Origin of the sequence: Streptosporangium sp. OZ121, assembly GCF_051918885.1 — a bacterium.
Taxonomy (GTDB): domain Bacteria; phylum Actinomycetota; class Actinomycetes; order Streptosporangiales; family Streptosporangiaceae; genus Streptosporangium.
Genome location: NZ_JBPXMC010000011.1, coordinates 165,405 through 219,616, shown reverse-complemented (window position 1 = coordinate 219,616; position 54,212 = coordinate 165,405). Strand labels below are relative to the sequence as shown.

Annotated in this window: 55 protein-coding genes, 1 tRNA gene and 1 riboswitch (2 of these 57 cut by a window edge); of the genes, 25 read left to right on the top strand and 31 right to left on the bottom strand. The window is 70.7% G+C overall.

The features are described 5' to 3' along the window. Positions 1–736, top strand: the 3' portion of a protein-coding gene (locus ACTOQ1_RS21705; RefSeq protein ID WP_440069725.1) for an MFS transporter. It extends 512 nt beyond the left edge of the window; the window shows 736 of its 1,248 coding nt (coding positions 513–1,248); the start codon falls outside the window, past its left edge; it ends in the stop codon at positions 734–736. Between the two features lie 109 nt (positions 737–845). Here ACTOQ1_RS21705 and ACTOQ1_RS21700 read toward each other — a convergent pair whose 3' ends face one another. Further along, positions 846–2,423: a hypothetical protein gene (locus ACTOQ1_RS21700; RefSeq protein ID WP_440069723.1), complete on the bottom strand. Its 1,578-nt coding sequence runs from the start codon at positions 2,421–2,423 to the stop codon at positions 846–848. 110 nt (positions 2,424–2,533) lie between these two features. On the opposite strand from ACTOQ1_RS21700, the gene ACTOQ1_RS21695 reads away from it, so the two are divergent. Both ACTOQ1_RS21695 and ACTOQ1_RS21690 read left to right on the top strand, forming a co-directional pair. Next, positions 2,534–3,721 (top strand): sensor histidine kinase, encoded by a 1,188-nt coding sequence (locus ACTOQ1_RS21695; protein ID WP_440069722.1) that lies wholly within the window; start codon positions 2,534–2,536, stop codon positions 3,719–3,721. Further along, complete coding sequence (locus ACTOQ1_RS21690) at positions 3,718–4,392, top strand: response regulator transcription factor (protein WP_440069720.1); 675 nt, start codon at positions 3,718–3,720, stop codon at positions 4,390–4,392. Before ACTOQ1_RS21695 ends, ACTOQ1_RS21690 begins: the two co-directional genes overlap by 4 nt. A gap of 12 nt (positions 4,393–4,404) precedes the next feature. Here the strand turns inward: ACTOQ1_RS21690 and ACTOQ1_RS21685 are convergent, their stop codons facing one another. The 3 genes from ACTOQ1_RS21685 to ACTOQ1_RS21675 all read right to left on the bottom strand — a co-directional run bounded on the left by ACTOQ1_RS21685 (position 4,405) and on the right by ACTOQ1_RS21675 (position 6,172). Next, positions 4,405–4,902, bottom strand: coding sequence for a DUF1203 domain-containing protein (locus ACTOQ1_RS21685; RefSeq protein ID WP_440069718.1), 498 nt, complete (start codon positions 4,900–4,902; stop codon positions 4,405–4,407). Between the two features lie 198 nt (positions 4,903–5,100). Further along, complete coding sequence (locus ACTOQ1_RS21680) at positions 5,101–5,799, bottom strand: class F sortase (protein WP_440069716.1); 699 nt, start codon at positions 5,797–5,799, stop codon at positions 5,101–5,103. Position 5,800: 1 nt separating this feature from the next. Then, positions 5,801–6,172, bottom strand: coding sequence for a hypothetical protein (locus ACTOQ1_RS21675; protein WP_440069714.1), 372 nt, complete (start codon positions 6,170–6,172; stop codon positions 5,801–5,803). Positions 6,173–6,360: 188 nt separating this feature from the next. Here ACTOQ1_RS21675 and ACTOQ1_RS21670 point away from each other — a divergent pair, with 188 nt between their 5' ends. From ACTOQ1_RS21670 to ACTOQ1_RS21655, 4 genes are all read left to right on the top strand, one after another. Continuing rightward, complete coding sequence (locus ACTOQ1_RS21670) at positions 6,361–7,068, top strand: response regulator (protein ID WP_440069786.1); 708 nt, start codon at positions 6,361–6,363, stop codon at positions 7,066–7,068. A 44-nt stretch (positions 7,069–7,112) separates the two neighbouring features. After that, on the top strand, positions 7,113–8,573 hold the full coding sequence (locus ACTOQ1_RS21665) for an ATP-binding protein (RefSeq protein ID WP_440069712.1): 1,461 nt from the start codon (positions 7,113–7,115) through the stop codon (positions 8,571–8,573). After that, the gene (locus ACTOQ1_RS21660) at positions 8,570–9,163 is read left to right on the top strand and encodes a hypothetical protein (RefSeq protein ID WP_440069710.1); all 594 of its coding nucleotides are present in this window, start codon (positions 8,570–8,572) and stop codon (positions 9,161–9,163) included. The genes ACTOQ1_RS21665 and ACTOQ1_RS21660 overlap by 4 nt, the downstream gene beginning before the upstream one ends. Positions 9,164–9,299: 136 nt before the next feature. Beyond that, entirely contained in the window at positions 9,300–9,860 is a 561-nt protein-coding gene (locus ACTOQ1_RS21655; protein WP_440069708.1) for a cysteine hydrolase family protein, read from the top strand. Positions 9,861–10,052: 192 nt separating this feature from the next. On the opposite strand, the gene ACTOQ1_RS21650 is transcribed toward ACTOQ1_RS21655, so the two are convergent. Further along, positions 10,053–11,003, bottom strand: a complete 951-nt coding sequence (locus tag ACTOQ1_RS21650) for a superoxide dismutase (RefSeq protein WP_440069707.1) — start codon at positions 11,001–11,003, stop codon at positions 10,053–10,055. Between the two features lie 155 nt (positions 11,004–11,158). On the opposite strand from ACTOQ1_RS21650, the gene ACTOQ1_RS21645 reads away from it, so the two are divergent. Next, positions 11,159–12,016, top strand: a complete 858-nt coding sequence (locus ACTOQ1_RS21645) for a DUF72 domain-containing protein (protein WP_440069705.1) — start codon at positions 11,159–11,161, stop codon at positions 12,014–12,016. Positions 12,017–12,135: 119 nt separating this feature from the next. Here the strand turns inward: ACTOQ1_RS21645 and ACTOQ1_RS21640 are convergent, their stop codons facing one another. The 3 genes from ACTOQ1_RS21640 to ACTOQ1_RS21630 form a co-directional block, all read right to left on the bottom strand. Then, complete coding sequence (locus ACTOQ1_RS21640; protein ID WP_440069703.1) at positions 12,136–13,644, bottom strand: DHA2 family efflux MFS transporter permease subunit; 1,509 nt, start codon at positions 13,642–13,644, stop codon at positions 12,136–12,138. Positions 13,645–13,717: 73 nt separating this feature from the next. Next, positions 13,718–14,206: a MarR family winged helix-turn-helix transcriptional regulator gene (locus ACTOQ1_RS21635; RefSeq protein ID WP_440069701.1), complete on the bottom strand. Its 489-nt coding sequence runs from the start codon at positions 14,204–14,206 to the stop codon at positions 13,718–13,720. A 72-nt stretch (positions 14,207–14,278) separates the two neighbouring features. Then, positions 14,279–15,226 (bottom strand): AraC family transcriptional regulator, encoded by a 948-nt coding sequence (locus ACTOQ1_RS21630; protein ID WP_440069700.1) that lies wholly within the window; start codon positions 15,224–15,226, stop codon positions 14,279–14,281. 107 nt (positions 15,227–15,333) lie between these two features. On the opposite strand from ACTOQ1_RS21630, the gene ACTOQ1_RS21625 reads away from it, so the two are divergent. Beyond that, positions 15,334–16,380: an aldo/keto reductase gene (locus tag ACTOQ1_RS21625; protein WP_440069698.1), complete on the top strand. Its 1,047-nt coding sequence runs from the start codon at positions 15,334–15,336 to the stop codon at positions 16,378–16,380. Between the two features lie 33 nt (positions 16,381–16,413). After that, positions 16,414–17,376: a serine hydrolase domain-containing protein gene (locus ACTOQ1_RS21620; RefSeq protein ID WP_440069697.1), complete on the top strand. Its 963-nt coding sequence runs from the start codon at positions 16,414–16,416 to the stop codon at positions 17,374–17,376. Between the two features lie 48 nt (positions 17,377–17,424). On the opposite strand, the gene ACTOQ1_RS21615 is transcribed toward ACTOQ1_RS21620, so the two are convergent. The 6 genes from ACTOQ1_RS21615 to ACTOQ1_RS21590 form a co-directional block, all read right to left on the bottom strand. After that, positions 17,425–17,670 (bottom strand): hypothetical protein, encoded by a 246-nt coding sequence (locus tag ACTOQ1_RS21615; RefSeq protein ID WP_440069696.1) that lies wholly within the window; start codon positions 17,668–17,670, stop codon positions 17,425–17,427. A 147-nt stretch (positions 17,671–17,817) separates the two neighbouring features. Next, on the bottom strand, positions 17,818–18,711 hold the full coding sequence (locus ACTOQ1_RS21610; RefSeq protein WP_440069694.1) for a L,D-transpeptidase family protein: 894 nt from the start codon (positions 18,709–18,711) through the stop codon (positions 17,818–17,820). 197 nt (positions 18,712–18,908) lie between these two features. Beyond that, positions 18,909–19,811 carry a GNAT family N-acetyltransferase gene (locus tag ACTOQ1_RS21605; RefSeq protein ID WP_440069692.1) on the bottom strand — a complete coding sequence of 301 codons (903 nt, stop codon included), beginning with the start codon at positions 19,809–19,811 and terminating at the stop codon, positions 18,909–18,911. A 499-nt stretch (positions 19,812–20,310) separates the two neighbouring features. Further along, positions 20,311–20,721, bottom strand: a complete 411-nt coding sequence (locus ACTOQ1_RS21600) for a Rieske (2Fe-2S) protein (protein WP_440069690.1) — start codon at positions 20,719–20,721, stop codon at positions 20,311–20,313. Positions 20,722–20,771: 50 nt separating this feature from the next. Next, positions 20,772–22,241, bottom strand: a complete 1,470-nt coding sequence (locus ACTOQ1_RS21595; protein WP_440069688.1) for an ATP-binding protein — start codon at positions 22,239–22,241, stop codon at positions 20,772–20,774. Position 22,242: 1 nt separating this feature from the next. Next, positions 22,243–22,911: a response regulator transcription factor gene (locus tag ACTOQ1_RS21590; RefSeq protein ID WP_440069686.1), complete on the bottom strand. Its 669-nt coding sequence runs from the start codon at positions 22,909–22,911 to the stop codon at positions 22,243–22,245. Between the two features lie 173 nt (positions 22,912–23,084). Between ACTOQ1_RS21590 and ACTOQ1_RS21585 the strand changes: the two genes are divergently transcribed. Beyond that, positions 23,085–23,657 (top strand): hypothetical protein, encoded by a 573-nt coding sequence (locus ACTOQ1_RS21585; protein WP_440069685.1) that lies wholly within the window; start codon positions 23,085–23,087, stop codon positions 23,655–23,657. A gap of 244 nt (positions 23,658–23,901) precedes the next feature. Here ACTOQ1_RS21585 and ACTOQ1_RS21580 read toward each other — a convergent pair whose 3' ends face one another. Together ACTOQ1_RS21580 and ACTOQ1_RS21575 are read right to left on the bottom strand one after the other, a co-directional pair. Continuing rightward, positions 23,902–24,993 carry a hypothetical protein gene (locus ACTOQ1_RS21580; RefSeq protein ID WP_440069684.1) on the bottom strand — a complete coding sequence of 364 codons (1,092 nt, stop codon included), beginning with the start codon at positions 24,991–24,993 and terminating at the stop codon, positions 23,902–23,904. 262 nt (positions 24,994–25,255) lie between these two features. Next, entirely contained in the window at positions 25,256–25,747 is a 492-nt protein-coding gene (locus ACTOQ1_RS21575) for a hypothetical protein (RefSeq protein ID WP_362842555.1), read from the bottom strand. Positions 25,748–26,076: 329 nt separating this feature from the next. Between ACTOQ1_RS21575 and ACTOQ1_RS21570 the strand changes: the two genes are divergently transcribed. After that, positions 26,077–26,613, top strand: coding sequence for a peptidylprolyl isomerase (locus ACTOQ1_RS21570; RefSeq protein WP_440069682.1), 537 nt, complete (start codon positions 26,077–26,079; stop codon positions 26,611–26,613). A 167-nt stretch (positions 26,614–26,780) separates the two neighbouring features. Continuing rightward, positions 26,781–27,656 (top strand): rhomboid family intramembrane serine protease, encoded by an 876-nt coding sequence (locus tag ACTOQ1_RS21565; RefSeq protein ID WP_440069680.1) that lies wholly within the window; start codon positions 26,781–26,783, stop codon positions 27,654–27,656. A gap of 48 nt (positions 27,657–27,704) precedes the next feature. Here ACTOQ1_RS21565 and ACTOQ1_RS21560 read toward each other — a convergent pair whose 3' ends face one another. Next, positions 27,705–27,950, bottom strand: coding sequence for a cell division protein CrgA (locus ACTOQ1_RS21560; protein WP_440069678.1), 246 nt, complete (start codon positions 27,948–27,950; stop codon positions 27,705–27,707). A 211-nt stretch (positions 27,951–28,161) separates the two neighbouring features. Between ACTOQ1_RS21560 and ACTOQ1_RS21555 the strand changes: the two genes are divergently transcribed. The 3 genes from ACTOQ1_RS21555 to ACTOQ1_RS21545 all read left to right on the top strand — a co-directional run bounded on the left by ACTOQ1_RS21555 (position 28,162) and on the right by ACTOQ1_RS21545 (position 29,615). Beyond that, the gene (locus ACTOQ1_RS21555) at positions 28,162–28,815 is read left to right on the top strand and encodes a class E sortase (protein WP_440069676.1); all 654 of its coding nucleotides are present in this window, start codon (positions 28,162–28,164) and stop codon (positions 28,813–28,815) included. A gap of 72 nt (positions 28,816–28,887) precedes the next feature. Continuing rightward, entirely contained in the window at positions 28,888–29,046 is a 159-nt protein-coding gene (locus ACTOQ1_RS21550) for a hypothetical protein (protein WP_440069674.1), read from the top strand. Beyond that, entirely contained in the window at positions 29,043–29,615 is a 573-nt protein-coding gene (locus tag ACTOQ1_RS21545; RefSeq protein WP_440069673.1) for an anthranilate synthase component II, read from the top strand. Before ACTOQ1_RS21550 ends, ACTOQ1_RS21545 begins: the two co-directional genes overlap by 4 nt. A gap of 333 nt (positions 29,616–29,948) precedes the next feature. Here ACTOQ1_RS21545 and pknB read toward each other — a convergent pair whose 3' ends face one another. The 7 genes from pknB to ACTOQ1_RS21510 form a co-directional block, all read right to left on the bottom strand. Further along, the gene (gene pknB, locus ACTOQ1_RS21540; protein WP_440069671.1) at positions 29,949–31,826 is read right to left on the bottom strand and encodes a Stk1 family PASTA domain-containing Ser/Thr kinase; all 1,878 of its coding nucleotides are present in this window, start codon (positions 31,824–31,826) and stop codon (positions 29,949–29,951) included. 82 nt (positions 31,827–31,908) lie between these two features. Beyond that, positions 31,909–33,387: a serine/threonine-protein kinase gene (locus ACTOQ1_RS21535; protein WP_440069669.1), complete on the bottom strand. Its 1,479-nt coding sequence runs from the start codon at positions 33,385–33,387 to the stop codon at positions 31,909–31,911. Continuing rightward, positions 33,384–34,841, bottom strand: a complete 1,458-nt coding sequence (locus ACTOQ1_RS21530; RefSeq protein ID WP_440069667.1) for a peptidoglycan D,D-transpeptidase FtsI family protein — start codon at positions 34,839–34,841, stop codon at positions 33,384–33,386. The genes ACTOQ1_RS21535 and ACTOQ1_RS21530 overlap by 4 nt, the downstream gene beginning before the upstream one ends. Then, on the bottom strand, positions 34,838–36,217 hold the full coding sequence (locus ACTOQ1_RS21525) for an FtsW/RodA/SpoVE family cell cycle protein (RefSeq protein ID WP_440069665.1): 1,380 nt from the start codon (positions 36,215–36,217) through the stop codon (positions 34,838–34,840). Before ACTOQ1_RS21525 ends, ACTOQ1_RS21530 begins: the two co-directional genes overlap by 4 nt. 4 nt (positions 36,218–36,221) lie before the next feature. Further along, complete coding sequence (locus ACTOQ1_RS21520) at positions 36,222–37,535, bottom strand: PP2C family protein-serine/threonine phosphatase (protein WP_440069663.1); 1,314 nt, start codon at positions 37,533–37,535, stop codon at positions 36,222–36,224. Next, on the bottom strand, positions 37,532–37,999 hold the full coding sequence (locus ACTOQ1_RS21515) for an FHA domain-containing protein FhaB/FipA (RefSeq protein WP_362688484.1): 468 nt from the start codon (positions 37,997–37,999) through the stop codon (positions 37,532–37,534). Before ACTOQ1_RS21515 ends, ACTOQ1_RS21520 begins: the two co-directional genes overlap by 4 nt. 17 nt (positions 38,000–38,016) lie before the next feature. Further along, positions 38,017–38,757: a DUF3662 and FHA domain-containing protein gene (locus ACTOQ1_RS21510; protein WP_329088344.1), complete on the bottom strand. Its 741-nt coding sequence runs from the start codon at positions 38,755–38,757 to the stop codon at positions 38,017–38,019. A 166-nt stretch (positions 38,758–38,923) separates the two neighbouring features. On the opposite strand from ACTOQ1_RS21510, the gene ACTOQ1_RS21505 reads away from it, so the two are divergent. Next, positions 38,924–39,006 (top strand) — tRNA-Leu (locus tag ACTOQ1_RS21505). Between the two features lie 484 nt (positions 39,007–39,490). Here the strand turns inward: ACTOQ1_RS21505 and ACTOQ1_RS21500 are convergent. Continuing rightward, positions 39,491–40,525, bottom strand: coding sequence for a hemolysin family protein (locus tag ACTOQ1_RS21500; protein ID WP_440069661.1), 1,035 nt, complete (start codon positions 40,523–40,525; stop codon positions 39,491–39,493). Beyond that, positions 40,522–41,994, bottom strand: a complete 1,473-nt coding sequence (locus tag ACTOQ1_RS21495; protein ID WP_440069659.1) for a hemolysin family protein — start codon at positions 41,992–41,994, stop codon at positions 40,522–40,524. Before ACTOQ1_RS21495 ends, ACTOQ1_RS21500 begins: the two co-directional genes overlap by 4 nt. Before the next feature lie 357 nt (positions 41,995–42,351). Here ACTOQ1_RS21495 and ACTOQ1_RS21490 point away from each other — a divergent pair, with 357 nt between their 5' ends. Continuing rightward, positions 42,352–43,572 (top strand): LCP family protein, encoded by a 1,221-nt coding sequence (locus ACTOQ1_RS21490; RefSeq protein ID WP_440069657.1) that lies wholly within the window; start codon positions 42,352–42,354, stop codon positions 43,570–43,572. 207 nt (positions 43,573–43,779) lie between these two features. On the opposite strand, the gene ACTOQ1_RS21485 is transcribed toward ACTOQ1_RS21490, so the two are convergent. Next, positions 43,780–44,424, bottom strand: coding sequence for a GOLPH3/VPS74 family protein (locus ACTOQ1_RS21485; RefSeq protein ID WP_440069655.1), 645 nt, complete (start codon positions 44,422–44,424; stop codon positions 43,780–43,782). A gap of 166 nt (positions 44,425–44,590) precedes the next feature. On the opposite strand from ACTOQ1_RS21485, the gene ACTOQ1_RS21480 reads away from it, so the two are divergent. The 4 genes from ACTOQ1_RS21480 (at position 44,591) to ACTOQ1_RS21465 (ending at position 49,074) form a co-directional block, all read left to right on the top strand. Next, on the top strand, positions 44,591–45,175 hold the full coding sequence (locus tag ACTOQ1_RS21480; protein ID WP_440069653.1) for a DM13 domain-containing protein: 585 nt from the start codon (positions 44,591–44,593) through the stop codon (positions 45,173–45,175). A gap of 15 nt (positions 45,176–45,190) precedes the next feature. Then, entirely contained in the window at positions 45,191–45,796 is a 606-nt protein-coding gene (locus ACTOQ1_RS21475; protein ID WP_440069651.1) for a TenA family protein, read from the top strand. A gap of 159 nt (positions 45,797–45,955) precedes the next feature. Then, a complete protein-coding gene (locus ACTOQ1_RS21470; protein ID WP_440069649.1) occupies positions 45,956–46,279 on the top strand; it encodes a rhodanese-like domain-containing protein in 324 nt (107 codons plus the stop codon). A 1,316-nt stretch (positions 46,280–47,595) separates the two neighbouring features. After that, positions 47,596–47,708, top strand: a riboswitch (TPP riboswitch). After that, positions 47,701–49,074, top strand: a complete 1,374-nt coding sequence (locus ACTOQ1_RS21465) for a purine-cytosine permease family protein (RefSeq protein ID WP_440069647.1) — start codon at positions 47,701–47,703, stop codon at positions 49,072–49,074. (Overlaps the previous riboswitch by 8 nt.) A 90-nt stretch (positions 49,075–49,164) precedes the next feature. Here the strand turns inward: ACTOQ1_RS21465 and ACTOQ1_RS21460 are convergent, their stop codons facing one another. Further along, positions 49,165–49,752 (bottom strand): methylated-DNA--[protein]-cysteine S-methyltransferase, encoded by a 588-nt coding sequence (locus ACTOQ1_RS21460; RefSeq protein WP_440069645.1) that lies wholly within the window; start codon positions 49,750–49,752, stop codon positions 49,165–49,167. A 125-nt stretch (positions 49,753–49,877) separates the two neighbouring features. Here ACTOQ1_RS21460 and ACTOQ1_RS21455 point away from each other — a divergent pair, with 125 nt between their 5' ends. Further along, the gene (locus tag ACTOQ1_RS21455) at positions 49,878–51,749 is read left to right on the top strand and encodes a PAS domain S-box protein (protein WP_440069643.1); all 1,872 of its coding nucleotides are present in this window, start codon (positions 49,878–49,880) and stop codon (positions 51,747–51,749) included. A 157-nt stretch (positions 51,750–51,906) separates the two neighbouring features. Next, a complete protein-coding gene (locus ACTOQ1_RS21450) occupies positions 51,907–52,356 on the top strand; it encodes an ATP-binding protein (RefSeq protein ID WP_440069642.1) in 450 nt (149 codons plus the stop codon). A 332-nt stretch (positions 52,357–52,688) separates the two neighbouring features. Here the strand turns inward: ACTOQ1_RS21450 and ACTOQ1_RS21445 are convergent, their stop codons facing one another. The 3 genes from ACTOQ1_RS21445 to ACTOQ1_RS21435 all read right to left on the bottom strand — a co-directional run bounded on the left by ACTOQ1_RS21445 (position 52,689) and on the right by ACTOQ1_RS21435 (position 54,020). Continuing rightward, a complete protein-coding gene (locus ACTOQ1_RS21445) occupies positions 52,689–53,384 on the bottom strand; it encodes a YidC/Oxa1 family membrane protein insertase (RefSeq protein ID WP_440069640.1) in 696 nt (231 codons plus the stop codon). Between the two features lie 205 nt (positions 53,385–53,589). Further along, a complete protein-coding gene (locus tag ACTOQ1_RS21440) occupies positions 53,590–53,856 on the bottom strand; it encodes a DUF6412 domain-containing protein (RefSeq protein ID WP_440069638.1) in 267 nt (88 codons plus the stop codon). After that, positions 53,853–54,020, bottom strand: coding sequence for a hypothetical protein (locus tag ACTOQ1_RS21435; RefSeq protein WP_440069636.1), 168 nt, complete (start codon positions 54,018–54,020; stop codon positions 53,853–53,855). Before ACTOQ1_RS21435 ends, ACTOQ1_RS21440 begins: the two co-directional genes overlap by 4 nt. 129 nt (positions 54,021–54,149) lie before the next feature. Between ACTOQ1_RS21435 and ACTOQ1_RS21430 the strand changes: the two genes are divergently transcribed. Continuing rightward, positions 54,150–54,212 carry the 5' end (the start) of a response regulator transcription factor gene (locus tag ACTOQ1_RS21430; RefSeq protein WP_440069634.1) on the top strand. Its footprint extends 633 nt past the window's final position, so the window shows 63 of its 696 coding nt (coding positions 1–63); it begins with the start codon at positions 54,150–54,152; the stop codon falls past the right edge of the window.

The window sequence follows — 54,212 nt, the reverse complement described above, 5'->3', positions numbered from 1 at the left end:
CCTGCCGCTGGTGGCCGGCTTCCTGACGGCCTATCCCCGGCGCTCCCCCGCGGGTGCCGGTACGGCCGAGCCCTCCGTGAAGGCGGTGTCTCCGTATCCTGACGCCCCGGTGCCTCCAACGGTCCCCGAGGACTCCGAGCCGGAGCGGGGCGGCCTGCTGACCGCCGTCATGCGCTCGCCCGCGGTGGTGCTGGCCTCGGTGTTCCTCGCCGTGTACGTCGGCCTGGAGATCAGTGTGGGCAACTGGGGGTTCACCTTCCTGGTGGAGGAGCACGCGCAGACCGGCCTGACCGCCGGGTACATCTCCAGCGGTTACTGGCTCGGGCTGACCCTGGGCCGGTTCCTGATCAGTCCGGTGGCCACCCGGATGGGGCTGACCGCGGCCGGCATGACCTACGCCTGCCTGGCCGGCGTGACGGCGAGCGCGGTGCTCACCTGGGCGGCGCCGGGAGCGGTCGTGGCCACCGCCGGTTTCTTCCTGCTCGGCTTCTTTCTCGGGCCCATCTTCCCGACGGCCATGGCGGTGGTGCCCGACCTGACCACGACCCGGCTGGTGCCGACGGCCATCGGCATCATGAACGGGGTGTCGGTCCTCGGCGGCGCGGCGCTTCCCTGGCTGACCGGCGCCATCGGACAGAGCGCCGGGATCTGGACCCTGATGCCCTCCGCCGTGCTCCTCGCCCTGCTGCAGCTCGCTCTCTGGCGGATGATCGTCGCCCGGATGGCTCCGGCCTGACCCGGCGCCGGGCCGGGATCCGCGCGGACGTCCCCCTCCGCGGACCCCGGCCCGCACCCGGAGGCCGGCGCGGCGGTGCCGCCGGCCGGGTTCGTCCGCCGGCGGGTCGCTACCTCCAGCGCGGTCGCGGTCGTGCCGCCGGAACGCTCCGGCGTAGCCGGAGGCCGGCCAGGGCGAGGACGGCCGCGGCGTAGCCGCAGAGCACGGCGAGCCCGGCCCACCAGGCGAGGGGATAGTAGCCCGCCGACGGAGCGTAATGGGCGACCACCTGCGGATACTCGTGGATGCTCTGCTGGACGGCGAAACCGGCGGCGGGTGTGAGGCGCAGCAGCCACCTGGCCGTGTCGTCGGGCAGGAGCGGCAGGACCGCCAGAAGGTACGGGAGGACGACCGCCGAGATCGCGACGAGGATCGCCGCCCAGGTTCGCCGCAACAGCGCGCCGAGGGCGAGCGCGAGGACGGCGGCGATCGCGAGCAGCGCCGCGACACCGGTTGCGACCCGCAGTCCCGTGAGGGCCGACGCCGGGATGACACCGAGGCCGTTGGCCCGCAGGACGGCCGGGCCGGCCGTCACCACGACCGCCGCGGAGACCAGTCCGGCCAGGAAGGTGACCGCGCCGATCACGAGGGCCTTCGCCGCCAGCGTCCGGCCGGTGAGTGGCGCGCCGCCGGCCACGCCCGGCCGGTACTCGACGGTCACGAATCGCACGGCCACCACGAGCACGATGATCAGGCCGATGACGAGGCCGACGAGGCCGCTCTCCACGGGGTGACCGCCATGGGGGCCGCTCGGCCCGATGTCGCCGGTTCCGGTGACGGTGAACGCGCCGTTCGACTCGACGAGCCCGGCCGCCCGGTGGTACTTCTCCCAGTCGGTGTGTCCCATCTCGCCCACGCTGCCGTGGTTCCATTCGCCGCCGGACGCGCCGCCCTCCACGCTGACGTGGTCGAAGGTGGCGGTGGCCTGGGTGAAGCGCGACTCCGGGAGGCTCGCGCCCAGGGCGACCGGTCTGAGCGTCAGGTCACCCGGGGACGCGACGAAGAACCCGACCCGTACCGTCTCGGGCAGCGCGGCGAGGCGGGCGGTGCCGACCTTCGCCCATCGCGTGCCGTCGGCCGACTCGTGGCCGGTGATGGTGTCGCCGGAGCGGGTCAGGCGCAGCCAGCGCGGTGTCCCCGCCGAGACGCCGCCCGCGCGGCCGGCCGTGTCGTGGACGTAGTCGTGCTGCATCCGCACGCCGTGCGCGCCCGTGAGCATCAGCGCCGCGTAGGGGGAACCCTGCGCGACGCCGTCCTTGATGATGATTCCGGCCTTCGCCCAGGGCACGAGGCCGGGGACGATCTCGTCGTGGCCGGGCGGCGGATAGGTGATGACGCCGGTCATGGACGTCACGCGGACGGTGATGCCGCCGTTCTCGACCAGGGGCCGGTGCACGAAGTAGAACGTGTCGCTCACCGGCCGGCCGTGCGGCCCGACCGGATCGGTGGGACAGGGGACCTCCACCGGGCCCTCGCTGCAGTGGGTGCCGCCGCCGAGAGCGATCGCGTGGAGCAGTCCGAGCAGGATGGTGACGAGGATCGTGGCCGCCATGGCGATCATCCGGCCCCGGGTGCGGAACCTCGCCCACTCCTGGCGCGCATGGGCGGTCAAGGATGGTTCGGCGGTGTCCTCGTGGTTTTCTCGCATGCGGCCGGTTCTACGGATCCGGCCCTAACATGGCCCGAACCACCCCTGTCACGCCGCTGTTAGGCCGGGCATCCCATCCTGGAGGTCCGCACGCGAACGGGAGAGGCTCGATGAGCAAGCCGCGAGGCTCCGCACCACCGAGGCGGACGGTACGGCAGCGTTTCACCATTCTGTACGCCGTCCTGTTCCTCCTCTCCGGCCTGGGGCTGCTGGCCCTCACCAACCTGCTGGCCGGCGCGAGCAGCGTGACCCAGCCGGTGCCCGGCCAGACCCCTCCCGTCCCGCGACCGGGCCTCGACCGCGCCCAGGAGCGCGTCCACCAGCTCGAGGCGCAGCTCTCGGACGTCCAGGCGATCCAGTCGCACCGGCTCCTGGTGGGCTCGGTGATCGCGCTGGTCGTGATGGCGGTGATCTCGTTCCTGCTGGGCAGGGCCGTGGCCGGCCGGGTGCTGCGCCCCCTGCGGACGATCACCGCGGCGACACGGCGGATCTCGGCCGAGAACCTGCACGAGCGGCTGGCCGTGCCGGGCCCCGCCGACGAGGTCAAGGACCTCGCGGACACCATCGACGGGCTGCTGGAACGCCTGGAGGCGTCCTTCGCCGCCCAGCGCCGGTTCGTCGCCAACGCCTCCCACGAGCTGCGGACACCGCTGACGACCATGAGGGCGTCGCTGGACGTGGCCGTGGCCAAGCCGGTGCCGGTACCGGCGCAGACGCTGGCGCTCGCCGACCGGCTGCGCACCGAACTCGACCGGGTCGACAGCCTTCTGGAGGGCTTTCTCGACCTCGCCCGCGCACAGCACGGCGAGCTCCACGGCCGCGTCCCGGTCGCGCTCGGCACCCTGGTGTCCGAATCGCTGGCCGCCCGCGCGGCGGACATCGCGGAGAGGGGGCTGACCGTCGAGGCGCACGTCCAGGACGCCGCGTGGACCCGGGGCAGCCCGCCCCTGCTGTCCCGCATGGTGAACAACGTGATCGACAACGCGGTCGTCCACAACCGGCGCGGTGGCTCGATCCGGCTCGCGACCGTGACCGGGGACGACGGTGCGCGGCTGGTCGTGGAGACGGACGGGCCGGTACTCGACCCGGAGCAGGTCGCCCGGCTCACCGAACCCTTCCGGCGGCTCGCCGCCGACCGGACCGGCTCCGGGACCGGCGCCGGCCTCGGCCTGTCGATCGTCGCGGCCGTCGTCGGCGCGCACGACGGTGACCTGGCCCTGCACGCCCGGCCGGAAGGCGGCCTGCGCGTCACCGTGGCGCTGCCGCCGGCGCCCGCACCGGAAGGCGTCGCCACGTGAGGATCCTGGTGGTGGAGGACGCGCGCCCGCTCGCCGAGATCCTGGCCGAGGGGCTACGGGATCAGGGCATGGCCGTCGACGTCGCCCACGACGGCCTGGCCGCCGCGGCGAAGCTCGATCTCAACGCGTACGACGTGGTGGTCCTCGACCGCGACGTGCCCGGGATCCACGGCGACGTCCTCTGCCAGATGATCACCGAACGGGACGACCGCGCGATGGTCCTGATGCTGACCGCGGCCGGCTCTCCGGGTGACCGGGTCAGCGGCCTCACCCTGGGAGCCGACGACTACCTCGCCAAGCCCTTCCACTTTCCCGAACTGGTCCTGCGCCTCCACGCCCTGGCCCGGCGCCGGCCGTTCGCCCGCGCGCGGACACTGCGCGCGGCCGGGATCGAGCTCGACCCGGTACGCCGCACGGCCACCCGCGACAACCGGCGGCTCGACCTCTCGGTCAAGGAGTTCGCGCTCCTCGAAGCCCTGCTGCGCGCCGGCCCCGGCTTCCTGAGCACCGAGGACCTCCTGGAGCAGGTCTGGGACGAGAACGCCGACCCGTTCACCAACACCGTCACCGTGACCATCGGGAGGCTGCGCCGCAAACTGGGGAGCCCGTCGATCATCACGACGACACCCGGGGTGGGGTACCGCATCGCCGATCCCGCCGCCGAGGCGTAGCACCGGGGGGGGTCAGGCGCGGCGCACCTCGAACAGGAAGCAGCCGAACTCCACCGCCCGAACGTGTACCAGTGCCACGTCGGGGTCCGCGAACTGCTCCGCCAGGATGGTCTCCGCCGCGGTGGCGTCGCGGCTGGCGTACCCGTCCACCAGCCGTCCGCCGAGGATGTCGCCGTCGGCGTCGTAGGCGCGGAAGACCCGCCGCTCACCGCACATGTCGACGGGGAAGCCCGTCCCGCCGGGCCCCTCGCACGGCTCGGCGTGCACGAACACCGGGCCCAGTTCCTCGTACGGGCCGGGGTCGCCCCCGGTCCGCGCCCCCCACCGGCGCAGCGGCGCGTACGCGAGCAGGGCGAGTCGCTCTCCCGGGAGGCTACGGCGCAGGCAGCATCGCAGCGGGGAGCCCCCCTCGGTGTCGGTGACCATGCGGGGCGGACGCCCGGCGTCGTCGCGGACGCGTAGCTCGGCGGCGACCTCGGCCTCGATGGCGAATGCGCGGAGAGTGCTCATGGATCCATGCTCGGCCGCGCGGCCCCGACGCGCTGGCGGAAATCGGCCCTGGTTGTGGGCGTGGACGATGCCATCCCCGGTTTCCTCGGGCGCCGGTCCGCGGCGGCCGGGAGCACTCACGGCGACCATCGTGACGGCGGGCTCCTCGGAACGCCGCGGCTCTTCGGCACTGGGCGGGGGTGCCCGGGTACCTGGGGTTCAGGCGAGACGCGCGTAGACGATGACGTTGGCCGTGTAGTGGCCGGTCCGCCGGTCGAAGCCGCCGCCGCAGGTGACCAGGCGCAGGCCCGCGTGGTCGAGCGGGCCGTACACGCGCTGCGAGGGAAAGCGGCTCTTGGGGACCTGTTCCACCGACTGCACCACGAAGGTGGCGACCGAGCCGTCCGCGCGGGTGACGGAGACGGTGTCGCCCCGGCGCATCCGCCCCAGCTCGTGGAAGACGCCCTCGCGTCCCCCGCCGTCGACGTGCCCGAGGATCACGGACGCCCCGCGCTCGCCGGGCGTGTAGCCGCGCGCGTACCAGCCGGCCTGCTCGGGCCGGTCCACCGGTGGCACCTGCACGGTGCCGTCGGCGTTGAGACCGAGCCGGGAGAGGGGGACGTGCACACCGATCCTCGGCACGTCCAGGCGGCGCGGTTCGGACCGGGCGAGGGCGGGAGCGGCCGGGGAGAGCGCCCCGGCCCGCGGGAGATCCGCCTCCGGCGTTCGCCCGGGGGACGGACGGCTCGCCTCCGGCACCCGCGACGGGGAGCCGGCCCCCGACGCCTGGACGGAGGGCGGGGCCGGAGGGGCCTTTTGCGGCAGGAGGCCGCCGCCCACGAGCACGGCGCCGGTCACGGTGACGGCGGCGGCCGCCAGGCCGAGAGCCCGGCGGCCGCTCCCTGTCGCACGCGGCATCTCAGGCCTGGGCGTGCTTACGGCGGCGCAGCGCCAGCAGGCCCGTCCCCGCCCCCGCGAGGAGAAGGGCTCCGCCGACCGGTACGAGGCCGGCCGGTACGAGCGCGCTCCCGCCGGGGCCGCCGCCGGTCTCGGGGGCGCCCTCGGGCACCGGGCGGGGCTCCTCCCGGGCGGGATCGGCCTGTGCCGGTGCCTGTGCCGGTGCCTCTGCCGGCGCCGCTTCCTGCGCTGCTTCCGGTGCCTCTGCCGGCGCGGAGCTGGAGCGCGGTGCCGGTACGGGACTGGGTTTCGTGTCCGCCAGGGCCGGCCCGGTGACGTTCAGCATGGCGACGGCGAGTCCCGCCACGGCCAGGGCACTACGAGCGAATCGCATACATCCTCCTAGGGCGGCCGCACCGGAATGCTCCGGCGACGCGCACCGCTCGCGCTCAAGAAGTCTTCGGGGGGAGCGGTACCGATGCTGGCAGCGCGATATCAGCCAGCCATGACCGGAATGTCATGAGTGTGTAATGAATGTCCTCATCGTTAAAGGACGTGCTGACCACGGCGGATACTGGGACGGTGGCCAGAGTGATGCTGATCGAGGACGACCCGTCCGTGCGGGAGGGGCTGCGCCTCTCGCTCAGCCGTCACGGGCACGAGGTGGACGCCGCGGGCACGGGCGAGGAGGGGCTGCGGCGGCTGCGGGTCACGCCCGCGGACATCGTCGTGCTCGACCTGATGCTTCCCGGCCTGGACGGCTTCGAGGTGTGCCGCCGGATCCGGGCGGGGGGTCCCACGCCCATCGTCATGCTCACGGCCCGCGGTGACGATCTCGATGTCGTCAGCGGGCTGGAGGCGGGTGCCGACGACTACGTGGTCAAACCGATACGGCCGCGCGTGCTGGAGGCGCGGATCCGCGCGGTGCTGCGGCGCGGAGGCCCGGCCACGGGGGCGGGGGCAGAGGCCGGAGCCGGGGCCGGGACCGGGCGGGAGGAGCACGGCGAACTGGTGATCGACCGCGGTTCGCTCACCGTGTCCAGGGCCGGTGTCCCGCTCGTGCTGCCGCCGCTGGAACTGCGGCTGCTGCTGGAGCTGTCGTCGGCGGCCGGGCAGGTGTTCAGCCGCCAGCAGCTCCTGGAGTCGGTCTGGGACCTCGACTTCCTGGGCGACTCGCGGCTGGTCGACGCGTGCGTGCAGCGCCTGCGTACGAAGATCGAGGACGTTCCGTCGAAGCCCCGGTACATCCAGACCGTGCGCGGCTTCGGGTACCGGTTCGGCCCTCTGTGACGTCCGCCGCCGGAGAGGGACGGAGGCCGCGGCTGCCGTTCGGGGTGCGCGGGCTCCGGGCCCGGCTGGTGGTCGTCTTCGTGCTGCTCGGCGGGCTGAGCGCGCTGACCGCCGCCGGACTGGTCTACCGCCAGGCGAGCGACCTCATGCTGAAGCGGACGGAATGGTCGGTGGTCAACGAGTTCCGGCTGCGCGTCGCGACCCTCACCGAGAACATGCCGCACCCTCCCGACCGCGCCGCCCTGCAACAGCTCGCCAACGGCGTGGCGCCCGCGTTCCTGGAGGCGACCGGCGCCGCCGTCTACGGGAATTCGGGCCTGATCGCCTCCGGGGACGGCACCGGCCCGATCACGCCCGCGCTGCGCCGCAGCGTCGCCGGACGGCACCGGCTGGCCTACCAGCGCGTCGTCTCCGCGGGCACCCCCTATCTCGTCGTGGGTACGCCCGTGCTGCTGGGCCGGCAGCGGACCCCCTCCGGGGTGGAGGCCTACCTCGTGACCCCGCTCGGCAAGGAGGCGGCGGACGAGGACGCGCTGGTCGCCGCCGCGCGGAACGGCGTGCTCCCGGTCGTGGCGCTGGCGGTGCTGTCCGCCCTGCTGGCGGCCGGGGGCGTGCTGCGCCCGGTGCGCGACCTCGACCGGGCCGCGCGCAGGCTCGGAGCGGGCGAGCTGGACACGCGGCTGAAGGTGAGCGGGGGTGACGAGCTGGCCCGGCTGGTGAAGACCTTCAACGCCACGGCCGCCGCCCTGGAGGCCAACGTGTCCGAACTGCGCGAGATGGAGGTGAGGGCCCGCCGGTTCGTCGCCGACGTGTCCCACGAGTTGCGCACCCCGCTGGCGTCCATCCTGGCGATGGCGGACATGTTCGAGGAGGAGGCCGGCCGCCTCGAAGGAGATCTGGCCCAGGCCGCCCGGCTGATGAACCTCGAGGTGGGCAGGCTGGTCCGGCTCGTCGAGGACCTCATGGAGATCTCCCGGTTCGACGCGGGGGCGGCGCGGCTCATCCTGGACGACGTCGACGTGGCGGACGCCGTCCGGGCCTGCCTGCGCACCCGCGGCTGGACCGCCCGGGTCGCCCTGGACCTGCCCCCCGGCGTGCGGATCCGGATGGACCCCCGCCGGTTCGATGTGATCACGGCGAACCTCGTCGGCAACGCCCTCCGGCACGGCGCTCCTCCGGTCACCGTACGGCTGCGCGCGGAGGGCCCGCAGGACACGGGCCGCATCGTCATCGAGGTCAGGGACTCGGGCGAGGGGGTGGACCCGGACGTTCTCCCGCACGTCTTCGACCGCTTCTCCAAGGCCGACGCGGCACGGACGAGGTCGGACGGAAGCGGGCTCGGCCTGGCCATCGCCCTGGAGAACGCGCGCCTGCACGGCGGTTCGATCGACGTGGCCAACCCGCCGGGGGGCGGCGCCCTGTTCAGCCTCACCCTTCCCCGCCACCCGGTGCCCTCGCCCGACCGGCCGGGGACGTCCCCGTCACGTCGCCCGGAGCCGGGATGAGCGCGCGGGGGGCGGTGGCGCACGTGGTGGCGTGCAGGATGGCGCATGCGGTGGCGTGCCTGCTGGCGGTTGCCTCTCTGGTGGCCGGCTGCGGCATCGGCCCGACCGGTGTGATGGACGGGGGCGAACCCGCCGTCGGGTTCCAGCCCAGCACCCGGCTCTACTTCGTGTCGGGCGAACGGCTGCGGGCCGTGAGCCGCCCCCTGCCTTGGCCCCCGCTGAAGGAGACGCTGGAGCTGCTGGTGAAAGGGCCCAGCTCCGCGGAGCAGCGGCGGGGGCTGCGCACCGAGCTCGCTCCCGGCACGGACACGCTGGGCAAGGTCACCTCGGAGGCGGCGAAGGTCCACATCTCCCTTACCGCTCCCAGCCCCGTCCCCAGCCCCGCCCCTCCCCAGGAGCCCCAGGAGAGGGCGCCGGCCAGGCAGCTCTCCCGGGACCTGTGGCTGGGACAGCTCACCTGCACCGCCGCGAGCGCCCTGGCCGCGCGGTCGAACATCGACCCCGACGCCGTCACCGTCGTCATCCAGCGCGGCAAGGCCGAGCGGTTCGGCTCCTTCCGGTGCTCGGAGTTCCCCCGGGCACCGGGGTGACGCAGCCGGGGTGACGCAGCCGGGGTGACAACGCCGGAGTGACGGGGCCGCTCCGGCGGCCGGGGAGAGGATTTTCTGTCGGTAGGTGTGCCTACCGTGGGCGGGCACAGGATTCCGGCGCGAGCGAGGGAAGACCATGACCACACTCGAGAACCGGCCGCACACCGCGCTCCTCGTCGTCGACGTGCAGAACGGTGTCGTCGAGGGGACCCACCGGCGCGACGTGGTCGTCGCGAACATCGGCGGCCTTGTCGAGAGAGCGCGTCGGGAGCGGGTCCCCGTCGTCTGGGTCCAGCACTCGGACGAGCGGCTCGCCAGGGGGAGCGACGACTGGCGGATCGTCCCCGAGCTGGCTCCGGACGACGCCGAGCCGCTCGTCGAGAAGCACTACAGCGACTCCTTCGAGGACACCACCCTGGAGACCGTGCTGTCGGGCCTCGGCGCCGGGCGGCTCGTCGTCGCCGGCGCGCAGACCGACGAGTGCGTCCGCTCGACGATCCACGGCGCGTTCGTCAGGGGATACGACGTGACCCTCGTCAGCGACGCCCACACGACGGAGGATCAGACGGAGTGGGGGGCGCCGCCGCCGGACCAGGTCATCGCGCACACGAACCTGTACTGGACCTACCAGACGGCGCCGGGACGGACGGCCGGGACGGTCGAGGCCAAGGACGTCGACTTCGGCGGCACGTCCTGAGACCTGTGTGACACGGACGGCGGCACCCGGGGACGGGCACCGGACCCAGGTCGCCGGGTGTGGATCACCGCGGACCGTGTGCGCGGGTGGGAGCGGGTACGGCTCGTCGTCCCGCTCCCACCCGCCCCGCCTCGTGTCGAGAGGGCCGGTTCGTGTCGAGAGGGCCGGCGGTGGCCGGCCGTGAGAGAACGATCAGTGACGCTCGACGGCCACCACGTTGTACGGAGTGGTCGGGGTGGGGGTCGTGGCGAAGCGGGCGTTGGGGAGATAGAGGCGGTCGCGGAAGGAGGCGACGGTGGTGGGGACGTCGAAGCGGCCGTCCGAGAGCTTGCGGATCACCTTCCCTGAGGTGGCGTCGCGGTCCAGGGAGAGGGACGTCAGGGTGTTCAGGCGGTTCTGCACGACGTGCAGGGTGCGGCCCTCCAGCAGCAGGCCGTCACCGTTGACCAGGGACTCTGCGCCGATGTTCACCAGGGTGGCCACGCCGGTCGAGGGGTCGACGCGGAACAGCCCGCCGGTGTTGGACTGGACGACGAGCAGGGCCCTGCGGTCGGGGGTCTGGGCGATGCCGTTGGCGTTGATGCCGGTCGTGTAGACGATGTCCCCGCTCAGCGGCACCTTCACCGCCTCGTCCGGCAGTGCTCCCCCACGCCCGAACGGCAGCTTGTACAGCACGGGGTTGGTCGAGTCGGTGAAGTACGCCGCGTCGCGGGTGAGCACGACGTCGTTGACGAACGCGGTGCCGGTGGCGAGCCGGTAGCTCGCGAGCACCTTGCCGTTCCGGGTGTCGATCACGCGGGCGTCGCCGCCCGTGCCGCCGGCGACGAACAGCCTGCCGCGCGCGTCGGTCTTGAGGCCGAGCGACGGGGTGCCCGGACCCGGATCGATGATCCGGCCCCTGCCCGTGCGCAGGTCGGCCCGGTAGATCGCGCCGGTCGCGCGCGAGCCGAAGTACGCGGCCGCTCCCGGGCCGATGGCGATCCCCTCCGGCTGGAAACCGTCCGGGAGGGGGAACTCGGCGGGATAGGCCGGCTTCTCGGAAGAGGCGGAGGTCGTGGACGCGTCGGCCCTGGATCCGGCCCCGGCCGCCGCGGCCGGGGCCGCCATGAGCACGGTGAGGAACCCTGCCAGGAGAAATGCCACCTTCATTAAGGAACATCCCATCTGTCGCGAGTGCGATGGTCTACCCAAATGCCCGCTTGGGTAATGGATCTAACGTATGACGCCCGGCTGTAGCGCTCCCGTAAAGCGGGCCCGCCCGGACGACGTCCCTGCCGTCGTTGGATAGCGTCGAGACCATGCGGCTTCATGTGGGATGCGCGATGTGGTCTCTCGCGTCATGGCAGGGACGTTTCCTGCCCCATCCGCTCCCTCCCGGGGAGCGCCTGCGGTCCTACGCGACCTGGTGCAACGCGGTGGAGGGCAACACGACGTTCTACGCGACACCGGCGAGGAGCACGGTGGAGTCGTGGGCGCGGCAGACCGGCCCCGACTTCCGCCTGGTGGTCAAGCTGCCCAGGACGATCACCCACGAGAGGCGCCTCACCGGCGTCGACGAGGAGGTTCGATCGTTCCTGGAGGCGATCGAACCGCTCGGGCCGCGAGCCCAGACCCTCTGGATCCAGTTGCCGGGATCATTCGCCCCGGCCGACCTCGGTACCCTGGCCGGCTTTCTCCGCGGGCTTCCCCGCTCGCACAGGTACGCCGTCGAAGTCCGCCACCGCGCGTTCTTCGACGACGCGCGATCCGTACGGCTTCTGGAAGGGGTTCTCGCCGGCGCCGGCGCCGGCGCCGAGTGGGTGCCCTTCGACACCACCACTCTCTTCCGGAGCCCTCCGACCAGCGACGCCGAACGGGAGGCGTGGTCGAAGAAGCCGCGCATGCCGCGCAGGTCGGTCGCTCTCACCGACCGCCCGATCGTCCGCTACCTCGGCCGGGACGACACGGCGAGCACGATCGAGGGCTGGCGGGACTGGGTCGGCACGGTCGCCGGGTGGCTGCGCGAGGGCCGCTCGCCGACCGTGTTCGTCCACACCCCCGACAACGCCGAGGCGCCGGCGCTCGCCCGTCGCTTCCACGACGACGTACGAGCCCTGCTGCCCGGGGTCGAGCCGCTCCCCGAGCCCGTGCCCGTCGAGCCGCTGACCCTCTTCTGACCGCCGGGCCCTCCGCCGCTTCTGACGGCCGGGCCTCCCGCCGCGGGAGGCCCGGCCGTCCGCGCCGCGTGTGGCCGGGCCGTCCGCCGCGGTGATCAGGTGGTCGAGCGGCCGGGTGATCAGGTGGTCTCCGGCCGGGCCGCCGGTGTGACGGGGGCCGCGTCCCGGGCGGTGGTGTCCGGCCTGGGCTGCCGCAGCACGACGAGCGCGACGGTGAAGGCGGCCAGGAGCAGAGCGGCGGCGACGCCGAAGGCGAGGTGGTAGCCGCCGGTCAGCGCGGCCGCCTCGCTCTCTCCCGCCGACAGCAGTTCCCCGGTACGCCGGGCGGCCAGCGTGGACAGCACCGCGACGCCGACCGCCATGCCGATCTGCTGGGTGGTGTTGAACAACCCGGACGCCAGGCCCGCGTCGTCGGCCCTGGCCCCGGACATGCCGAGCGTGGTCAGGGCCGGGAGCACCAGCCCTCCACCCGCGATGAGCAGCATCACCGGGAGCAGGTCGGTGACGTAGTTCGCGTTCACTGGTACGCGGGTGAGCCAGCCCATCGCCCCGAACAGGAGCACCAGGCCCGCCAGCAGGACGGCACGCTCGCCGAAGCGGGTGTTGAGCCGGGCGGAGAGGAACAGGGACACGCCGCCGATGGCCACCGCCGCGGGAAGCATCGCCAGGCCGGTGTCGAGCGCCCCGTACCCGAGGACCTTCTGCATGTAGAGCGCGACGATGATCTGGAAGGCGAACATGGCCGACAGCGTCAGGATCTGGACCAGGTTGGCGCCCGAGACGTTGCGCGACCGGAGGATCCGCAGGGGCATCAGCGGGGTCCTCGCGGTCGCCTGGCGGATGACGAACGCGGCCAGCAGGGCGAGCGACACCGCGCCGAGACCGAGGGTGTGGGCCGCGAGCCAGCCGTACTCCTCGATCTTGACCACGGTGTAGATGCCCAGCATCAGGCCGCCGGTGACCAGCACGGCGCCGACGACGTCGGCCCCGGCGGCGAATCCGATCCCGCGCTCGCCCGGCAGTGCCCGGATCGCCAGCGCGATCGTGGCCAGCCCGATCGGCAGGTTGATGAAGAAGATCCAGTGCCAGCTGAGCGCGTCGGTGAGGACCCCGCCCAGGACCTGGCCGATGGAGGCTCCGGCGGCACCGGTGAAGCTGAAGATACCGATCGCCTTCGCGCGCTCCCCGGGCTCGGTGAACAGCGTCACCAGGATGCCCAGCACGACCGCGGAGGCCATCGCGCTGCCGACGCCCTGCAGGAACCGGGCGGTGATCAGCATGCCGGGCCCGGAGGCCACCCCGGCCAGCAGCGACGCGGCGGTGAAGACCACGTTCCCGGCCAGGAACATGGTCTTGCGGCCGATGAGGTCGCCCAGCCGGCCGGCCAGCAGGAGCAGCCCGCCGAAAGCGATCAGGTAGGCGTTGACGGTCCAGCTGAGCCCGGCGGGTGAGAAGCCCAGATCCGCCTGGATGGCCGGCATCGCCACGGTCACGATGCTGCCGTCCAGGATCGTCATCAACATCGCGGCGGACAGCACGGTGAGCGCGAGCCGGCGTGACGGGGACGCGTCGGCGCGGGAAGGCCGGGAGGGGCGAGGGGGCCGAGGGGAGGGTGCGGTGTGCGGCATGGCCGTCTCCTGTTCGAAGGGGAACAGGAGTGACCGTAGCAGATAGTTTTGTTATAGACGATCCTTTATGGATTCACTTTGTGCGCTGCCGTGCCCGCCTGATCCCCTGCGGCGCCTCGGCCGGAGTGGCCAGATGGCCCGTCACCAGGCGGTTCATCGCCCGTACGAGCACCTCGGCCTCGTCCTCGGGCAGCGAGCCCAGTGCCGCCCGGTGCACGCCGTCGACGATTTCCTGGCTCTGCCGCGCGACCTCCGCGCCCTTCTCGGTGACCGCGATGATCCGGGCGCGCCGGTCCGTGCTGGACGGGCGGCGCTCGGCGAGCCCCGCCTTCTCCAGGGCGTCGACCGTGACCACCATCGTGGTCTTGTCCATGTCGCCGAGCTCGGCGAGCTGGATCTGCGTGCGCTCCTCCTCCAGGGCGTGGACCAGCACGCAGTGCATGCGTGCCGTCAGCCCGATCTCGGCGAGCGCCGCCGCCATCCGGGTTCTCAGGACGTGGCCGACGTGGTCCAGCAGGAACGACAGATCCGGCTCGGTGCGGGCGGGTGCCATGGCGGTCATGGCCCTACCATAGCCAACCGGTACCGTTCTGGATTATCTGCAAGCGGAAGCATTCATGAATTCGCGGAGACGTCATTCGTAGACGGGCGGGGCGGCCGGCGGGGGCGGCTTCGCGGTTCGGTACCGGGCGGGCGGCTGGCCGGTGACGCGTTTGAAGGCATTGCTGAAGGCGCTTTCCGAGGCGTACCCCCACTCGGAGGCCACCGAGGAGACCGTGCGGTCACCGGCACGCAACGCCTCGGCCGCGGACCGGATGCGCCAGTGCAGCAGATAGTCCAGCGGCGGCAGCCCGACGAGGGTCTTGAAACGCAGGGCGAAGCTGGAGCGGGACATGTCCACCTCGGCGGCGAGGCCGGCGACCGTCCAGCGGCGGGTGGCCTGCTGGTGCATCAGGGTGAGCGCGGCGCCGATCTGCGGGTCGTTCAGCGCCCCCAGCCAGCCGGGGATGTTCTCCTTGCCGGCCAGATGGGCGCGCAGCGCCTGGACGAACATGATCTGGGTCAGATGCTCGATCATCACCGTCGCCCCGAGCGGCTCGGTCGCGGTCTCGTGGGTCAGCATCCCCAGCACGGGGCGAAGGGTCCGGGCCTGGGGGCTGTCGGCGGGGATGCGCACGGCCGGGGGCAGGCAGTCGAGCAGCAGCGTCGCGGTCATGTCGTCGAGGGTGATGCTGCCGCCGATGATGACGGTCGGCTCCGCGTCAGGGGAGGTGGTGCCGTACCGTACGTTCCTGATGTTGGGAGCATCGAGGTAGACGGCGTGGCCGTCCTCCGCCTCGACGTCCAGGTCGCTGGCGACCTCGTACGGCCGCCCGCCCGTGAGCAGGTAGCAGTCACCCGCCGACAGCCGCAGCGCGGGCGCGCCGTCGATGGTGAGCCAGCAGGCGCCGGACGTGATCGCGCCGATCTTGATGTGCCGGTAGCTCCGGAAGCGCAGCGCCCAGCGGCCGGCGGCCTCGAAGCGCGAGGAGAGGGCGCTGCTGACGTTCAGCAGGGTCAGGACATCGGACAGGGGGTCCACGGTGACTCCGGACGATCTCGCATATATGTCGGACTCTTTCTTATGGATTGTCCAGGTAGACGAGTTATAGCGTTCCAACGCCCCCCTCATCTGGAAGGAGTAGGACGATGAAATACGCACAGCTCGGCACCACAGGAGTCTTCGTCTCCCGCGTCTCGCTGGGAGCGATGAGCTTCGGCGGGCGTGGCTCACAGGTCTGGGAGGCGGTCGGCGCGCTGGACGTGAAGGACACCGACCACCTGGTGGGCACCGCGCTCGATCACGGGGTGAACCTCATCGACACCGCCGACGTGTACGGCGGGGGCGAGTCGGAGGAGCTCCTCGGCCAGGTGCTCGGGGCACGCCGCCGCGACGTGGTGCTCGCCACCAAGATGACCGCGCGGACGGCCTCCGGCCCCAACGACGTCGGCCAGTCCCGGCTGCACATCATGCGGTCGCTGGAGGACAGCCTGCGCAGGCTCCGTACCGACCACATCGACCTTTACCAGATCCACAACATCGACCCGATCACGCCCTTCGAGGAGTCCCTGTCCGCCCTCGACGACGCGGTGCGCCAGGGGAAGATCCGCTACATCGGCGCCTCCAACCTGACCGCCTGGCAGACGATGAAGGCCCTGGGCGTCTCCGAGCGGCGAGGATGGGCGCGGTTCGCCTCCCTGCAGGCCCAGTACTCGCTCGCGGCGCGCGACATCGAACGCGAGATCCTCCCCCTGCTCCAGGACCAGAGGCTCGGCCTGCTGGTCTGGAGCCCGCTGGCCGCCGGCCTGCTGTCCGGGAAGTTCGACCGCACCGGCACGAGTGACGGCGGGGCACGCCGCAACCAGTTCCAGTTCCCGCCGGTGAACCTGGAGCGCGCGTACGACGTCATCGACGTCCTGCGCGAGGTGGCGGCCCGCCACGAGGTCGGCGTGGCCCGCGTCGCGCTCGCCTGGGTGCTCTCGCGCCCCGGTGTGAGCAGCGTCATCATCGGCGCCAAGCGCCCGGAGCAGCTCACCGAGAACCTCGCCGCCGTCGAGCTTGAGCTCACCGAGCGGGATCTCACCGAGCTGGACGCCGCCAGCGCGCTCCCGGTCGAATACCCCGGCTGGATCCAGGCCGACCACTCCGACCGCTTCCCCGGGCAGGGTGCGTGGGAGTTCACCCCGCAGAGTTGACCCTGACACCCTGGCAGGGCGTATAAAAGGATCATGAGCGACACCCTCGCCGACCGTCTCGCCCTCGGCATGGAGCAGGGCCGGCTGCCCGACCTCCACGCCGTGGTCGCCCTCCGCCGTGACAGGGTGATCCTTGAGTACTACGGCGAGGGTGAGGATTTCCGGCTGAACGAGCCGCTCGGCCGGGTGCGGTTCACGCCCGACACGCTCCACGACGTCCGCTCGATCACCAAGAGCGTCGTCGGCCTCCTGTACGGCATCGCCCTCGCCGACGGCCGGGTGCCGGAGCCGCGCGAGTCGCTGCTACGGCACTTCCCCGAGTACCCGGACCTCGCCGAGGATCCCCGGCGAGCCGCGCTCACGGTCGAGCACGCGCTCACCATGACGCTCGGCCTGGAATGGGACGAGAGCGCCCCCTACACGAGCGCGGCCAACAGCGAGATCGCGATGGAGCTGGCCCCCGACCGTTTCCGCTACATCCTGGAGCGGCGGATCGTGGACGAGCCGGGCAGCCGGCGGTCCTACTGCGGAGGCGCTTCGGCGCTGGTGGCACGGCTCATCGAGAAGGGCACCGGCCAAGCGGTGCAGGACTACGCGCGTGCCAGGCTGTTCGAGCCGCTGGGGATCACGCGCTTCGAGTGGTCGACCGGCGAGGACGGGGTGGCCCTGGCCGCCTCCGGGCTGCGGCTGACCCCTCGCGACCTTCTCGCGATCGGGCGGCTCGTGCGCGACGGGGGCGGCGGCGTCGTCCCGTCGTCCTGGCTGGAGACGGCGCTGCGCCCGCACGTGCGGATCGACGAGGGGTCCCACTACGGCTACCACTGGTACGTGGGCGACACGTGGACGGGCGGGTTCGGCAACGGCGGCCAGCGGATCCACGTGGCGCCCGCACTGGACCTGGTGGTCGCCATCACCGCGGGACAGTACAACGGGCCCGACCAGTCGACCGCCTCGGTCGTGCTCGACGAGGTGATCCTGGCGGGCATCGGGCGCTGAACCGCGTGACCGGCGCGACCGGCGCGACCGGCGCGACCGGCCGTACGGTTACGGGTTCTTCGCCCGTGCGCGCTGCGTGATCGTGTTCCTCACGATCCACAGGACGCTCTGGTGGATCGCCACCCCGGCGGCGACGTTGAGCACTCCCAGCGCTGCCGCCGTCACCAGTGAACCGTCGAGTCCGATCGCGTCGCCGGCCAGGAGCACGGCGGGCCAGAACACGGCGGCGGCGAGGAGGGAGACCCGCCACCATCGCCCGAAGACCAGGCCGAACAGGATCATGGTTGGTATCACGATTCACGCCCTTCGCAATGATCTGCCGACATTTTCATCATGACCTCGCGGCACCGGTTCTAAGCCCGCGAGATCGGTTCGATCGCCGTACCGGCCGGGATTTCTCGCCGCAAAGGCCACTTCCCGGTTCAAGCTCGCCCGCGCGGTTCACCGGCGGCTTCCACTGCCGCGTCCCGTCTGATGCCCGGTGGAGCGCCCGGGGCGCGAGGAGTGCCGGTGCGAGCGGTGCGGAGCCTTGGGAGGCCGTGCCTTGGGAATCCGGGAGCGTTGTTCCCCGCGAGCCTTCGGACGGCGCTCGGCGGGTGCCTCCGAGCGGCGGACGTATACGGGAACGCCCGGCTGGAGGAACCGGTAGAGGTCGAGGGCGTTGTGCAGCGGGACCCGGACACAGCCGTGGGACGCGGGGTAGCGGGGGACGAGGGTGGAGCCGTGGATGGCGATGCCGCCGTTGAAGTAGACGGGGTAGAACATCGACCCCAGGATCCCGGTGGACCAGCCGGGAACCCGCGCTCCCACCCGGTAGTCGCCGAGCGGGGTCGCGGCGAACCCGCAGTGGCCCTTCTCGCAGTACGACCTGCGGGCACCGGTCGAGATGTGGGTCACCAGCACGGGTTTCCCGCCTCTCCACGCCGTGAGGAGCTGGCGCCGTAGATCGATCTCGGTCCTTTCCGGCTCCCCGTACGACACCAGAGGCCTGACACGACGGGGGTGCAGGAGGGCCTGCCAGGTCGGCTGGTCGATCCTGTCGACGGGTTTCAACCCGTTCGCCTTCTGAAAGGCCCATACGGTCATGCGCAGAGCGGGGTCATACGTGGGGCTGAGATTTCCCGGGGGGAACCCCAAATCTTTAAGCCTTTTCTTCGCGTTGTGCACCTCTATTCCCCTGCTGCCTGCTTTGAGGGTCGTGAATTGATCCGGCAGGGGGACGTGCTGGGAATCGGGGGCGGGGTCGGCCACGGCGTGCGTGACGCTGAAGGGGAGGGTTGTGACCAGGGCGAAGACGGTGCTGGTGATCAGGGAGCGTTGAACTGTGCTTCGCATATGTGACGTCTATCCGCCGACGGGTGCGATCAACCCTGTAATGCTACTTGCCGGGGAGTAAGACTTATACATCCGCGTGCGGTTCAAGGATTATCTCGGGAGAATTTTCCCCAGAAAATATGCGCATATTTCCGGGCGGCGTTATGTGGCGATATTCACTAAATACTTCTGAAGCCGTTGGACGTGCTCAGTGGGATTCAGCGGGACTCGGCGGGAGGGCGGCGGAGACGCGAGTAGCGGGCCGTCCGGTCGCGGGTGCGGAAGCCCAGTGCCTCGTACAGTCGAGCGGGCACCGGATACCCCGCGTCCCCCCGAGGGCGGACGATCGCGGTGGTCGCTCCCGCCTCCCCGAGCCGGTGCAGCGCGTGCAGGCAGACCGCGCGGGCCAGCCCCATCCGCCGGAAGTCAGGGTGCGTGCCGACCGGCTCCAGCTCCCCGACGCCGTTGGCGTCGTCCAGCCAGATCAGGCAGTACGACGCCAGGCGGCCGTCCGGCGCCTCGACGACGCGGTCCAGCTCGCGCCGGTAGGGCCACGCGCCCATGACGTTGCGGTAGCTCTCCTCGGTGACCGACGAGGGAGCGAACGCCGACCGGTGCACGGCCACCCGCGCGGGCACGTCCTCCTCGCCGCGCACGTGGCGCGCGACGAAGCCGGGAGGCGCCTCGGGTTCCGGCAGGTCACGCAGGTCGCGTGACATGTGCAGCAGGAAGGGCGCGTCCGCGGGCTCCCGCCGGTAGCCGTGCCGGGACAGGACCGCGGCGAGTCGCCTCTCGCCCTCCAGGATGGTCACCCCCGCTTCGTCGCCGGTGGCCACACCGCGGAACCAGTCGAGCACCTCGTCCGCCAGCTCGGGATGCGCCGGATGCACGAACATCTCCAGCTCGCCCGGAGGCGTCGCCCAGCCCCACGCCAGGGTGTCACCGTCGCGCTCCCACAGCGCCGTCGGCCACTCCGACTCCCGCCCCACGTGCTGGAACCTGCTCCAGGCGAGGCCTCCGACATGCGGCCGGACGCCGGGATCCCAGGTCGCCCGTACGAGTTCCTGCATCTTGCGCAGGTCGGCGGCGCCCTCGTAGGGGCGTACGGTGACGTCACCCATCGGTCTCACGTCCCTTCCGCGGGCGGTTCCGGCCGGGAGCGCCCGCACGACCGGACACAGGCCCGCTGAACCACTGACCCCGCTGAACCACCGAGCGTGCGGATCGCCGAACCGCCGGATCCCGTACCGCGTATTCTCGCGCCGCTTCTCGCCGCCGCGCGAAGCGATTGATTCACGTGAAACCTTCGCCGATGTCCGGGGAAGGCCACCCCGCCCCACCTCCGCCCGCGAGCCGCCCGCGAACCTCCGCCCGAACCGGCCTCCGCACGGAGGCGGGCGCACGAAGCGACCCCGTACGACTTCGTGCTGATTCGTACGGCGAGGAGACATGGTGGCGCCCTCGCGGAGCGTCTTGGGGGGTGACCGCAGGACAACCGGCAAGAGGGAGAATCCCGGACTGCCGTCTTCACGGACCGCTGACCCCGTCCCTCTCGCGGGCCGCTCTCGTGACGCACGTCGCGGGAGCGGCCCGCGCGGAGTCCGGGTGAGCGCAGGCCGATCAGCTCAGCCGGATGACGCCCTTGGAGACCCTGATCTTCTTACGGGCCAGCGGCCGCTTGGCGGGGCCCCTGGCCACCGAGCCGTCGGCGATCCGGAACTTGCTGCCGTGGCAGGGGCAGTTGATGGTCCCGCCGCGGATGGTCGAGACCGGGCAGCCCTGGTGCGTGCACTTCGCGCTGAAGGCGCGGAAGGTTCCCTTCTTCGGCTGGGTGACCACCCAGGTGCCCTTGATGATCCGGCCGCCGCCGACCGGAATGCTGCTGGTCTTGGCCAGGATGGGACCGGCGGTCTCCTCGGTGTCCTCGGAAGCCTCGGCGGGGCGGACCCATGCGGTGGCCGACGCGATCGCGGCGGCGGCGCCGCCCGCGAGAGCACGGAAGATCATTAAGCGACGGGTGGGGGCGGGCATGGCGGGCCTCCTGGGGAGTGAAGGGGTCCGTGATAGATCACGTGTGTGGTTCATATCACAGGAAAGCGGGCCTGAAGCCACGCTCCTCGATCATTCCCCGCGACACGCAGGCTGCCGCCGTGCCGTACCGCGATGTCCCTGGCGATGGCCAGCCCGAGACCCGCACCGCCCGCGTCCCTGTCCCTGGCCTCGTCCAGCCGGGTGAACCGGTCGAAGACCGCCTCGTGGTGCTCGGCGGGAATGCCCGGTCCGTCGTCGAGCACGTCGAGCACCGCCTCGCCGCCGTCCGTGGCCAGCCGGACGGTGACCGCGGAACTCGCGTGGCGCACGGCGTTGTCCACCAGATTGGCCACCAGACGGCGCAGCTGCCCGGCGGAGCCGAGGATCACGGTGTCGGCCGCCACCTCCAGCGTGACCTCGATCTCCGGCCTGGGACGCGACCTGGCCGCCTCCTCGGCGGTCACCTGGCCGAGGTCCACCTCCTCGTGACAGATGGGCTCCCCGGCGTCCAGGCGGGCGAGCAGGAGGAGATCGGAGGTGAGGGCCTGGATCCGCTCCACGTCGGTGAGCGCCTCGGCCGCCAGCGGTCCCGGCCGGGCAAGCTCCAGGCGGGTCCGCAGGATGGCCAGCGGGCTGCGGAGTTCGTGGGCCGCGTCGGCGACGAAGCGCTTGTGCCGGCTGACCGCCAGTTCGAGGCGGTCGAGCGTACGGTTCATGGTCTCGGCGAGGCGGGCGATCTCGTCACGCGACCTGGGGACGGGGACTCGCCGGTGCAGGTCGCTGGCGGTGATGTCGGCCATCTCGGCGCGGATGGCCGAGACCGGCGCCAGCGCCCGGCCGACGGCGAGCCAGGTGAGGGCGGCGACCAGCAGGAGCAACGCGGGAATACCGGGAAGCAGCAGGCCACGCAGGGTCGTCAGAGCATCGGCGGTGGGTTCGAGTGAGGCCCTGGCCTGGACGAACAGCGTGCCGTTGGCGGTGTCCACGGGCATCGTGGCCAGGGCGAAGGACTCGCCGGGCGCCCATCGGGCCACCTCGGCGGGCCGGAGCGCGGCTCCGCCCGCGGTGTTCTGGACAGCTGCCGGGGGTGGCGCGGCCTTCCCGCCGGACGACCGGACGGCGGCCGGGGCCGGGCCGGAGAGTGTCGGGACAGCCGGCGCGGGGGCCGTGAAGATCTTGACGTCGGGGTCCAGGAGAGCAGGCTCCGAGTGCCAGGCGGCCCCGGTCCGCGCTCTGGTGACGGTCACCACGGTGGCCGACGGAGCGTCGACCGTCCACGCGGGAGACGCCGGGGCGCCGGCCGACGTGGCGTCGATCGACGAGGCGTCGAGCATCACCGTGCCGCCGGCGAGAACGTCCGCGGTGGCGCCGGCGCGGCGGGCGGCCTCGTCGGAGGCGCTCCGGGTCAGGCTCCCCGTCAGCACGCCGACGAGCACCGACGCCGCCACACCCAGCGCGACCGCGACGATGGCGGTCGCCGCGAGGGTCGCCCGGAGCCGTACCGACAGGCGCGACGCCATCTCAGGCCTCCAGCCGGTAGCCGGCGCCGCGTACGGTCACCAGCGACGAGCGGCCGAACGGAGAGTCGATCTTGCGGCGGAGCGCGCTGACGTAGACCTCGACGATGTTCGGGTCGCCGTCGTAGGCGAAGTCCCACGCTTGGGCCAGCAACTCGCCCTTGGAGACCACCTCGCCCTGCCTGCGCGCCAGGCCGTGCAGGACCGCGAACTCCTTGGGCGTGAGGGAGATCTCCACCTCGCCGCGGCGGCAGCGAAGCCCCGCCGGATCGACGGTCAGATCGCCGACCGCGATGGACACCGGCCTCGCCCTGCCGCCCCTGCGTACCAGCGCGCGCAACCGGGCGAGCAGCACCACGTAGGAGAACGGTTTGGACAGGAAGTCGTCCGCGCCCGTGTCCAGGGCCTCGGCCTCGTCGTGCACGCCGTCCTTGGCGGTGAGCATCAGGATCGGCGTCCAGTTCTCCGCGTCGCGGAGCTTGGCACAGACGGCGTAGCCGTTCATCCGGGGCAGCATGACGTCGAGCACGATCACGTCGTACGGGTTCTCGGTCGCCATCCACAGCCCGTCGCGGCCGTCGTACGCGACGTCGACGGCGAATCCCTCGCCCGCCAGCCCCTCCTTCAGGAGGTGGGCCAGGCGCTTCTCGTCATCAACCAGTAGCACGCGCATGTCGCCCAGCCTGCCGTACCCCGCCTAAAGCCAACCTGAAGACGATTTCCGGCGCCTTCAGGCTGGGTTCAGGCAACGGGCGGGAGCCTGTGGTCTCCAGAACGGCATGCCGGTCCGCTCACCAGTCCACCTGCCGTATCCGTCCGCCGACTCGTCTGACAAGGAGAACATCCATGCGCATCCGCATGCTCGCCGCCGCCGTGGTGACCGCGGGGGCTCTGATGGCCACGCTGACCGGAGCCGCCAGTGCCGACACACCCACCCCCGCCCCTCTTCCCAAGGACGGTGTCGTGATCGTCGACTGCGAGGGGGGCGGCCAGGTGACCCTGACGACGCGCCGGCTCACCGAGGCCGAGCGCGAGAAGCTGGAGAAGGAGGGATCCGCTCTCGCGGTTCCCGCCGTCCCAGCCGTGCCGTCCGGACAGGCCGGTGAGCTCGGGAAGCCCGAGGCCGGACGCGTCACGATCGCCGAGGACATCCTGGCGGTGCGGCCGGACGCCGAGCCGCCCGCCCTGCCCGAGGGCGCGATCCCGCCCAAGAGGATCAGGGTCATGGCCGCGCCCGCCCTTCCCGAAGGCGCTCAGAAGCCGGGGGAGCCCGGGGAGGTGGCCACGCTCTCCACGGCCGTGCCCGCTCCCGAGGGGGCCGGGATCACCGAGATCAGGGTGACGGGCAAGCACCCGGAAGGCGACGTGCCCACCGTCACCTGCGTCAGGAAGGCCGGCGAGAAGGCCGAGGAGGAGTGACCTCGGGGACACCCCGGCGAGCCCGGGGCGTCCCCGCGAAGACCTGCGAACCGGCCGGGGCATCCGTGCGGGAATGACCCCGGCCGGTTCGCAGCAGGCCCGGAAACGACTCCGGCCGGTTCATCGCCGGCTCGGAGGCGATCCGGGAAACCCGCGGGGAGATCCGTGCGGGGGCCGGTCCCCGGGGGACGACGTGTCACGTGCGGGGGCCGATCCCCGGGGGACGACCGGTCACGTGCGGGGGTCAGCCCCCGGGGAAGGACGGGTGCGGGCCCAGGGCCCAGTACTCGTACAACCCGTAGCCGATCCGGCCGTCGTACTCGAAGCGGCCGACCGCGTCGACCATGCCCCACATCCTGGGGGCGTCCTCGGGCAGCGTGTGGGTGACGCCCTGGACCACCGGGCCGGGACCCTGGTACATGCCGTGCTTCCAATCCGATTCCAGGCCATATCCGGTGCCCACCATCAGGTGCACCGGGAGAATCGGGACGCAGCGCAGGTCGAAGGGTTTCCCGCCCGGCGGGGAGAAGGAGATCGTCGCCTCGCGCACCTCCCGGGTGCCGTCCACGTACGTCGGGCGGTACTCGGGACGGCCGAGATACTCCTCCTCACCCTCCCTCGGAGAGCCGAACCCCCACACGCGCACCGCCTCCTCCAGCACCCGGCGGCCCTTCTCGTCCTCCTGGACGATGCACAGGATGGCGTGGTCGTCGAACTGGACGGGCGCGTAGAGCCAGTAGAAGGTGCCCGCGTTGCGCGCCTGGATGCCGGGGGGCTCGGGCTCGCCGACCGGGCGGATGCCCCACGAGCGGTCGCGGGTGCCCTGCCAGCGATCAGGGGTGACCTCGACGCGCTCGTCGCCGACCAGGATGTGCCCGGTCCACCGGCCGGTCTGGGCCATCCGGGAGGAGTCGAACACCACGCGCTCCTGCCAGCGCAGGAAGTGCCGGGGTTCCAGGGTGGCCGGTACGGTGCCCTCCCAGGTGAGGTCGAAGGACAGGCCGTGCTCCGTGGGGTCGAGCACCACCCGCAGCCGCCGGAGGCCCTCGATCACCTCGACCCTGAACGGGCCGACCCGCGTGTCCATCCGGTCGCCGCCGAGTTCCCGGGAGGCCCGGACCACGCGGTGCAGGTTCCGGTACCGCACGCAGGCGAACGCGTCGGTGACACCGAGGTTGGGATACTGGCCGAGGCCGACGATGAGCATCAGCTCGTCGGACCCGGCGTGGCAGTTGAAGTAGTACCGGTCGTAGAAGTTGCGGTCCGACGTCGTGACGTGCCGCATGACCTCTGGCGACTGGTGGACGGGATGGTCGTCGAGGGGCGACAGCGTCATCGGTGCTCCTTGGGTCAGAGGAACACGTTCTAACAAGCGCTTGGTGATCGGTCAATGGACGCCCGCGCGGGAGTTCAACGGACGTTCGCGCAGGAGTTCAACGGACGTTCGCGCAGGAGGGTTCGATCGACTCCGCACGGGAGTACGGCCCGCACCTTCGCGGTGCGGGCCGTACTCCCGGCAGTCGCCGTGGCCGTACCCGGCCGTACGCCGTGTTCGTGCCACCGACCGGCACTCACGTGACCGGCCGGTGCTCCGATCCCTAGGGCAGTTTCTTGGAGGTGTGCTCCGCCCTGGAGTCGGCCTTGGCACCGACCTCGTCGGCCTTCGTCGCGGCGTCATCCGCCGTGTCGGAGACCTTCCCGGCCACCGCCTCCGTCTTCTGCCCCACCCACTGGGACGCGTCGGAGGCGCTTTCCTTCAGCGTGTCCGCCCATTGGTCGGCGTTCCTGCGGTACAGGACATAACCCGCCGCCGCGATCGCGACGCCCGCGAAGAGCAGGATCATGGGTGTCTTCCTGGATTTCGCGGGAGTGGGATCGATCCTCGCGGCGGCCTGGGACAGCGCGGCGCTGATCTTCGGCGCGAGCTGCTCCTCGAACGAGTGCGCGGCGGCGTCAAGCCTGGGTGCCGCCCACCCGCGTGCCACAATGATCTTCTCGCTGGCCACGTCACGAGCCTGACCGGCCACTTCACGGGCCTGACCGGCCATCTCTCGGGCGTGACCGGCCACATCGCGAGCCTGGACGGCCATGTCATGAGCATGATGACTGGCCGCGTCACGGGCGTGGCCGGCCATTGGGCCGACCCGATCCGCGGCTCGGACGGCCTGAGCCTTCACGTGGCGCAGCCGCCTTTCCGGTGCCACGATCTTCATGTGGCGCTTTCCAAACAGTGCTAGAGGCACAACAACCTCCCCATTCGTTGGGGCCCCGTCGCCACCCCTTCCCGCTCGAAGGCGGCTCAATCATGACGGCCCGTGGGAGGATGCTTGGGGATGCGGCTGCGGCCGAAATCGTCAAAGTGCCATAAAAGCAATACGTTGCACAGGTATTCCTACGAACTGAAGGGGGCAGTCCGATCATGGCTGAGAAGTTGATCGCGAACCTCAACACCAACCGCGGTAGCGTGAAGGTCCAGCTCTTCCCGGATCACGCGCCCAAGACCGTGAGGAACTTCGTCGAGCTCGCCGAGGGCACCCGCGAGTGGGTGCACCCGGAGACCGGCCAGAAGTCCAACGCCAAGCTGTACGACGGCACGATCTTCCACCGGGTCATCTCCGGATTCATGATCCAGGGCGGCGACCCGCTGGGCCAGGGTGTCGGCGGTCCCGGCTACAAGTTCGACGACGAGATCCACCCGGACCTCTACTTCAACCGCCCGTACCTGCTCGCCATGGCCAACGCCGGCGTCCAGTTCGGCCGCGGCACCAACGGCTCGCAGTTCTTCGTCACGGTGGTTCCCACGCCGCACCTCAACGGCAAGCACACCATCTTCGGTGAGGTGATCGAGGGCCAGGACGTCGTCGACGCCATCGCCAAGACCGACACCGACGCCCGTGACCGTCCCACGGAGCCCGTGGTGCTGGAGTCGGTGACCATCGAGCGCGTCCAGGGCTGATCTCTCGCACGGCGGCCTCCTCCGGAGGCCGCCGTTCGCGTTCCCGCACGTCCTCTTCCTCACCCCGCCCCCCGAGCCCTGCCCTTCACGGGTGTACGGGTGCTCGGGATCGTGAATAGGCTGGCAGTCTGTGGATAACAGAACGCTCGAAGGGGCCAGCCACACACATGACCACCCAGCCGTCCAACGAGCCCGACACCGTTGTCCCCACCTGCTACCGGCATCCAGGGCGTGAGACCTACGTCCGCTGCCAGCGGTGCGACCGTCCCATCTGCCCCGACTGCATGCGCGACGCCGCGGTGGGCTTCCAGTGTCCCGAGTGCGTGGCCGAGGGCAACAAGGGCATGCGGCAGGCGCAGTCCGTGTTCGGCGGCCGGGCGGTCACCACGCCCCGGGTGACCTGGGCACTGCTGGTCGTCAACGTCCTGGCGTACGCCGCCGAGACCGCGAACACCAGCTGGGTGCTGAACAACTTCATGATGAGCGCCTATCACGTCGGCTATCAGGGCGAGTGGTGGCGCCTGATCACCGGCGCCTTCCTGCACCAGCCGCTGGGGGCCGGCGGCTTTGCCCTGACCCACATCGTGTTCAACATGTGGGCGCTCTACGCCATCGGCCCCGAGCTGGAGCGGCGCCTCGGGTCGGCCAGGTTCCTGGCCCTGTATCTCCTCGCCGCGCTCGGCGGTTCCGTCGCGGTCTACCTGTTCGGCATCGCCGCGGTCGGCGCCTCGGGCGCGATCTACGGCATGTTCGGCGCGCTGTTCGTGCTCGCCAGGAAGCTCGGCTACAACGCCCAGGGCGTGCTCTGGCTGATCGGTGCCAACGCTGTGATCACCTTCGTGATCCCCGGCATCAGCTGGCAGGGCCACCTCGGCGGCCTGATCACCGGTGCCCTGGTCGCCGCGGTCTTCGCCTTCGCCCCGGCCAGGAACCGCAGCGCAATCCAGTGGGGAGGTTGCGCGGCGGTGCTGATCGTCCTGGTCGCGCTGTTGCTGGGGCTGCCGCCGTTCGCCGTTCAGGCCGAACTCGGGATCTTCGGTTGATCCACACCCTGATGCTTCCCCAGGGTGTGGACAATCCCTGTGGAAAAGCTAGCGCCAGCGGGTGGAAAGGATCACCCCGAGGATGATGAACGCGAACCCGACCAGCAGATTCCAGTTCTGGAGCGTGCCGAGGAGGGGAGCGGTGGGCGCCACGTAGTAGACGGCGATCCACAGGATGCCGACGATCCAGCAGGTCACCATGGCCGGCGCCAACCAGCGTGGGCTGATCTTGACCTGCTGTGAGGTCTGCGGCGGGGTGTAGACCGGCTTCTTGCGAGTCTTGGGCTTGGGCACTGGGGTTCTTCTCCTGCGTCAACCCTGCGCGATCTGGATCGTGCGCAGGCCGTGTCGATTAGCGTAGTCGCTAGTGGATGAAGTTCCGTGTAAGGATAGTCTGCGCAGGTGGACCATGGCGATTCCGTGGGGCACCATCCTGTGGCAAATGTTGCGCCGGACCCGTGATCCGGCCCGCCGCGGAGGCCTTTTCCGTCACTAGCCTGACCCCATGAGAGCGACGCTGAGGGTTCTGGGCGACCTGAGCGTCACCGCGGGGCTGGTCATCCTCCTCTTCTGCGCCTACCTGCTGTGGGGCACCGGCTCCTACACCGCCGGGCAGCAGGCGCTGCTGCGCGACGAACTCCTGGGAGAGGAGATCCCGCCGGGCGGGGAGGCCGGAGGCCGGCGGGGAGAGCCGCCGGGGCCGATCCGGCTGGGCGGGGCGGTGGCGATGCTGGCGATTCCCAGGCTCGGGGACGACTACCGGTACGCCATCGTGGAAGGCGTCGACCAGGATCGGCTGCGGATGGGCCCCGGCCACTATCCCGGCACTGCCATGCCAGGAGAAATCGGTAATTTCGTTCTTTCGGGCCATCGGACCACCTACGCCGCACCTTTCAACCGCATCGACGAGCTCCGCCGGGGCGATCTCATCCTGGTCGACGCCCGCGAGGCCCGCTACACCTACCGCGTCACCGGCAGGCGCGTCGTCGACCCCGGCGAGGTCAGCGTGATCGCCCCGGTTCCCGGCCGGCCGGGCCGCGAGCCGACCAGAGCGCTGATCACCCTGTCCACCTGCCACCCGGAGTACTCGGCGGCCCTGCGGCTCATCGTCTCGGGGGAGCTGGCGGGGCGTGAGGACCGCCTCGAGCGGTCCGGGTAGACCTCGAACAGGAGCCGGATAGACCCCGGACAGGAAGGCCCGGGCAGACGCCCCGGACGCGAAGGAGGTCCCATGTACGGCTGGATCTGGCGAATGCTTCCCGGAAACCTCGTGACCAGGGGATTCGCCGCCCTGGTGCTGGCCGGGCTGGTCGCGGCCGTACTCTGGTATGTCGTGTTCCCTTGGATCGAACCTCGCGCCTCCCTCGACCTGACCACCGTGGGCCGATGAGCCGCGTCCTGGTCGTCGACAACCACGACAGCTTCGTCCACACCATCGTCCAGTATCTCCGCGAGCTCGGCGCCACCTGCGACGTGCGCCCGCGCGACCTGGTCGCGGTCGAGGACGCCCGTGGCTTCGACGGGGTCCTGATCAGCCCCGGCCCCGGCACCCCTGAGGACGCGGGGGTGAGCGTCCCGCTCGTCGGCCACTGCGAGGCCCATGGCATCCCGCTGCTCGGCGTCTGCCTGGGACACCAGGCCATCGCCATCTCCCACGGGGCGACCGTGGGGCGGGCGCCCGAACTGGTGCACGGCCGTACCAGCGCGATCTCGCACGACGGGCGCGGTGTCTTCTCCGGCCTGCCGTCACCGGCGACCATGACGCGCTACCACTCGCTGGCGGTCCTGCCCGGGACGGTACCCGAGATCCTTGAGGTCACCGCGACCAGTGACGATGGGGTGATCATGGGTTTGCGCCACCGTGCCGCCCCCGTCGAGGGCGTGCAGTTCCACCCCGAATCGGTGATCTCGGAACACGGTCACCGGCTGCTCGGAAACTGGTTGGAAAGATTGTTGTAACGCGAAGACCATCCTGGACGATTGACCAGTGAGAGTCCTTCCGCCATCGCCCCCGAGTGGCGGAAGGACTCTTCCCCGTTTCCGGGTCTTGCGAGCCTCCCGGTTCTCCGGTTCCCGTCTCCCGGTTCTCCGGTTCCCGTCTCCCGGATCCTCCGGCCGGAAACCGGGTGACGACGTCGCGCACGCCGGACGCCGCACACATCGAACGCCGCGAGACCCCGACGCCGCGAAAGCCGGGAGAACGCGAGAACGGCCAAGGACGCAGGAACGGGCGCGGGCGAGAAAGGAAAGAGGCCCCCGCGCGGTCGCGGGGGCCTCCGTCAGGTGCTCCGGTCAGTTCCCGTCGCCGGGCGGCGCCTCATCGAAGATCGTGCCGTCGTCGGGCTCTGTGGGCGTGTCCTCCGTCGGCTCCTCGGGAATGGTCGGCTGCTCCTCGGGGAAGGTCGGCTCCTCGGTCGGCTCGGGCGGTGCCCCGCTCGACACGATCAGCGTGATGGTCGTCCCCTGCTGGTACTTGCCGCCCGCCTCGGGAGACTGGCTCAGCACGGTGTCCTTGGGCAGGTCGCTCGGCTGCGGGACGACCTTCCACTTGAAGCCCGCCTCCTTGAGCGCGTTCTTGGCGTCCCCGACCGTGAGGTTCACCACGGCCGGGACCTCCATCGCCTCCTTGGGGACGTAGATCCGGACGGTGCTGCCCTTGTTGGCCTTCTTGCCCGGCGCGGGCACGGTCTCGAAGACGATGCCCTGCTTGCGGCTGGAGGGCTTGGTCTGCAGGTTGACCTCGAAGCCGGCGTCCTCAAGGGTCTTCGTGGCGTCCTCGGCGCTCATGTTGAGCACGGTGGGCACCTCGACCTTCTCGATCCCCTTGGAGACCTTGAGCGTCACCTCGGTGCCCTTGTCGACCTCGTGGTCGGCCGACGGGTCGCTCTCGATCACCGAGCCCTTGGGGATCTCCTCGTCGAACGCGTCGACGACCTTCACCTTCAGGCCGAGGTCCGTGAGCCTCTTGGTCGCCGCCTCCACGGTCTGCGAGACCAGCGGCGGAATCTTCACCTTGCCGCTGGTGGTGGGGGTGCCCGGCGAGCTGAGGAACATGTAGCCGACGCCGATGAAGGCACCGATGACCAGCAGCGGGATGAGGATCCACGCCGCGGTCTTGACCGCGGTGTTCCCGCCGCTCTGCTGCCGGCGACGGCCGCCCCCGCCGGTGCGCGGGCCGCCGCCCTCCTCGCCGTACTCGTACGCCGGGACGGCGGTGGTGCGCTGGGTGGCCGGGCCGCCCGGACCGCCGGGGCCCGGAGCCTGCATCGTCCGGGTGGCCGAGCCGTAGGAGTTGTTGGCGCTCAGCGCCATCGTCTGGGCGTCCGTCGGGATGCCGGACATCGCCCGCTGGATGTCGGCCCGCATCTCCCCGGCGCTCTGGTAGCGGTGCGCCGGGTCCTTGGCCATCGCCTTGAGCACGATGGCGTCGGCCCACTGGGGAATGTCGCGGTCGATCTGCGACGGCGGGATCGGGTCCTCGCGCACGTGCTGGTAGGCGATCGCGACCGGCGAGTCACCGGTGAACGGCGGCTGCCCGGTCAGCAGCTCGTACAGCACGCAGCCGGTGGAGTAGAGGTCGCTGCGGGCGTCGACCCGCTCGCCCCTGGCCTGCTCCGGCGAGAGGTACTGGGCGGTGCCGATCACCTGGGCGGTCTGCGTCATGGTCGCGGCCGAGTCGGCCATCGCGCGGGCGATGCCGAAGTCCATGACCTTCACGTCGCCGTTGCGAGTGATCATGATGTTCGCGGGCTTGATGTCGCGGTGGACGATGCCGCCGCGGTGGCTGTAGTCCAGCGCCCGCAGGATCCCGTCGACCAGCTCGGCGGCGCGCTCGGGCAGCAGCCGCCGGTCGGCCCGCAGCAGGTCGCGCAGCGTGCGGCCGTCGACGTACTCCATCACGATGTAGGGCACCGGCGCGCCCTCGGAGACGTCCTCGCCGGTGTCGTAGACCGCGACGATGGACGGGTGGTTCAGTGACGCGGCGGACTGCGCCTCACGGCGGAAACGCGCCTGGAAGATGTGGTCCCTGGCCAGGTCCGCGCGAAGGGTCTTGATGGCGACGATCCGATCCAGCCGGATGTCTCGGGCGCGATAGACCTCGGCCATGCCGCCACGCCCGACGACGCCGTCAAGCTCGTAGCGATCGCCGAGGCGTCGGGGCTGAGTCATTTCCTGCACTGTCCCTTACCGTTCATCTTGGGTGCCGGTGAGCTCTTGGGCCACCGGTGTCCATCATCGACCCGTTGCCGCATCACGTCTCCTCATTCGGCGGGTCTGTGTCACCGGGTTCAGGAGTTGTGCTCGGTGTGAGGCTCGGTGTCACCGTCGGGGTGGTTGGTGTCGGGGTGGGAGTCGTCGGGCTGGGGCTGGGTGGTGGCGACGTACTCGGCCTTGCGGTGGGCGTGGCCGATGTGCTTACCGTAGCCGACGGCGTGACCGAGGGGCGGGCCGACTTCGTCGGTGAGAGCGGCGGTCTGCTCGTCGGAGGCTTGCTTTTCGTCGGCCGTGCGCTCGGCGACGTGGTCGCCGGGCTCGACCGTACGACCGGCTCTCCCGGCTCGCTGTCACCGGGCTGGTTCGTCAGCTCGTGGACCGCCAGGGCACCAAGCCCGACCGCGGCGGCGCACCCCGCGACCGTGGCGACGATCACCGTCGTCCTGCGCAGGCCGCGGCGCCCGCGACGCGCCGGGACGGCACCCGGCGGAGTCGTGCCCGCGCCGGATCCCGCACCGGAATTTCCGCCCGCCCCGGAGCCCGCGCCCTGACCGGGACCCGCCGCCGGGCCCGCGGCGTCCCGGCCGGGCTCGGGCCGGAGGGGGACGGCGAGGGCGGAGGTGACCTCCTGGGGCCACTCGCTCGCGGGCTCCGCGCGCCAGCCCACCGGGTCGGTGAGCATGCCCAGACCGGTGGCACCGGTGGCGGTCAGCGCGTCGAGCAGCATGTCCGCCCGTTCCGACAGCTCCCTGGCACCGGCCGGGCGCCGCAGCGGATCCTTGGCCAGGCACGCCATGACCAGGTCGCGGACCGCCGGCGGGATCCACTCCGGCAGCGGCGGCGGGGGTTCGCCGATGTGCATGAGCGCGATCGCCACCTGCGTCTCGGCGCGGAACGGCGCCTGCCCGGTCAGGCACTCGTAGGCGACCACACCGAGCGAGTAGATGTCGGTGGCGGGCGTGAGCGGGTCGCCGGACGCCTGCTCGGGGCTGACGTACTGCGCGGTGCCCATCAGGATGCCCGTCTGGGTGACCGGCACCGCCTCCAGCGCCCTGGCGATGCCGAAGTCTGTGATCTTTATCACGCCCGCCTCGGTCACCAGAAGGTTCCCGGGCTTGATGTCCCTGTGGATGATCCCCGCGCGGTGCGCGGCGTGCAGGCCCATGGCGGTCTGGCGGACCACGTCGAGGGTGATCTCGGGGCTCAGCGCGCCGTCGCGGGCCAGGATGCCGGCCAGGGACTGCCCGGGCACCAGCTCCATCACCAGGTAGGCGACGCCGCCGCCCTCGCCGTAGTCGAAGACCTGCGCGATGCCCGGATCGGACAGCCCGGCCGCGATGCGCGCCTCGGAGCGGAACCGCAGGCGGAAGGCCGGATCCTCCGCCACGTGCGGGCGCAGCAGCTTCACCGCGACCTCGCGGCCGAGGAGCTCGTCCTTGGCTCGCCACACCTCACCCATGCCGCCCGACGCGATCCGCCCCAGCGGGCGGTACCGGCCCCCGAGCAACGCGGTCATCTACCCAGCACCGCTTCCATCACGCTCTTGGCGATCGGGGCCGCGGTCTGACCGCCGGAGGCGTCGCTGCCGGCGCTCCCGGACTCGACGATCAGCGCGACGGCGACCTTGGGGTCCTCCGCGGGGGCGAAGGAGATGAACCACGCGTGCGGGTCACGGCCCTGGGCGGTCTCCGCGGTGCCGGTCTTGCCGCCGACCGTCACGCCCGGGATCTGCGCCGCGCTCGCCGTGCCCTTGTTGACGACGTTGACCATCATCTCCTGGAGCTTGCGCGCGCTGTCCTCGCTCATCGCGGTGTCCAGCTCGTCGGGGTCGGCGCTCGCGACCTCACCGCCCTCGGAGTCGGCGATCTTGTTCACCAGGTACGGCTTCATGACCACGCCGTTGTTGGCGATACCGGCGGCGATCATGGCCATCTGCAGCGGGGTCATCTGGTTGCTGCGCTGGCCGATCGAGGCCTGGGCGAGGGCCGCCTGGTCCTCCTCGGGGCCGATGCTGCTGGGCGCCACCGGCATCGGGATCGCCAGCTGCTCGCCGCCGATGCCGAACTTGGCCGCCTGGTCGCGCAGCGCCTCGTAGCCGAGGTCCATCGCGATCTTGCCGAACGGGGTGTTGCAGGACTTCTCCAGCGCGAACGACAGCGTCACCCGCCCGGCGCCGCACGCCGCACCGCCGTAGTTGGGCAGGTCGGCGGTGGTGTTGGGCAGGTCGAGCCGCTGCGGGGCGTCGACCTGGGTCTCCGGGCCCACGGTGTCGTCGCTCTCCAGGTAGGCGGCCGCGGTGACCACCTTGAAGGTCGAGCCCGGCGGGTAGGTGCGCTCGACCGCCCGGTTCAGCAGCGGCGTGTTCTCGTCCTTCTCCAGTTTCTTGGAGGCCGCGTTCACCTCGGCCTTGTTGGGCTTGGACAGCGGGTTGGGGTCGTAGGTGGGGATCGAGACCATCGCGAGGATCGCCCCGGTCTTCGGCTCGATCGCGACCAGCGCGCCCTTCTTGCCGCTCTCGCCCAGCGCCTTGTACGCCGCCTCCTGCGCCCTGGGGTTGATCGTCAGGTCGACGTTGGCGCCCTTGCTCTGCTTGGCGGTGAACAGGTCGATGCTGCGCCGGATCAGCAGGTCGGCGCTCGTCCCGTTGAGGAGGCTGTTCTCGGCCCGTTCGATGTTGCTCTGGCTCTCGGGCGCGAAGAACCCGGTGATGGGCGCGTAGACCTTGCCCTCGGGATAGCGCCGCTCGAAGCGGAACTCGGGGTCGCCGGTGTCGACCGACTCGGCGAGGACCTTGTCGCCCGCGGTGATGCGACCGCGCTCGACCTCGTACTGCGCGTAGAAGTTGCGGGTGTTGCGCGAGTCCTTGCGCAGGTCCTCCGCGCGCACGGCCTGCAGGTAGTTCACATTGATCATGAGCAGGCCGAACATGAGCAGGCAGGCAAGGGCGGCGCGCTTGAGGGGACCGTTCATCGCTGGAACACCTGCGTCATTCCTTCGTCCTGGATGGCCTGGGGCGGAGGCTTCCTCGCCGTATCCGACATGCGTACCAGCAGCGCGATAAGGATCCAGTTAGCCAGCAGCGCCGATCCTCCCTGGGACATGAACGGGGTGACCAGGCCGGTCAGCGGGATCAGGTTGGTCACGCCGCCCACGATGATGAAGACCTGCCAGGCGAGGATGAACGACAGGCCTCCCGCGAGCAGCTTGGAGAACGGCTCGCGGGCCGCGATCGAGGTGCGCAGGCCGCGCTCCACCAGCAGCGCGTAGACCATCAGCAGGGCCATCAGCCCGGTCAGGCCGAGCTCCTCGCCGGCGGCGGTGAAGATGAAGTCGGAGAAGGCCAGCGGGATCTCGTCGGGGTGGCCCTGGCCGAGGCCGGTGCCGAGCACGCCGCCCTGCCCCATGGCGAACAGGCCCTGCATGAGCTGGAAGCTGCCGCCGAACTCGCGGTCGTACAGCGCCGGGTTCTCCGGGTCGAGGAAGACCTCGAAGCGGGCCGCGACGTGGTCGAAGAGCAGCCCCGCCAGGACCGCTCCACCGACGAAGAGCAGGATGCCGATGAGCACCCACGAGGTGCGCTGGGTGGCGATGTAGAGCATCGCGATGAACGTGCCGAAGATCAGCAGCGAGGAGCCGAGGTCCTTCTGCAGGATCAGCACGCCGAGGCTGAGGCCCCAGGTGATGAGCACCGGGCCCAGGTCGCGGGCCCGGGGCAGGTCGATGAAGAGCAGCCGCCGCCCGGCCAGGGCGAGCACGTCGCGCTTGGCGACCAGGTAGCCGGCGAAGAAGATGACCAGGGCGAGCTTGGTGAACTCCGCGGGCTGGAGGGTGAAGCCGGCGATGCCGATCCAGATGCGGGCGCCGTTGATCTCCTGGCCGATGAACGGCAGCAGCGGCGAGACCAGCAGCGCCAGGCCGACGGCGCCCATGGTGTAGGTCAGACGCTGCAGCGCGCGGTGGTCGCGCAGCACGATCAGCGTCACGGAGAACATGACGACCCCGACCGCGGTCCACATCAGCTGGTTGGTGGCCGAGGCCCCCGGCATGCCGGACGCCTCGAGGCGGTAGATGATCACCAGTCCGATGCCGTTGACCAGCGTCACCAGCGGCAGGATCAGCGGGTCGGCCCAGGGCGCGAACCTGGCCAGCACCAGGTAGGCGGCGAGCATGAGGCCGCCCAGGCTGAGGCCGTAGGTGACCATTCCCGCCGGGATCTGCTTGTCGAGGGCCAACCCCACGTTGGCGTACGCCAGCATCACGATGGCGACCGCGAATGCGAGCATCGCCAACTGGGCCACCCGCCGTTTGGCGGGAAGCGGGACCGGCTCTGCGCTAGGGGTGCTCATGTGTTTACTGTGACCTTGTGGGTTCGGGAGCCCTGGCGGGCGCGGAGGACGCGGAGGCGCTCGGGGATGCGGTCGGTTCGTCCTTCCCGTCGGATGCGGCCGCGGACGTCTTCAGCTCTTCGATCTTCTTCAGGCCCGCCTCGACGGTGGGGACGGGGATGCCGTCGCGGACCTGGCCCTGCTGGAACGCGCCGAGAGTCGTGATCGATTCCGCGGTGCTCCGGGCGACGTCGAAGAGCTCGATGGGGCCCAGGTTGGTCTTCACTCCCTGGAAGACCACGATCTCGTTGCCCTTGGCCCCCACGAAGTACTGGTCCTCCAGCCACTGCCCGCCGAAGTACCAGCCTAAGCCGCCCCCGATGACGACGACGCCGCCCGCCACGGCCAGGAGAGGCCACAGCCGGCGGCGTTTGGCCGGTCGGGCCGCGGCCCTGACGATCGGCTCGTCGTCGTCGGTGTCGTCGTCGGAGATGACGGGTTGCGGCATGGTGACCGCGCTGGCACGGCCCGCCGGGGTGTCCGGCGGTTGTGACCTCGGCATGCTGGAACCGGCGGCGCCGACCACGGCCGCGTCGGTGCGCGGCACGTGGGTCTCGTCCACCTCCAGCACGTCGGCGAGGACGCAGGTGATGTTGTCGGGGCCGCCGCCCCGGTTGGCCAGGTCGATGAGGGTGCGGACCACCCCGTCGGGGTCCTCGATCGTGGAGAGCGTGTGGTGCAGGGTCTCGGCGCTCACCACCCCGGACAGGCCGTCGGAGCAGAGCAGGTAGCGGTCGCCGATCTGGGCCTCGCGCAGGGACAGGTCGGGGTCGACCTCGCCACTGCCGTCGAGCGCCCGCAACAGGATCGACCGCTGGGGGTGGGTGGCGGCCTCGTCCTGGGTGATCCGGCCGTCGTCCACCAGTGACTGCACGAGGGTGTGGTCGTGCGTGATCTGGTAGAGCTCTCCGGCTCGCAGCAGGTAGGCCCGCGAGTCGCCGACGTGGACCAGGGCGACCCTCGTGCCCGACCAGAGCATGGCGGTGAGGGTGGTGCCCATGCCCTTGAGGCTGGGGTTGTGACTCACCATCTCGTGCAGCTTGCGATTGGCGTCGCGTACCGCCGCCTCGATGGCGCTGAGCAGGTCACCTCCCTGGGCGTCCGTGTCGAGCAAGGACATCTCGGCGATGGCGACCGAGCTGGCCACCTCGCCGTGTGCGTGGCCGCCCATGCCGTCCGCGACGGCGAGCAGGCGGCCGCTGGCGTAGGCGGAGTCCTCGTTGCCTTCGCGGAGGAGGCCGACGTCAGAGCGGGCGGCGTAACGGAGTGCGATGGTCATTTGCGCAATTCGATGACGGTCTTGCCAATGCGGATCGGAACACCGAGCGGCACCGGAGTCGGACGGGTGACTTTGGAGCGGTCAAGATACGTGCCGTTGGTAGAGCCGAGATCTTCCACGATCCACTGACCGTCCTGGGGGAAGAGCCGGGCGTGCCGGCTGGAGGCGTAGTCGTCGCTGACTACCAGCGTCGCGTCGTTCGCCCGGCCGATGGTGATGGGCGTCTCCGAGAGGGTAATGGTGGTGCCTTGGAGGGGGCCACCGGTGACGACCATCTCCCGGGGTTCCCCCTTCTTGGATTTGGCCGGAGTCTTCACCGGCTTGGGCGCCTTGCGCGCGGGGACGGCGGCGGCCGTGCGTGAACCGAACAAGTCTGTCCGGATCACACCGACCGCGGCAATCACGAAGAACCACAGCACCGCGAGGAAGGCGAGCCGGATCAGCAGCAGCGTGAGCTCGGACATGGACCGTCTGTTTACCTTTAATCGCGCCGGAAAACCAGAGTCGTTCGCCCCAGCGTCACGCGAGTGCCGTTCTGGAGCTCGACCCGGCGAACCGGCTGGCCGTTGACGAAGGTGCCGTTCGTGGAGCCGAGGTCGACGAGCGCGACCAGGGGACCCTCCACTCGCAGCTCGGCGTGGTGCCGGGACACACCCGGGTCGACCAGCCGTAGATCGCAGTCGGTGCCCCTGCCGAGCAGGGTCACCGGTGTTGTCAGGTCGAAGGACCGCTGGCCCTGCGGGTCGTCCTGGGTGGACACCAGCAGGCGGGGGCGGCCTCCGAACGCGTGGGACTTCGCGGCGGGCACGTCGCTCACCGGCTGGCGGATCTCGTCCTGCTCGACCGTCGCGCCACGGATCACGCCCGAGCGGATGCGGAACAGGCCGACCGCGAGGTCGTCGGCCGTCTCGAAGCGGACCCTGACCGGCCCCACGAAGGAGTAACCCTGTTCCTTGGCGTACTCCCTGGCGAGGTTGGCCAGCTCGTGGCTGATGCTGTCGGAGTAGACCTCCAACCGCTCGTTGTCGGTCGTGGACAGTTCGACCACGAAGTCGTTGGGCACGAGAGTGCGTCCCTGGGCGACGATCGCCGCCCGCTCGTCCATCTCCCGTTGGACCGCACTGGCGACCTCTACCGGCTGAAGGTCAGATTTGAACGCCCGTGCAAAGGCCCCTTCAACCAAACCTTCGAGCCTCCGCTCGAAACGCTGAAGGACTCCCACCGGGTACCTCCCCTCCTCCGTCTATGTGGTCGCGGCCGCTTGGGGGCTCGTTGGCTCGTTCCTCGCTCTCTCGCACCCAGCTGCTCCGCTTTCGCATCTAGGAGGATCGTATCCGGGTTCATGGGTACGGGCCGATCCGTGCTAATGTTTCGACCGCACCCAACAAGGGCGGGTGGCGGAACGGCAGACGCGCACGGTTCAGGTCCGTGTGTCCGAAAGGACGTGAGGGTTCAAATCCCTCCTCGCCCACAAGATCATCACCCCGGTCATGCGAGCATCGCGACCGGGGTTTTGTCGTTTCCTGGCGAACCGCGTATCCATCTGAGCCATCCGTAAGGTCTCGTGGCGGGCCGAGTCGATCATCGATCAAGGTAGTCGCTCGCTCCGTTATAGAGAAGTCTCAGGGGTTACGCATGGGTCTTGTGGTTTTTGGACCGCTACGACATGCCCATCGGTTCTACCCGGTCACGCTTGCTGATCACTTTCGGATGACTTGCAGTGATTCGCCGGTGTCTGATTACGCTTACAGAGAACACGGGCCGGAAAATAATCTTTCCCCGGCCCGTGTCGTCCTCCCACCGGTTCCGTGATCGATCTGGCCGGTCTCTCGCCGGCCCGGTGGGGCTCTCACCGGTCTGAACGGGCCTTCACCGGTCTGGCCGGTATTTCGCCGCTCCCGCTGCTCTTTCCCCGGTCTCGCCGCTCCCGTGGACGCCGGGAGCGGCGAGGACCGTTAGCGCGCCGCGGGCATCCGTACGTCCAGGATCTCGCCGAGCAGGTCCGTGAGGCTCACCATGCCGACCACCTCGCCACCGCCGTCGGTGACCAGGCCCAGGTGCGCGTGGGCGTCCTGGAGCGTGGAGACCGCGTCGGGGATCGTGGTCTCCTTGGCCAGGCGCGGCACCGGGCGGGCGAGCTCGGCGGGGCTCGCCTCCGGACGGACGAGGATGTCCCTGACGTGCACCACGCCCAGGACGTCGCCCGGCCTGCCGGAGGTGACCAGCATGCGCAGGTGCCCGTCGCGCGCGGCGACCTGGCGCATCCGCTCGCTCGTCGCGTCGGCGGGCACCGAGGTGGTCTTCTCCAGCGGCAGCATCAGCCGCTCCACCGGCTGCTGGTGGACCCGCAGGGCCCGGGTGAGCAGGTCGTGCTCGTCGCGGTCGAGCAGGCCCATCCGGCCCGACTCGCCGACCAGCATCGCCAGCTGGACCGGGGTCCTGGTGGTGGCCAGCTCGTCCTTGGGATGCACCCCGAACAGTCTCAGGATCCCGTTCGTCAGCCCGTTGAGCGCGGCGAGCACCGGCCGGACGACCCAGGTGAAGCCGCGGAACGGCAGGGCCAGGCCCATCGCCGCCATCTCCGGGTGGGTCAGCGCCCACGACTTGGGAGCCATCTCGCCGATCACCATGTGCAGGAAGGTGACGAACGCCAGCGCGATCACGAGCGAGACGGGGACCCGCAGCGACTCGGGCAGGCCGACCGCGCCGAAAACCGGCTCCAGCAGGTGTTCGATGGCCGGTTCGGTCACCATGCCCAGGCCGAGCGAGCACAGCGTGATGCCCAGCTGGGCTCCGGCCAGCATCAGGGAGAGCTCCCTGCCGCCGCGCACGGCGGCGCGGGCGGCGAGCCGGGTCAACCGGCCTCCCCGGCCCGCGAGCTCCTCCAGGCGGTGCCTGCGGGCCGAGATCACCGCGAACTCGGCGGCGACGAAGAAGGCGTTGCCGATCAGCAGGGCCACGCCGAGCAGCAGGGCGGAGGTGGTGCTCATCGCCGCCTCGCCTCGCTCCGCTCGATCATGGGCGCCTCGGGGCCACGCTCGATCATCCGCGGCGCGGTCATCGCCGGTCGGTCCTCTCTCCCGGTTCTCGGCTCCGGGGCGTCCCCGGGATCGGCGTCCTGTGACGCGGTGAGCGACAGCCGCACCCATTCGGGGACCCTGCGGTGCACCGAGAGCACGGTAAGCGCCGCCTCCCTCTCGTCGGCGCTGTCGTTCTCCAGGGGGTCGTTGCGCGACGTGAGCGTGACGGTCACCTGGTCGCCGGGCTCGCTCATCCGGCCGAGGGTGGCGAGCACGAGGCCCGCGACGGTGTCGTAGTCGTCGCTCTCGGGGAGTTGCAGGCCGATGGCCCGCTCGATCTCGTCCAGCCGGAGCGTGCCCGGCAGGTCCCAGGTGCCCTCGTCGCCCGCGACGACCCCGGCGGGCTCCGGGTCGTTCTCGTCGACGAGCTCGCCGACGAGCTCCTCCGCGAGGTCCTCTATGGTGACCACGCCGGCCAGGCCGCCGTACTCGTCGATGACGCACGCCAGGTCGTCGTGGGCGGTGCGCATGCGCTCCAGTACGAGGGGCAGCGGCGAGGAGGTGGGCACCAGGAGCGCGGGGCGGGTGATCTTTTCCAGCGTGCCGTCGGCCAGTCCCGACCTGAGCAGCTCGCGGACGCCGGTGACGCCGACGACGTCGTCGCCGTTCTGGTTGCAGAGCACCGGATAGCGGGAGTGGCCGTGCCTGCGGACGGCGTCGATCAGGTCGGAGATCGGCCGGTCGTCCCTCAGCAGCACCACGCGGGGGCGCGGCACCATGACGTCCTCGGCGGTGCGGTCGCCGAACTCCAGGGCGCGGCCCAGCAGCTCCGACAACCTCGGCGGGAGATCACCCGCGGTGGCGGACTCGGAGATGATCCGGGACAGCTCCTCGGGGCTGGCGCCGTGCTCGATCTCCTCCACCGGCTCCACGCCGACCCGGCGCAGCAGGCCGGTGGCGGCGGAGTCGAACAGGCGGATGACCGGCCCGGCGATCCGCAGGTAGATCATCGTCGAGCGGGCGAGGAACTTCGCCACCGGCTCGGGACGGGCGATGCCCAGGTTCTTGGGGGCCAGCTCACCGAAGACCATCTGGATGACGGTGGCCACCGCGACGGCTAGTGCCACGGCGATGCCGGGCACGGCCCCGCGCGGCACTCCCGCGGTCTCCAGCCAGGGGCGGATGACCGTGGCGATGGCGGGTTCCGAGATGAAGCCGACGAGCAGGGCGGTCACGGTGATGCCGAGTTGCGCCCCCGACAGCATGAACGACAGGCGTCCCGTCACCTCCAGCGCCCGTGCCGCGGCCGCGTCGCCGGAGTCGGCCTGCTCGCGCAGCACACCGCGGTCCGCCGCGACGAAGGCGAACTCCTGGGCGACGAAATAGCCGGTGGCGAGGGTGAGCAGGAGGATGGCCAGCAGGCCCAGAGCCGTGTTCACCGGGCGGCTCTCCCGGTCGGTTCAGCGGTGCCCGTGCGTTCGCACGGGCAGGTATTCCACGGGTCCGGAGTGGACACGATCATCCTTTCGAGCAGAGGTAGTCCTCTACCGTAACGATCCGGGTGGGGGCTGATGTTTCCGGATCGGCCGACGATCGCATTGCTGGTCGCTAACAACCTGTCTGAGTACTTTTACCTAGGGAAACCTTGGGCACCTGGCGGCAGGCGCTCCAGCCACGACGTAGCGTCGATAATGACGTTTTCACCATGAGATCAAGAAGTGGCGGGACAAGACGTGGCTGACAGGCCCGAAGACGACGATCGCACTCGCGCGCTGCGATCGCCCACGCCGGGGCCCGTGCCGCCGAGAGCGGCCGGGCAGCCCGCCTACCCCTCGCCTGGCGGTTCGGGGACGCCCGTCCGGCAGCCGGCGTCCTCGCGGAGGGAGACACCCGTCCGGGAGGAGGCGTCGCGCGAGGTGCCGCCGCCCCGGGGCGGGCGGGTGTACGGCAAGGCCAGGTCGGGTTCCAGCCCGGTCAAGCCGCTGAACGCGCCCCCGGCCCCGCCCGGGGACTCCGGCGGCCGAGGAGGCGGGAGCGCGTCGCGCATGCCCGGCTGGCGGCCGAGGCGTCCCGGCAGGCTCATCGTGCGGATCCTCGCCGGGCTGGTCGTCGTGCTGCTCGTCCTGGCCGTCGGCGGATATTTCGTGATCAACTCGCGGCTGACCAAGATCGAGGCGCTCACCGACTACGAGGGCCGTCCCGCCGACACCCCCGGCACCAACTGGCTGCTGGTCGGCTCCGACAGCCGCGCCGGCCTGACCGCGGCCCAGCGCAGGAAGCTCGCCACGGGCAAGGCCGTGGGCCGCAGGACCGACACGATGATGCTGCTGCACATCCCCGAGGGCGACGGCCGCCCGACCCTGGTCAGCCTCCCGCGCGACTCGTACGTGCCGATCGACGGTCACGGCAGCAACAAGCTCAACGCCGCCTACGCCTTCCAGGGCGGGCAGCAACTGCTTCCCAAGACCGTGGAGCAGGTCACCGGGCTGCGTCTCGACCACTACATGGAGATCGGCTTCGGCGGCTTCGTGGGGATCGTGGACGCCATCGGCGGGGTCGAGATCAACGTCAAGCAGGCGATCAAGGACCCCAAGGCCGGGATCAACCTGAAGAAGGGCCTGCAGACGATGGACGGGGGGACTGCCCTCGGTTACGTCCGCACCCGCGCCACCGGCGCGATCCCCGACCTCGACAGGACCCAGCGCCAGCGCCAGTTCTTCTCCGCGGTGGTGAAGAAGGCGGCCAGCCCCGGCGTCCTGATCAACCCCTTCACGTCCGTCCCGCTCGCGCTGAGCGCGGCCGACTCGGTGTCCGTCGGCGAGGAGACCGGCGCCTTCGACCTGCTCTCCCTCGGCCTCGCCATGGGCGGCGACCCGGTCACCACGGTCGTGCCCATCGGCTCCCTGCCCACCATCGACGGCCAGTCCGTCGTGAAGTGGGACCGGGAGAAGGCCCTGCGCATGTTCGAGGCCCTGGCCCAGGACAAGCCCGTGCCCGAGGACGCCCTCGGCAAGTGACGTCCCGCCCCGGCCCCCGGGCCGGGGCGCCGGCCGGCGGTTCCCGTCCACGGCACTTTCCTCCGGCCCTCCCGCCCCGGTCTTCTCCCCGAAGCGACGCGGAGACGACGCGGAGGCGGGACAAAGGCGGGGCGGGCACGGGATCGGACGTCCTCGCCGGGCGGAGCACCCTCGTGACAGTGCCCGCCCGGCGAGGGCCGGCGGACCTCAGCTGCCGGCGCTGACGACGACCCCCGCTATCACGGCCGCCATGACGGCGGCGTTGACGGCGGCGATGGTCTGGGAGACCGCCTTGCCGGCCCACTCGCCCTCGGTGATCTCCTTGATCCGTTCCTTGCTCGCACCGGGGAACGCCTTACGGTCGATCTTGGCCGCGTGCAGGATCGCGATCAGCACCGCGGCCCGCTCGTCGGGGGTGGCGCCGGACAGCACACTCTGGACCCGCTCGCGGATCGCCAGCTCGACGCCAGGGTCGCGCTCGGGGTAGCGGGTGCTCGGGAAGATTCCCAGGACCTTGCGCCGCTCCTCGTCCAGTACGCCCCGCTCCGCCAGGCGCGCCAGCAGGCGGGCGCGAAGCTTGCCGGAGTGGAGCCTCTGCACCCACCACTCGGGCTTGCGCGCCTTGGACTCCGCCGCGATCCTGGCCAGCGCCGTGTCGAGCTCCTCATCCCCGACCGGGGTCGCGTCGAGCACGGCGACCTTCCTGTCCGCGAGGTCGATCCGGCCGCCGACGGCCAGTTCCGCCAGCAACGCGCCGCCGAGCGCGGCGTCCAGCTCCGAGGAGCCGATGAGTTGTCTGCCCTGCTCCTCGTCGTACGCGAGCAGGAGCACTTCCTCAGCGATCGTCGTCATCGTTCGACACTACGTCGCGGGCGCTTCGCGGCCGTAAGCACTCCGTAATCGATCTAGGGCGGTATCGCGGATAGCCTCGGCACCGAGGCCGGAGGGACGTCTCGACTTCCTCGCCGTAACCGGAGACCAGGGGTCTCCACGCCGGAGGTATGCGATGGGAGTCCAGATGAGGGTCAAGAGGCTGCTCCGGCACCCCGTCACGTGGGGTGTCCTGGCGCTGGGCGCCGTCGCGCTCGGTGTCGCGCTGTACCTGTTCCAGCCATGGCGCCTGTTCACCACCGTCGAGGTGAACGAGGCGCTGCCCGTCGCGGCCGCGTCCCCCGGGCCGGAGGCCACCGGGCAGGGCGAGCCGGCCGAGCCGGCCGAGCCCGCCAGGGCCACCGAGACCGCCCAGGACCAGGAGCCGAAGGTCCTCGCCACGGGCACGTTCATCTCCCACGAGCACGAGACCGAGGGCAGGGCGAGGGTACTGGAGCTGTCCGACGGGAGCCGGGTCCTGCGGATCGAGGACCTGAACACCTCCGACGGCCCGGACCTGCGGGTCTGGCTCAGTGACCAGCCCGTCAAGAAGGGCAACGCGGGATGGTTCAACCTGGACGACGGCAAGCACCTCGAACTCGGCGATCTGAAGGGCAACAAGGGCAACGCCAACTACGCCATTCCCGCCGGGGCCGACCTCGACAGCCTGAAGTCCGTCACCATCTGGTGCAAGCGCTTCAGCGTCTCCTTCGGCGCCGCCGCCCTGACCTGACACAATCTCCGACCCATGAGCGTTTCTGAGGAACTCCACGTCATCGGCCGCCCGCTCGTCGAGGCGCAGCTCGCCCATCCGACGGTGGCGGGCATCGCGCGGGGAGATCTGCCCGAGCCGGTGTTCCGGTCGTGGCTGGAGCAGGACTACCTGTTCCTGCTCGACTACGTCCGCGTCTTCTCGAGACTCGCCTGGCAGGCCCCGGACGGGCATCTGGGCGACCTGGTGGACCTGGCGCACGCCACCTTCCACGAGGAGCTGAGCCTGCACCGGTCGCTGTCGGCCGAGTTCGGCGCCGACCTCGGCGGGGCGAGGAAGGGCCCGGCCTGCGCGGCGTACACCTCCTTCCTGCTCGACTCCGCGGCCGTCTACGCCGACGGCCTGGCCGCGCTCTACCCCTGCATGTGGGGTTACTCCACGCTCGGCCGCGCCCTGGCGGAGAATCCGCCCGCCGAACCCCGCTACCGCGCCTGGGTCGACACCTACGCCCACCCGGCCTTCGCCGAGCTGACCGGGCGCATCGCGGTGATGATCGACGAGGTGGCGCCGGACCCGGGCAGGGCCGGGAAGCTGTTCGCCGAGGGGATGGCTCACGAACTCGCCTTCTGGGACGTGCCCTGACCCCGTCCGCCCGTTCGCCCGGCTGCGGCCTCGGGTCGGGTGATCTGGTAGGGCTGGACGTACCGAATTGGCCTGCTATCAGGGGAAATCGAAGGTCCGGATGAGGGCATCCACGTGGCTTTGCGCCCCATCCGGTGGAGGAGTTGGAACAATGGGCGTATGAGTGTTCCTGAGGTCGAGGCGCAGGCCGTGCCGGATGACGCGTTCCTGCTCGACGTGCGCGAGAGCGACGAGTGGCGCGCCGGGCACGCGCCCGGCGCCGTCCACATCCCCCTGGGTGAGCTGCAGTCCCGGGTCGACGAGGTGCCCAAGGGCGCGCCCGTCTACGTGATCTGCCGGGTCGGCGGCCGTTCCGCGAACGCCACCGCCTGGCTCAACCACGTCGGCTGGGACGCGATCAACGTCGGCGGCGGCATGCGGTCCTGGGACGGCGCGGGGCGTCCGATGATCGCCGAGAGCGGCCAGGACCCCTTCGTCGCCTGAGCCGCCCGCACTCGTCACCTGAGTCGTCCGAGCCGTGCGAGGGGGAGTCCTCGCCCGAGCCGTCCGGACCGCGCGAGGGAGGAGCCCTCGCCGGGACGTGAGGGGGAGCCTCCGCCGAGACTCTTGCCAAGAAAGGCAAGAAAGGAATGAATGGAAAATTCAGGGCGAATGTCTACCGCGGGAGCTCGGGCGTAACCGGGCTGAGAGAGCGGAACCGCAGAGGGTCTCATCGACCTGCGACGCGCCGCCGACCGCATGAACCTGTCCGGATGGTGCTGCTCTGGCGAGTGGTGGTGTTGCCGTACAGGTCAAAGGCCACTCGCAAGGCAGGCGAGTGGCCTTGCCGATCCGTGCGCGGCTACGAAGTACGGCAGCGGCTCTGACCGAACCGCGCCGGGGTACATCGTTCGACCGCGCGAGGCGCCGTACATCCCTTGCCCTGGATCTTGAGTCGGCCTGCCGGACCCTTCTCCGTTTCAAGAATCTCAGGGGCGAACGATCAACCTCACAAAGGCTCCTCTTGCCCCAGTCGAGACAAATCATGAGAGCTGGGTGACATGCCCCAGTCTGTCACTTGTCCCGTCTCGGCATCGACGATGATCGTTATGGAGTTGCCCGAGATCGACCTCTCTCCATGCATGGTTCTCCTCAGGAATTCTCCCTCCATCTGGATCACGTAGACGCTCGCGTCCCCGCTCACGCGTGAAGCCGTGGTTTCCCCGAGTGCTGCCTGACGTGTTGATGCGACATAGCGGATATTCGCCGGGTTCCGCTCTTCGTGTCTACCGGCCAAACGTCGAGCGATCGCCATCAGGTCGGCGCGCTGCCGAGCGCTCGGCGCCCCGGGAACAGTGGCTTCTCGCGTTTCCTGAGGATGTGGCGTCGAGATTTCGGGTCGGGCGTACGGAGGGATGTCCGGGGGACGCGGGGGAGGATCCATGTATTGGACATACCCTCCTGCCGCCGGGAGAAATTGATTGACGCGTTGCCCGCGTCGTCGCTCCTGTGGATGCCGGCGGGGCCTCGGACGCGCTCGGACGCGCCGGCTGACGAGGGGGCTCTAGGCGCCAGGTCGCCGGTAGGGCGCGGGATCAGCCTCCAGAGACACCTCTGGGTCTGGAGGGGGCGCCTCTGGACCCAGAGGTCAGGCGGTTGTCGTACAGCCATGAGGTACGGCTACCGCCACGTACGTAGCCGTACCTCTGCGAACGTCCACGGACTCCCCTCGTGAGATGGCCGTGCCAACCCGGCACTGGCCGAATACGGGCGGATGGTGCATCATGAGGGCGCGAGCTGGGGTGATCCCGGCTTCGCGTATCGACCAACGCGGGAGCTTGGGGCAACCAGGCTGAGAGGGCGACTACTGCTGTCGCCGACCGCATGAACCTGTCCGGGTAATGCCGGCGTAGGGAGTGTGCGTGATGACGTCTGCCGCCGTCGATTCCAAGGGCTCCGGGGACTCCGGGGACTCCGGTGCGGCCGAGGCGCCCCTCACCCTCGGCGAGGCTCCTCCCAAGGCCCTCGGCGTGCTCGACCAGGGCGCGCTCTGGGCCAACCTGGGTGTCAGCCTGCTCGGCTTCTCCGGCGCGATCGCGCTGATCAATCCGCTCGGCGACCGGCCGCTGAGCTTCGTGGCCGCGATCCTGGCCGCCGTCGTGGGCAGCGTCATCGGTACCGCGATGGTGGGCCTGGCCGCGATTCCCGGGCAGCGGACCGGCGCTCCGGCGATGGTCCTGCTGCGCGGGCTGTTCGGGGCCAGGCTCTCCTACCTGCCGACCGTGCTGAACATCGTCCAGATGCTGGGCTGGGGAGCCTTCGAGCTGTGGGTCATCGCCCAGGGCGCCCAGGCCATCGCCGGATCCTTCGGCGTCGAGGTGCCCTACGCGGTCTGGGTGGTCGTCGCTGGGGTGATCACCACCGCGCTGACCATCCGGCCGCTGGGAGCGGTCCGCCTGCTCCGCAGGTACGTCACCGCCGGCGTGGTGATCTCGATGATCTGGTTCATGGTCGCCCTGTTCCAGCGGGGACCGGCGATCGGCGGCGGATCCTGGGAGGCGTTCGCGCCGTCGGTCGACTACGTGATCGCGCTGTCGGTCTCGTGGGTGCCGGTCGCGGCGGACTTCGCCCGCTTCTCCCGCTCCGGCAGGGCCGCCTTCACCGGGGTCGTCGGCGGTTACACGATCGCCCAGGTGGCCTGCCTGGTCCTCGGCATCGCGGCGCTCGCGCTGGTCGGCAACGACCCGAACCAGGTCTGGGACCCCTTCGTGGCCGCGGCACTCGGCCCGCTGTTCTTCGGCATCCTGGTGCTGCGCGAGACCGACCAGTCGTTCGTGAACGTCTACTCCACCGCGATGTCGCTGCAGAACCTGCTGCCCAGGCTGGACCGCCGGATCATCTCCGTGGCCATCGGCGTGCTGGTCACCCTGCTCGCGATCTTCGTCAACGCCGAGACCTACACCGGCTTCCTCGGCCTCATCGGGGCGGTCTTCGTGCCGATGTTCGCGGTGCTCGCCGCGGACTACTTCCTGCTCGGCGGCGCCAGGGGCTGGGACACCTCGGAGACCGCGCCCTCGCGCCCGCTCATGGTGCTCCCGTGGGTGCTGGGTTTCGTGACCTGGTGGATGCTCGCCGCGCTGCCGGCCGCCCCGGAGGTCGCGTGGTGGACCTCGTTCTGGAACGGCGCCCGCGACGCGCTCGGCTTCGTCCCGCAGCCGTGGATGAGCGCGTCCGTCGGCGCGTTCCTCGTCGCGGGTCTCGTCACCCTGGGGCTCGGCGCGCTCCGGCGCCGCTCCTGACCGCGCCGCCTGTACGGCTCCGGCGGTTTCGGTCGTAGAGGCGGTCGTGGGCGGTCCCAGGGGGTCCTGGGGGTCCTGGGGGAAGGCGGGCTACGCGCCGCCGCCGGGCCCGCGGAGCACGGCGGCGGACTCGATGCGCAGCAGTCGTTCCTTGGCGGCCGAGCCTCCGGCGTACCCGCCGAGGACGGCCTCGCTCTCGACCACCCGGTGGCACGGCACGATGACGCACACCGGGTTGCTGCCCAGCGCGTTGCCGACCGCCCGCAGCGCGCGCGGCCTGCCGATCCGCTCGGCGATCTCGAGGTAGGTCGTCACCGTCCCGTACGGCACCGCGAGCATCATCTGCAGCACGGTCCTGGAGAACTGGGTGGCCAGGCGCAGGTCGACCGGCGTGGTGAAGGCGCGGAGCCTGGCGGAGAAATAGGCGTCCAGCTCCCGGCGCACCGGGTCGAGCCGCCGGGCGTCCGGCCCGATGAACGTGCCGACCTCCCTGCTGATCCGCTCGAAGACGACGTTCTCGTCCTCGTAGCTGCAGGCCACCACACCCCTGCTCGTCACGGCGAGGGTCAGACGCCCCAGCGGGCCGTCGAGCGTGCCGAACGCGATGTCGGGATGGCTCGTGCCGACGTAGTCGGGCGAGGTCACCCGTAGCAATGCATCGATGTCGCCGGATGACATGGCCCCACCCTTTCGTATCCAGGTGTGTGGTGACCGCAGAGTATCGGACGGATCGCCCGGCCAGTGGCAACACGTGCGGGACGAAAGTGCCAAGATCAGACCGGTTGAGACGGCACTATGGGTGTGTGGTGGACTACAGGGCCGACAGTGACGGGGGCATCGGCCGTGAGGTCGTCGCCGCGGCGCCCAACGCGATCGTCGCCATCGATCGCGAGCAGACGGTCCTCGCCTGGAACCCCGCCGCCGAGCGCCTGTTCGGCTGGTCGGCCGACGAGATGGTCGGCCGCCGGGTGCCGGTGGTCCCCGAGGAGCTGACGGCAGAGCACAACGCGGTCCTGGAGAAGGTCCGCACCGGCGGCCAGGTCTCGCTGAGGACCAAGCGGTTCCGCCGCGACGGCAGCCTGCTCGACGTGCGGGTCGACACCGCCGCGCTGTCCGCGCCGGACGGCGCCTTCCTCGGCTACGTCAGCGTCTACCACCTGGCCCAGGACGACGAGACCGCCAACGACCGCAACGCCCGCCGGGCGCAGCTCGTCCGCAGGCTCACCGACGTGGTCGCCGACATCAACGCCGAGCTGGAGCTGCCCGCCGTGCTCGACCGGATCGCGGCCAGCCTCGCCGACCTGACCGGGGCCGACGCGGGCGGGTTCGTGATGATCGAGGGTGACCGGCTCCGCCTCGTGGCCTGTCACAACCTGCCCGACTCGATGCGCGACTCGACCGCCGACCTCCGCACCAGCCTGGTCGGCAAGCTGCTGCGCGAGGGCAGGACCGTCCTGCTGGAGACCGGCGACCAGGACCGGCTGGACCGGTTGATCTGGTCGCGACTGCCCGGCCTGCACACCATCGCGCTCGGCCTCGCGGCCATGGGCGGGCGGTCGTACGGCGCGCTGTACGCGCTGTTCGCCAAGCGCAAGGCGGGCCACCTGGAGCTGGAGCTGCTGGAGCTCCTCGCCGGTCACGCGGGCATCGCCGTGGGAAACGCCATGGCCTACCAGGAGGCCGTGCGGCAGCGCGCCCACGAGCGGGCGGTGTTCGACGCCAGCGCCGACGGCATCGCGGTCCTCGACGACACGGGCCGGGTGGTCCAGTGGAACCCGGCCGCCAGCGAGCTGACCGGCTTCCACGCGGCCGAGGTGATCGGCGGGCCGCCGCCCTTCCAGCTGCCGGGGCCGGGGGACAAGCTCAGCATCCAGCTGCCCTCGGGCACCTGGCTGGACGTGCTCTGCGCCGAGATCGTGGAGACGGGCGAGATCGTGGTCGACTTCCGCGACGTCACCCGCGCGAAGGAGCTGGAGGAGGCCAAGGACCTCTTCCTCGCCACCACCAGCCACGAGCTCCGCACGCCGATCACCGTGGTCCGCGGTTTCGCCAGCACGCTCGACAGCCGCTGGGACAGCATGGCCGAGGCCGAGCGACGTGCCGCCGTGCACACCATCGCCGAGCGGGCCCGCTCGCTGGGCCAGCTCATGGACCACCTGCTGCTGGGCTCGCGCGCGGGCGCCGGCGAGCTCACGCTCAGGATCGAGAGCTTCGACCTGGCCGAGCTGGTCCGGGCCGCCACGCTGGGCCTGCCGATCCTGTCGGACCTGCACCGGGTCGAGGTCGACGTCCCCGACGATCTGCCCCCGGTCTCCGGTGACGCGCTGGCCACCGACATCCTGCTGGCCCAGTTGCTGGAGAACGCCTTCAAGTACTCGCCGGACGGTGGCCTGATCAGGGTCGAGGCCTGGGTGGACGGCGACAGGGTGGTGCTGGTGGTGGACGACGAGGGCGTCGGCATCGCCCATGCCAGCAGGGAGCGCGTCTTCGAGCGCTTCGTCCAGGCCGACAGCGGCGACCGCCGCAGGTTCGGCGGGGTCGGCCTCGGCCTCTACATCGTGCGGAGCCTCGCGCGGGCCCAGGGCGGGGAGGTCTCGGCGCATCCGCGTCCCTCCGGCGGCACCCGGATGAGGCTGGCCCTTCGTATCGCCGACACGCCGGGCGCCCTTACCTGATCGACACGCCGAACCCGTAACGAGTCGGTAACGGATGTGCTGATCTATTGTCGAATGTGCACAAGCTGTAATTGACGCCCGGTTTCCAAGACTATCTAACGGGGCATTTCGGTCGTACTGGGGTGAGTTCCTCAGGGGGGAACAGGCATACGGGGAGGTGAGTGCGTCGAGCGTCGTTCTGTTGCCGTATGCACCGTCCAGCGTCGCTGTCGCACGCCAGCGCCTCTGCTCTGACCTGCAGGAACGGGGTGTGTACGAGACCGCTATCGACGACGCGGTGCTCGTGGTCAGCGAACTGCTGAGCAACGCGCTGCGTCACGCCCACCCGTTGCCGTCAGGACAGATCAGAGTGTCATGGCGCTGGACCGAAGAGCATGTCGAGGTCGCTGTGAGTGACGGTGGCGCGGCCACCGAACCGCGGGCGGGACGCCCGACGCTCTCCTCCCTGGGAGGGCGAGGCCTAGGAATCGTCGAGTATCTGGCCTCCAATTGGGGTGTCAGACACGAGGGGGACATCACCACGGTATGGGCGGTGGTCACGGCGGTCGACACGGTAGGTAACGGCCACGTTTCCCCTCCCGAACCCGCTCTCAGGGAATGCGGATAACCGTTTTTCCGGGTTCCGTCCCGCTTCAAATGTCGTGAAGCGGGACGGGACCAGGTACCTCTCCGGTGGGGCGACGTCGTTATCAGGTGTGAAGGTTTTCCCGCGAGATGACGCCCTTACCAGGTGTGAAGGTTTTTCCGCGAGATGACGCCCTTACCAGGCGTGAAAGTTTTCCCGCGGAATGGCGTCCTTACCAGGTGTGAAGGCTTTCCGGCGCCGACTACCCCTCCCGCCGATCGGCGGGACGCGCTTCTTCCCCGGTCCCCGGTCCCCGGTCCCCGGTCCCCGGTCCCCGGTGCCCGGTATCCGGATTCCCGAGTGCCGCCCCGCCCTCAGCCCCCGGCGAGCGCCGGGCGGTGCAGCACCGCCTTCTCCCCGGCCGTCCAGGCCGTCGTGACGAGGAGATAGACCCCCGCCGCGAGCGGCAGCACCGCGGCGACCAGGACGGTCCCGTACGGCAGCAGGGGCAGTATCCGGCGCAGCGCCGCGGGCCGCACGTCCTCGCTCATCGTGCGCCGCATCCGGCGGGACGTGATCCACGCCACGGCGACGAGCAGCAGGAAGAGCCCGGCGAAGACCAGGGTCGGGCCGCTGATCAGCCCGAATCCGGCCACCGTGCCCGCGAACTGCTGACCGAGCGGCACCCCGAAGAGCCCGTGGGTCAGGAGCGCGTTGGCCTGCCCGGCGATCGTCGAGGAGATGAACACCTGGTACGTCACCATCAGGAACGGCATCTGCGCCACGGACGGCAGGCACCCGGCCAGCGGCGAGGTCTTCTCCCTGGCGTAGAGGGCGGCCAGTTCCCGCTGGAGCCGCTCGGGGTTGCGGCCGTGGCGCTTCTTGAGCCTCTGAAGCTCCGGGGCGAGGCGTACCCTGGCCCGCTCGCCCCTGGCCTGCATGACACTGAGCGGGAGCAGCAGCAGCCGGACGAGGACGGTGAACACGACGATCGCCGGAGCGGTGGAGCCCAGCGGCTCGGCGAGCGCGGCGATGAGGCCGGCGGTGAACGCGATGACGGGGTCGAACATGAAAGGGCCCTTCTGAGCGGAGTGGAGACGGCACAGAAGGCGCCCGCGAACCGCGGGGTCTTTCCCGGACGCGTACGCGCGGCGCACGGCGGCCGGGTGCCTCCGGGGCACGTTGATCACGTGTGTACACGGTGATCACGCGCGTGCGGGGCATGCCGGTCACGTGCGCGCGGGGCACGCGAGGATCGCGAGAGGTCGCGGAGGATTACGCGGGCGCCGGGCCCGCGGAGGGTGCTCTGGGCCGGGATCTCCCGGCCGCGTCGGGGTCGCGCTGCCGGACGAACATCGTCCGTCTGGCCCGGTCGCGCCGGGACATCGGCGACCGTGACTCCGTACCCGAGGTGACGGGCGCCGGGCGCAGAGCCCAGGCGAGCAGGAGCACGCCCAGCCCGACCACGGCGGCGGCCGTCAGGACACCGCCGCCGTCGAACATCCAGACCGCCAGGGTCTGGACGGCGAGTAGCAGGTTCACTTCTTGAACTTCGCCACCGCGGTGACCAGCGCGACGACCACGAAGGCCACCACCGCCAGGAGGAGCGCGAACTTCAGCAGCCCGAAGAGGGCGGGCAGCACGAACCCGAACACCACGTAGAGCGCGAGCAGGACGCCCAGAACCCCCAGCACGATACGACTCATGCGATCCACCGTACGCCGGGAGGGGCGCCGGCGGGCGCCTCGATCGTAACGATGGTCATAACGATCGAGTGCTTACGGACCGGTGACACGGCTTAGGGATCGTCCCCTCGCGGGCCTACCGTGGGGACCATGAGTGCGCGGATTCTGGTGGTCGACGACGATTCGATGGTGGCCGAGGTCGTGGCCCGCTAC

What these genes read in the sequence shown, in the direction of transcription:
- ACTOQ1_RS21700 (WP_440069723.1), bottom strand. Translation starts at nt 2,423, where the DNA reads ATGCGAGAAAACCACGAGGACACCGCCGAACCATCCTTGACCGCCCAT.
- ACTOQ1_RS21695 (WP_440069722.1), top strand. Translation starts at nt 2,534, where the DNA reads ATGAGCAAGCCGCGAGGCTCCGCACCACCGAGGCGGACGGTACGGCAG.
- ACTOQ1_RS21685 (WP_440069718.1), bottom strand. Translation starts at nt 4,902, where the DNA reads ATGAGCACTCTCCGCGCATTCGCCATCGAGGCCGAGGTCGCCGCCGAG.
- ACTOQ1_RS21680 (WP_440069716.1), bottom strand. Translation starts at nt 5,799, where the DNA reads ATGCCGCGTGCGACAGGGAGCGGCCGCCGGGCTCTCGGCCTGGCGGCC.
- ACTOQ1_RS21675 (WP_440069714.1), bottom strand. Translation starts at nt 6,172, where the DNA reads ATGCGATTCGCTCGTAGTGCCCTGGCCGTGGCGGGACTCGCCGTCGCC.
- ACTOQ1_RS21660 (WP_440069710.1), top strand. Translation starts at nt 8,570, where the DNA reads ATGAGCGCGCGGGGGGCGGTGGCGCACGTGGTGGCGTGCAGGATGGCG.
- ACTOQ1_RS21655 (WP_440069708.1), top strand. Translation starts at nt 9,300, where the DNA reads ATGACCACACTCGAGAACCGGCCGCACACCGCGCTCCTCGTCGTCGAC.
- ACTOQ1_RS21645 (WP_440069705.1), top strand. Translation starts at nt 11,159, where the DNA reads ATGCGGCTTCATGTGGGATGCGCGATGTGGTCTCTCGCGTCATGGCAG.
- ACTOQ1_RS21640 (WP_440069703.1), bottom strand. Translation starts at nt 13,644, where the DNA reads ATGCCGCACACCGCACCCTCCCCTCGGCCCCCTCGCCCCTCCCGGCCT.
- ACTOQ1_RS21635 (WP_440069701.1), bottom strand. Translation starts at nt 14,206, where the DNA reads ATGACCGCCATGGCACCCGCCCGCACCGAGCCGGATCTGTCGTTCCTG.
- ACTOQ1_RS21625 (WP_440069698.1), top strand. Translation starts at nt 15,334, where the DNA reads ATGAAATACGCACAGCTCGGCACCACAGGAGTCTTCGTCTCCCGCGTC.
- ACTOQ1_RS21620 (WP_440069697.1), top strand. Translation starts at nt 16,414, where the DNA reads ATGAGCGACACCCTCGCCGACCGTCTCGCCCTCGGCATGGAGCAGGGC.
- ACTOQ1_RS21610 (WP_440069694.1), bottom strand. Translation starts at nt 18,711, where the DNA reads ATGCGAAGCACAGTTCAACGCTCCCTGATCACCAGCACCGTCTTCGCC.
- ACTOQ1_RS21605 (WP_440069692.1), bottom strand. Translation starts at nt 19,811, where the DNA reads ATGGGTGACGTCACCGTACGCCCCTACGAGGGCGCCGCCGACCTGCGC.
- ACTOQ1_RS21600 (WP_440069690.1), bottom strand. Translation starts at nt 20,721, where the DNA reads ATGCCCGCCCCCACCCGTCGCTTAATGATCTTCCGTGCTCTCGCGGGC.
- ACTOQ1_RS21595 (WP_440069688.1), bottom strand. Translation starts at nt 22,241, where the DNA reads ATGGCGTCGCGCCTGTCGGTACGGCTCCGGGCGACCCTCGCGGCGACC.
- ACTOQ1_RS21590 (WP_440069686.1), bottom strand. Translation starts at nt 22,911, where the DNA reads ATGCGCGTGCTACTGGTTGATGACGAGAAGCGCCTGGCCCACCTCCTG.
- ACTOQ1_RS21585 (WP_440069685.1), top strand. Translation starts at nt 23,085, where the DNA reads ATGCGCATCCGCATGCTCGCCGCCGCCGTGGTGACCGCGGGGGCTCTG.
- ACTOQ1_RS21580 (WP_440069684.1), bottom strand. Translation starts at nt 24,993, where the DNA reads ATGACGCTGTCGCCCCTCGACGACCATCCCGTCCACCAGTCGCCAGAG.
- ACTOQ1_RS21575 (WP_362842555.1), bottom strand. Translation starts at nt 25,747, where the DNA reads ATGGCCGTCCAGGCTCGCGATGTGGCCGGTCACGCCCGAGAGATGGCC.
- ACTOQ1_RS21570 (WP_440069682.1), top strand. Translation starts at nt 26,077, where the DNA reads ATGGCTGAGAAGTTGATCGCGAACCTCAACACCAACCGCGGTAGCGTG.
- ACTOQ1_RS21565 (WP_440069680.1), top strand. Translation starts at nt 26,781, where the DNA reads ATGACCACCCAGCCGTCCAACGAGCCCGACACCGTTGTCCCCACCTGC.
- ACTOQ1_RS21555 (WP_440069676.1), top strand. Translation starts at nt 28,162, where the DNA reads ATGAGAGCGACGCTGAGGGTTCTGGGCGACCTGAGCGTCACCGCGGGG.
- ACTOQ1_RS21550 (WP_440069674.1), top strand. Translation starts at nt 28,888, where the DNA reads ATGTACGGCTGGATCTGGCGAATGCTTCCCGGAAACCTCGTGACCAGG.
- ACTOQ1_RS21545 (WP_440069673.1), top strand. Translation starts at nt 29,043, where the DNA reads ATGAGCCGCGTCCTGGTCGTCGACAACCACGACAGCTTCGTCCACACC.
- pknB (WP_440069671.1), bottom strand. Translation starts at nt 31,826, where the DNA reads ATGACTCAGCCCCGACGCCTCGGCGATCGCTACGAGCTTGACGGCGTC.
- ACTOQ1_RS21535 (WP_440069669.1), bottom strand. Translation starts at nt 33,387, where the DNA reads ATGACCGCGTTGCTCGGGGGCCGGTACCGCCCGCTGGGGCGGATCGCG.
- ACTOQ1_RS21530 (WP_440069667.1), bottom strand. Translation starts at nt 34,841, where the DNA reads ATGAACGGTCCCCTCAAGCGCGCCGCCCTTGCCTGCCTGCTCATGTTC.
- ACTOQ1_RS21525 (WP_440069665.1), bottom strand. Translation starts at nt 36,217, where the DNA reads ATGAGCACCCCTAGCGCAGAGCCGGTCCCGCTTCCCGCCAAACGGCGG.
- ACTOQ1_RS21520 (WP_440069663.1), bottom strand. Translation starts at nt 37,535, where the DNA reads ATGACCATCGCACTCCGTTACGCCGCCCGCTCTGACGTCGGCCTCCTC.
- ACTOQ1_RS21515 (WP_362688484.1), bottom strand. Translation starts at nt 37,999, where the DNA reads ATGTCCGAGCTCACGCTGCTGCTGATCCGGCTCGCCTTCCTCGCGGTG.
- ACTOQ1_RS21500 (WP_440069661.1), bottom strand. Translation starts at nt 40,525, where the DNA reads ATGAGCACCACCTCCGCCCTGCTGCTCGGCGTGGCCCTGCTGATCGGC.
- ACTOQ1_RS21485 (WP_440069655.1), bottom strand. Translation starts at nt 44,424, where the DNA reads ATGACGACGATCGCTGAGGAAGTGCTCCTGCTCGCGTACGACGAGGAG.
- ACTOQ1_RS21480 (WP_440069653.1), top strand. Translation starts at nt 44,591, where the DNA reads ATGAGGGTCAAGAGGCTGCTCCGGCACCCCGTCACGTGGGGTGTCCTG.
- ACTOQ1_RS21475 (WP_440069651.1), top strand. Translation starts at nt 45,191, where the DNA reads ATGAGCGTTTCTGAGGAACTCCACGTCATCGGCCGCCCGCTCGTCGAG.
- ACTOQ1_RS21470 (WP_440069649.1), top strand. Translation starts at nt 45,956, where the DNA reads ATGAGTGTTCCTGAGGTCGAGGCGCAGGCCGTGCCGGATGACGCGTTC.
- ACTOQ1_RS21465 (WP_440069647.1), top strand. Translation starts at nt 47,701, where the DNA reads ATGACGTCTGCCGCCGTCGATTCCAAGGGCTCCGGGGACTCCGGGGAC.
- ACTOQ1_RS21460 (WP_440069645.1), bottom strand. Translation starts at nt 49,752, where the DNA reads ATGTCATCCGGCGACATCGATGCATTGCTACGGGTGACCTCGCCCGAC.
- ACTOQ1_RS21445 (WP_440069640.1), bottom strand. Translation starts at nt 53,384, where the DNA reads ATGTTCGACCCCGTCATCGCGTTCACCGCCGGCCTCATCGCCGCGCTC.
- ACTOQ1_RS21435 (WP_440069636.1), bottom strand. Translation starts at nt 54,020, where the DNA reads ATGAGTCGTATCGTGCTGGGGGTTCTGGGCGTCCTGCTCGCGCTCTAC.